The organism is Scytonema sp. NUACC21 (assembly GCF_054684315.1).
The window spans coordinates 57672-115342 of the sequence record NZ_BAAFZH010000104.1 but is presented as its reverse complement, the minus strand read 5'-3'; the positions used below and the strand labels follow the sequence as shown (position 1 = coordinate 115342).

The following is a 57671-nucleotide window of genomic DNA, read 5'->3' as shown; positions in this document are numbered from 1 at the left end:
CTCGGTACTGCGCCGTGCGATCGTAGATGGGCGAGCGAGGGATTGAGGTTCAGTTTCGCTCTGATTATCTTCCTCTAGCTTAGCTGCCAATAGCATGAGTCGTCTAATTGTATACCTATTCCCCTTGGAATCTCGTGGGTAACCCAAGTAAACAGCAATTGCATTGATCAATTCCCAGTCTAGTCGTTGTCCCTGACGCGGTCTTTCCAACTCCTGAATGGCTGACCAACTGCATTTAAATCCCTTTTCTCTTAATTTAACCTGAGCATCTGTTATTGTTAACAAATTAGCTTTACGCTCACGGCGTAACAAATTTGCCAGAGCTTGCTTCCCTGCTTCAGTAGAGCGGCTTATTTTTTTGAACACAGGCGGCTGCACTTAGAATAAGGGCTAATAGAGTTGTTATCTTTGGTATTAGAAGCGTCCTCCCCCAATTAAACATTATAACTAGGGATTTCTTCGCTCAGAAACCAACTACTTCACTGACTTAAGTTACTGGAATACAGGCGAGTGCGTTATAAACGGCACTTGCTCCCACCCAAGAAACTTGATAATGCAGTGAGTTTTTTTTAGCGAATATACCAGAAAAAAGTGTCATACAAATTAATTCTTAAGAATTTATTGGTACCACTTTTCTGCATATTTTAGCTACTTAGAAGGTTTATTCGTTTAGCCGAGTTAATGAATTCTCTGGCTTTTACACTAACGTAAACTCTATTAATTATATTGTAACTAACTTAAACTCGTCAAATACCTTAGCTAACTTTTGTGCAGGTCTGTTTGCTGACTGGGTGTGACAATAGGTCTTACGCAACTGTTACAGGAGAGTCATTATAGTACAAAAATACGACAAAAAGGGAGTACGACCTTCCCGCCAGAAAATTACCGATTTTTGTAGGTAGGGCTGTATCGCACAGCAGCCAATTTGTGGCGTAGCCCTCCTACCTCAATCTACGTCTTTAGGTAATCTTCTCTTACAGGGCTGGGATAAAGAGTACTTGTCCGGGTACGATAGCATTACAGTCGGGTCCAATGACTTCCCTATTAGCCTCGCAAATGACTGAGAATCTATTGCCATCTCCGTAAGCTCTTTCAGCAATTGAAAAGAGAAAATCACCTCTTCTCACAACATATGTTCTACCGGGTGTAGGTACTGGGCTACTGGGCTGTAGCTTAAACAGAGAGCTTCCAGTTGCGCTAGGAATACCATAGGCAATTTGATCCAACTGAGGTGTTTGAGTGTTGAGATCTTTAAAGAATGTGCCTCGGTGTTCGGGAGTTATTAAAAGAGTAACCTCTGAAAAACGTGGAGGTGCGGATACAAATACTTCCACGTAGCCGCGAACTTCAAAGTTTTTATTGACTAGTTCTGCATTCTTTGTGATGTCAGGTTGTAGGATAAATAAAATCGTATCATTAGCACCAATATTTATCGTAAAGATTCTTTTCCCCGCGCCTGGTAATGGAGTTATATCAGCCTCAACATTGTTTCCAGCCACATCTACAAAAGTAACTGTTCTATCTAGGTTTAACTCTGGTGAGATGGCTGTAAATACAAGGGTTACTACTATATCTGAGTTGTTGGTATTGGCAATAGTTAAAAAGTAACCTTGAATAACTGTACGGCTAAGAGTATCTGGTACACTAGGTATATTTGAGGGTAATTGTGGTTTAACAAGAAGTTCAAAAGTTGATAAAAGCATAGTACCTCGTTTTCTTTTATAGAAAGTAGATTGATTGCGATCGAAACTAATCGCCCTGTATAAGGATGAAGGATAAAGGATAAAGGATGAAAAATAGCTTGATATTGAGGGGGTCGCTCAGCCAAGCTTCATAGTTTGAAAAACGAGCGCCGTGAAAAATCATCCCGCTCAGCCAGAGTGTCACTACGGCCAAGTGACCAAAGTGTGCTGCGAAGATTTTGCGGGATATGTCTTCTAAATCGCTTGTATGTGTATCAAAGTCATGGGCGAGCGCATGTAGGTTCCAAATCCAGGTTGTGGTTTTTGGACCTTTGGCTAGAGTTCTGTCGAAATGTCCTGGTTTTGCCCACAGTTCAAATGAGGTTGGAACCGGATCGTTATCGACTATGACTCTTGCCTTTTTTTCCTCTCGCTCTGGAGGACTAATCGTCATTCGACCTCCTCTCTTAACAGGATTGAGGAATTATCAGTTCCATAAGATATCTTTTTAGCTCTAAAAAAGCTACCGCTTTTCCAAAAATTTTTTGGAGTAGCGATGAAGACTGTCTGTGGAACATTGGTTTCTCGTTGAATTATAAATGCTTAACTCCTACCTTGTTAGAGAGATGTTAACAATAATTCAAAATCGCCGAACCAATTGTCTAATCTGCTTTTGACCTTCAAAATCTTGAGCAAAAAGTCAATAGTTTCTTCATTTATTTTACAAAGGGACACAATTCGCAAAATTTATACTCCTAGCATAAAAAGATGAAAAAAGCACCTTTCCTGTTGTGGCTATTTTGAGTTGTATGTATATAGTTAGCTGCAGACGCATAAATCATTAAATTCTTATTAAAAATAAATCTGTATAAATTATTACTATGAATTTGCTATGCTGAGATATGTGAACATAAAATCATAATTTGACCAAGCTATGCCTGAGGATGTTAAGGAACGTCGCACTTTTGGGCTATAGTGACCTGTGGACAGGTTGAGCCAAACTAAACTGTCAGTTGTTTTTAAGTATTATTTGGTATAAACACATGAACTTGTGGCACAGGACGGCAATTGCTTTCTTCAGGTGGTTCATGGCAGTAGTGCTGGTATTGAGTCTGACCAGCTGTGGCAACGGTGAGAAAGCAGTCAGCCAAGAACCATCTCGTAGCTTGCAAGACAATGTTCCACTTTCGCGGCAAATAACAGAAGTTTCCCCACCAGCAACAATCCAAGAACTGCGACAAGCCCTGGAAGTTTATCAGCCACAAGTAACAATAGTGGCTCCCAAACCAGAGGAAATTTTTCAAGACAACACAGTCACAGTCCGCTTTCAGGTCAAAGACTTACCTATATTTAAAGATTCAAAATGGGATCTCGGTCCCCACTTGCACGTTATTCTCGATAACGAACCGTACATAGCGGTTTACGACGCAGACAAGCCCTTAGTATTGCCAGACTTGTCCCCAGGAACTCACACCTTGCGTGTCTTTGCTTCCCGTCCCTGGCATGAAAGCTTTAAAAATGAAGGTGCTTATGCTCAATCAACATTCCATATCTTTACAAAAACAGAAGAGAATAACCCCGATCCCAAACTACCACTGTTAACATACAGTCGTCCCAAAGGTAGCTACGGAGCAGAACCCATACTGCTAGATTTTTACTTAACTAATGCCCCTCTGCACCTAGTGGCAACAGAAAATCCCAATGATGAAATTGCAGATTGGCGTATTCGCTGCACCATCAACGGCGAAAGCTTTGTTTTAGACAAGTGGCAGTCAGTTTACCTTAAGGGTTTCAAGCCAGGTCAAAACTGGGTAGAACTGGAATTTTTGGATGAACAGGGCAATCCTGTGAAAAACGTCTTTAACAGTACGGTTCGGTTGATTACCTATGAACCAAAAGGTCAGGATACCCTTTCTAGAATTGTTCGCGGGGAACTTTCAGCCGACCAAGTCCGCAGCATTGTAGATCCCAACTACCCTGCTTCGGTTCCTGCGGTTGAACCCACACCAGCCCAAACTCCAACACCAACTGTTGAAACAACACCAGAAACACAACCTCAAGAACAAAAACAGCCAGCCACTGAAACCGAATCAGCACCTCCCCCAAGGTCAACTCCTACTGTTACAGAAACAACATCTGAAACCGAACCTCAGCCAGTACCCCAGGTGGAACCAGAGAAAACGAAATCAAGTGGCTTCTTTAATCGTTTCCGCCGTGGTGCAGGTAATACTCCAACACCAGAGACAACTGCTGAACCGACGCCAAAAACCATTGAATCTCCGCAACCAGAAGTTCCGGTAGAACCAAAGCAACAAGAAACCCCAGCAGTACAACCCACTCCCGTACCGGAAACACTCACTCAACCCGAAACCCCAGCAGTACAACCCACTCCCGTACCGGAAACACTCACTCAACCCGAAACCCCAGCAGTACAACCCACTCTTGTGCCCGAAGGAATTTCTCCCCAGGTAGAAAAAAAGCGAGGGTTCCGTGATTACTTTAATCGTCGCCCAAGCAGGACACCATCTCCTCAAGTGACAGCTGAACCAAGCCCTGGTTTACCTCCGACTCTGCCAGAAATTGTGATTGAGTCTCCTGCTACAGAACTAGTTGCACCTCAACCAGAAACCAAGCTAGAACAACAACCCGAGACAGCGCCAAAATCTAAGACAACCTTACCCCAGAAAATTGCTCCACAACCAGACAAACCAGAGTTACAAAGATACTTCAGTCCAAACCAATATCCAGATGCTGCACCATCTCCTACCTTGCCGCAAACTGCCCCAAATGTTATTAAGCCACCTTCTGTTTTAGAAGCTATAGAACATCCAACAACACCAGAACAGCCAAGAAACGGAGATCGCGACGATTAACATAAAAAGTGAGACGTTTCCTAACGCCTCATAACTATTGTAGAGACGCGCCATGGCGCGTCTTTTTCATCTTTAAATAACAAAGGGTTGCATCTCATAGTTATGCCATTGCCGTTGATACCATTCAGCAACAAAAGTGCGGACAATGTACTTGGGAGGACACCCATCTTTAACATCAATACGCAAGCACGAGTAAGGTCTTCGCTTTTGAGAACCCTGACCGTTACGACCAATATACAAATGCGATCGCGCTATCAACCTCTGTTGTTTTCTATTTGCATCTGTAAAAATCTCCAATAAATCCGGTCCTTCAGGTCGCTGGCGTCGCAAACTATACCCACTGCCACCACAGACAATCCAATGAATACCGAAATCAGCACTTTCTTTGTCCACTGTTTCAAGATGTTCCAAGCAGTGGGCATGACCGTTTAAGACCAAATCAACCAAGGGACGACCGCCAGTCTTGGAACCTACTACCTGAGAAACTGCACTCAGCACATCCCGCAGGCGACCGCGAACTGCTAAAGTTTGCGCCTGTTGCCATTTTGTCGCCTCAGTTACGTAAGGCGGATGGTGAAAATAAATCACTCTTCCTCGAACATCCGAACAATTCCAAGATTCGATCAGTTTCTGCTTGAGCCATTCTAGTTGCTCAATATCTGTTGTTTCTTCCGGGGTGGCAAGCTGCTTATCAATATCGACAATTATTTCCTCTATCTGCGATACCTGAGTTCGCGCATCATCCATTTCTTCAGTTTGATTTGCATCACCGGCAGAAAATTTTGGAGAAGTGTCCATTATCCGCATCTTTTCCTGTTCTAGGTTCTGGCGGCGCACTTCTAATTCCCTGCGAAAAGCATCACCTTCCTTAGTTGCAGGAAGGGGAAGTGGGTTGTTAAACGTATTGGAATCCAGTGCAAAAAAGTCAATACCACCGTAACGAAAAGTATAGTAACGATTGGGTAAGCGGGTGAAAAGCCCTGGTTGATACAGCAAACAGCGCCCTGTGTTTGTCTTTGCAACATAATGTTTATCAACGTGATGAATTAACTCCCCTGGGAACATTATCCCTTTTAAATAATCCAGAAACGCCCGTGCATAGACGTCACCATGTCCCGAACCACGCCAGCCCACATCCAAGTCCAAACCCGAACCCAACAATCGTCGCAGCGGTAGTGTTGTTAAAGATATCAAACCAAATAGTAGGGGCAATTCGTAATAATCATGGTTTCCAGGAACGGGTAGAATTGGCAGTTGAAATACCATGCGATCGTAAGCTATCCGTTCTGGATTTTCTCCCCCCATAAGAAATTCACGATAAGGCTTTATAAAGTTGTCTAGATAAAACTCGCTTGACCCCACCAGGTAAATCACATCACCCGTATGCAGCATGAAACGGCATTCCTGGTGGTGTGGCAACATGAGTTCAGCAACTTGTCTTTGAGGATTGTACCCCCAATGAGGTCCCGCGCCACTATCACCAACAACCAAAAATGAGAACTCTGGATTGTTAGATTGTTCATCTTCTATAACAAGCCGAGTTTGGTCAATTCCCCGTTCAACAATGACAGGATCTTGCCATTTGACTCGCTGTTTCATTTTGCGAATTTTTTCGACAACAGCTGCCTCTGTCACAAGTTTCAATGGTCTTTAACTCCTGCTAATTGTGGTTAGTAGTTAGTAGTTGGGGGTTAGTAGTTGGGGGTTAGTGGTTAGTAGTTGGGGGTTAGTGGTTAGTAGTTAGTAATTTAATAATTAATAGTTCGCCCATTAACCACTATCCACTATCCACTATCCACTAACTATCATTCATCGTCTTTTTCTTTCTCCTCAACGATTAAATTTGGCAGTCCCTCCAATTTTTCTGCTGGTTCTTCTTGTTCCACTGACGGCACAAAAACTTTTAAACTCGCAGGAGCGCAGCGAATCTCTACGGGGGTTTTTCCGACAATTTCACCGTCAACAACAACCTTTTGTGGTCGATCTGTTGTAATTTTAAATTGTTTTGCACGCAGGTAACCTATATCATTTCGATCCGCTGCATTACCTGCTGATGCTGTTTGGAAAAGGTGAAATGCAGCTGCTACCGCTCCTGCTCTTGTCGCTGGGGCTACTATTGTCATATCCAGTAACCCATCATCAACTTTGATACCTGCTGGACCCTGGGCTAAAATCGAAGTGGGAGGTGCGGCATTTGCCACCGTCACTGCCACTGCGGTAGTTTTAATTATCTTATCCTCAGTTTCAATTTCTACATCAAAGTGTTCTAAATCTCGCAATTCTTTCAGCCCTGCTATGATATATGCAAGAATACCAAATCGATTCTTTGCTTCGCGATCGGCTTGTTCTACAGCTTCCGCTTCAAAACCAATACCGACAAGCAATACCATTGGGCGATCGTTACAATAAGCTGCGTCTACAGTCCGAGTTCCTCCTTGTAAAATCACTTGACAGGCTGCATCAATTGTGTCAGGTATTCCTAAAGCTGCTGCAAAAGCATTTGCTGTTCCTCTAGAAATGATACCAAATGGAATATCAGTTCCCACGACAGCTGCTGCTGCTTCTGAAAGAGTCCCATCTCCTCCTGAGGCAATTATAGTTTCTACACCCCGTTCAATTGCTTGACGTGCTAAATCGTCAGCGCAAGTGTCTTCTGTTGTTATTTGAATATCTAGGTCAATTTCTGGCTCTAAAATAGACCGAATCATTGCCAAATCTTGATCGGAGTCCCCCTGACCTGCAACGGGATTAAAGATAAGGCAAGCGGAACGTTTCATAGGTTTAAGTTATAGAATTAAATTTAATTACAAATCAGACCAATTTTAGCTTAGAGACGGGCTTTCCGACCATTGTTGTTAAACTAACATCTTGGGGCTTGGAGTGGAAGAAATGGTGGGCAGTGCCCACCCTACAAAGTAATCGCATGTTTGAGCTTTTATTTTCGATTCGGAGGCGATGGTGCAAGATATGAGTTTAAGCAGGATGTTTTAATGTCCCACTAATTTATCCCGCAGTTGCTTAATGCGATCGCGCAGTTTCGCCGCCTCTTCAAATTCCAGTTTCTTCGCTGCTTCTTTCATTTGTGCTTCTAGTTGAGTAATCAATTGTGGAATTTCTTCTAACGGTAAAACATCTACATTTTGCTCGATTGTTTCTAACTCAGTCGCATTTAACCGCCTTGAGACTTCTAAAAAAGACAAAATCGCGTTGCTAGATTTTTTGACAATTTGTTTGGGCGTAATTCCGTGCTTGTGGTTGTAAGCCATTTGAATACTGCGACGCCTTTCGGTTTCCGAAATTGCTTTTATCATGCTGTCAGTAAGGTTATCGGCATATAAAATTGCTTGTCCCCGTATGTGACGCGCTGCTCTACCAATAGTTTGAATCAAGGAGCGTTCTGCACGCAAAAAGCCTTCTTTATCAGCATCCAAAATTGCCACAAGGGAAACTTCCGGTAAATCTAAACCTTCACGAAGTAAGTTGACTCCAACCAGAACATCAAAGTTACCATCGCGCAAATCCTGCAAAATTTCAATGCGCTGAATCGAATTGATTTCAGAATGTAGGTATCGTACCCGAACACCATTGTCTTGTAGATATTCTGTCAAATCTTCCGCCATGCGTTTGGTTAGGGTTGTAATCAGCACCCGTTCTTGGCGGTCAATTCTGTCTTTGATTTCACCTAACAAATCATCAATTTGACCTTCTGTAGGACGCACGATGATTTCTGGATCGAGAACACCAGTAGGTCTAATGATTTGTTCTGCTACACGATCGTTAGAAATTTCCAGTTCCCAATCTCCCGGAGTGGCGGAAACAAAAATACACTGGTCTACCTTGTTCCAAAATTCTTCTGCTTTCAATGGACGGTTGTCAGCAGCACTGGGAAGACGAAAGCCATGCTCAATTAAAACTTTTTTCCGTGCTTGGTCTCCATTATACATTCCCCTTATTTGGGGTACTGTCACGTGAGATTCATCTATGACTAAGAGCCAATCTTTGGGAAAATAATCAATCAGACATTCTGGTGGTTCACCTGGTTGGCGTCCTGCTAAGTGGCGAGAGTAGTTTTCTACACCGTTGCAATAACCGACTTCCCGTAACATCTCCAAGTCGTAACGAGTCCGCTGGTCTATACGTTGCGCTTCTAGTAATTTACCTGCTTCCTCTAATTGTACTTTGCGCTCTTTCAGTTCTGATGCGATGGCGTCACACGCTGCCGCTAGCCTTTCTTCTGGAGTGACAAAGTGACGTGCGGGGTAAATATTAACTGCTTCTACACTCTTGAGAATTTCACCCGTAACCGGATCGACGTAACGAATCGCATCAATTTCATCACCAAAAAATTCTACGCGAATGATTCGGTCTTCATATGCAGGACCAATCTCTAAAACGTCTCCGCGAACGCGAAAACGTCCGCGACCGATTTCTAAATCGTTGCGCCCATATTGAACTGATACCAAAGATTTCAGTATTTCCCGTTGATTCACTTCCATGCCCACTTGAAAAGGAATGGCAGCTTTTAAGTATTCTGACGGTATTCCCAAACCGTATATGCAGCTAATAGAAGCAACAACAATCACATCGCGGCGTTCAAAGAGCGATCGCGTTGCGGAGTGACGTAACATATCTATTTCATCGTTGATTGAAGCTGTTTTTTCTATATATGTATCGGTGACGGGAATATATGCTTCTGGTTGGTAGTAATCGTAATAGCTGATGAAATACTCAACTGCGTTCTTGGGAAAGAATTCCCGCAACTCATTACAAAGTTGTGCAGCAAGAGTTTTGTTATGGGCTAGGACTAGGGTGGGCTTCCCCACTTTTTCAATCACTGACGCTACTGTAAAAGTTTTTCCTGTTCCCGTGGCTCCCAGTAAAGTTTGGTATTGATTACCAGCATTGATACTAGAAACAAGTTGAGCGATCGCTTGCGGTTGATCGCCTGTTGGTTGGAAGGGAGCTTGAAGGCAAAACTCTGTCATAAAGTTTATCGAAATACCCCCTTCTATGGTAGCGAACATGCGTACTGTCTTCACGCGATCGTCACAAATTCCGTTCTCTGGGCACTCTCCGCCTTTAGTGATGCCGACCTACTTATGGGCTTTTCTGAAATAGCTGCAATATTTTTCCACTTTATTTTACATAACTTTATTGTTAATCTTTAGTTATGTATCCCTTAATGATATTTGTACTGCTAGCAGCTTTATCAAGGTTAAACTCAGATATTAAGGAAAAATTTGGTATTTCCTTAATATTGTAAAATAAGTTAATAATTCCAGGTCACACGGGATAAATATTATCTGCCCTGGTGAAGCAATCAGTTCAAGAAAAAATCGTAAAAGCTAAAGGGGGAAACGACTGTGGACGACAATAATCAAGGACAAAATGTCAATACAGAGCAAGTGGAGAAAAACGGTGATAAGCCAGTGCCTTTAGAAACTCCAGGTGGACTAGAGGTACGTAACACACTAGCTATCTCCGGTATACGTCCGGTAACGGCTAGTAACTTACAAGTTGTAGAAACGATGAACGTAATGGGTTTACGTCCCATTGGTGCAAATACATTTGAGGTAGTTGACACAATTAACCTGTCTGGAGTTCGTCCAATTGGCTCAAGCGAACTCGTAATTTCTCAAACTTACTCTGTTATGGGTAACCGTCCAATAGCACCAAATGATATTGGCGATTCTGATAGCCTCATGGGTTTTATCGATTAAACAAAACAAGACTGCATATAAATTTACAAACCCGATTTAGCAAAAAAATCGGGTTTTTCATGTTGCTCATATGTGCGAACCCACAACTTAGAATTCACCTACATTTCGCACCCTAACTGCCACAATAGGTAATTACTAAATTAAATATGCTTACTCTCTCTTTTAGGAGAGACCACTTATATATCTTGTGAGGGAAGGCTACAGCGAAAATATTAAGCTACTTTGTAATAGTAATAACAAACACTTTCACAGTTGTTCAGCAACTTTGAAGTTAATTGATTATTCTCAAAATAAAAATAGGGAGGACATTATGAGTTTAGAAGATCGTGCAAAAGCAACTGCTAAAAATATTGAAGGTAAAGCTCAAGAAGCAATAGGCAATATTTCTGGAGATCCAGAAGATAAGAACGAAGGTAAAGCTAAGCAAGCTGAAAGCGAAGTACGTCATGGTATTGAGGACGTAAAAGATAACGTTAAGAAAAACCTTGACTAGAGCATCAATACAGTAATTCAAACGCCTGTAGTGGCTCAGTGGTTGGATAATTACCGCCGATAAGTATAGCTTGTTGGTTTGAAGAGGTGGGCAATGCTCACCTTTTTTTATTCTTGACTCCAACAATGAAGCTTAAAAGGAGATCCCGTGTTAATTTGTAAAAAAAAATACTTAATTATGAGGTTCTACCTTAATAGTACTGATTAATTTACAAAAAATTTATATAATCATTAAGTAATATTAGCTGCACAGCTATACAATAATGCCGCTTTCACTAAAATACAAGCTTTAGTGAAATCAATCCAGTTGTTAAGTTTAGATTAAGACAAAGAAAAACCATTAAACTATTGCTAGTAATCCAGTAGTATCAGATTCATGACAACTGAATAAGTATTACCAAAATCACTGTTAGCACCTTGAAAGCGAAAGCAAGCAGGAATGTACGCTCGTATTATCACCACTTTAATATAACAGGTTCTTTAATGAGCCATTGTGGAAGAAGCTTTACGCAATTGTTTTAAGGTGCTGACCAATCTCACTGCCGGGTAAATCTACCATTAACCTTTACCTACATTCACGGGAGTGAGTTTCAATGACTAGATTTCAAGTCAGAAAAAAGTTAGGCGCAGTCTGTTCTACAGTTAGGCTAAAGGCGTCGGTGATGGGTTTGGGAACAGCATCTGCTATCTTGGCGTTGGGGGTGCTTTCACCATTAGCTTCCTTTGCCGCTACTATAGTTGGCACAGAGTTAGTGCTTTCTGTTGATGTTTCTGGAAGTATAAGTTCTAATGAATTCAACTTGCAACGTCAAGGCTATGTGAACGCATTTAGAAATCCAGTTATTCAAAACCAAATAGCAAAAGTACCAGGGGGTGTTGCAGTGGCTTTATCTTACTGGTCTACTAATGCTGTACAGTCTGTACCCTGGACTCTGCTCACTGATGCGGTCAGTGCTAATGCCTTTGCTGACGCGATCGCAGCAGCTCCAAGATCCTCTAGCGGTTCTACTGGTATCGCTAATGCCATTAACTTTGCACGAAACCTAATTGATAATAATGACTTTGTTGGAAACAGAAGAGTTATTGATGTGTCGGGTGACGGTGTTGAAAATGTTTCCAGTGTGAATACCCTCCGCGCAGCGCGAGATAATGCAGTTAACGCAGGGATTATAATTAACGGATTACCAATTCTTGATGGCTCTTCTACTCTTGAGAGCTATTATAGCAACAATGTTGTTGGGGGTTCTGGTTCTTTTGTGATTGCTGCAAACAACTTCTTAGACTTTGAAAATGCTATTACGCAGAAAATTGGGCGCGAAATTGCCCCTGACCCGGTTCCCGAACCTTTAACTATATTGGGTTCGTTGGCAGCTGGTACTATTGGTGTGGCTTTACGTCGTAAGTATCAGCAGCAAAAAGATAGTGCAAAAGTGTAAAGTTACAACTAATAGTTACAGCCAATTGCGTTACTTTACGCTCCTAAGTTTCACTTAGAAATCCTGTCTCTTGCTACTCTATCCTCCATTATTACCTCCACTGGAGGTAGAGTTTCTTGCCAATCACTTCCTAGTTCAAGCGGGAAGCGAGAAAGATAGAAATTTGTTGTTACATTTACATGAAACCTATTAATCTCGCCACGTTTAAACAACTAAAATATCCACAACTCTGGTTTTTAGGAATAGGCGCAGGCTTAAATGCAATTCACTTGACTCTTACTTGGAAAGCCGATAATTACAGCCTTTTTAGCAACTGTATTTTATACTGGGCAGCTATCTCTTCTCTCATTTTAGACAAACACCACTTAAATTTAAACAGTGGAATTATACCCAGCTTGATAGGTTTATCACTGATTGGAATCATACTTTTCAAGAGTGCATCTTTGACAAGTTTTGGTGTATTTCTATATCTCACACCTTTAATCATTGCCCTGAGTCTTGTTCTTCTAGCTTCTGGCTTTAAGGGATTAAAGCAATACCAAGGAGAACTACTTGCTCTATTTTGTCTTGTTGCACCCAAAGTCATTCCCTGGTCAGTTGTTGGTTATATCTCTTCTCTTACTGCCAAGTTTGCAGCTTTCATTCTTTGGTACATCGGTGCTAACGTTGCTCGTTCTGGGAACATAATTTATCTACCTACTGGCAGTGTAGAAGTTTTTTCTGGCTGTTCCGGAGTAGAACAAGTTTTCCAGATGCTGGGATTATCAGTACTTTTTCTTTTAATGTTTCCCCAAAAGAATCATCAAAAAATCATAGTACCTATAACAGCTATTTCTTTAGGATTTATTGTCAATACCTTAAGAGTTGCTCTCATGGCTATTTTAGTTGCAAAACAACAACAAGAAGCATTTAAATATTGGCATGAAGGTGATGGTTCTCTTGTTTTCTCAATGATTGCTGTCTTGCTTTTTGGTATTTTCTGTTGGTTTGCAATTGAACAAACCGAAGCAAAAAAAGTATAAAGCATGAAGGTAAAGGATGCATTATTAATTTTTTATCCTTCCTCCTTTATCCTTCCTCCTGATTTCATTCTTTATCCTTTACACTTCATCCTTTATTCATGTGATTATCTGGAAACAACTTCGCCTTCCAATTTTGGCTCTCACTTTTAGTAGCACTTTATTGGTTTTAGGAAAAGTTATTTTACTTCCTAAGTCAGAGAACCCTACAGTTTCTTCTTTTATTTTTCCAGAACAAGTACCGTTACCACAATGGCAATTCAAGAAAAGTCGAGCTTTACCAAATTCAAAAAAGTTACATTTTGAACTATTCGCCCAAAGGCATTATGAATACGTTCGTAATGACCTATCCCTAGATATTGAAGTACGTTATGTAGCTGAGGGCAATGTTCCCATGTTTATTAAAAAATTTACTTCCATCGCATCCTTTGCTACTGTACATCAACAAGGGGGAGTAGGCTACTACGGTCTTGGAATTGACCGGGGTAGAGCTTACTTAAGTGCCTGTATCAACCCATATGGCAGCAGTACTTTTACTGAGGAACAATTTAACAAAAATCGCTTTCTTAATGAAATGCAGGTTCAACACCTAGTGTCTTGGTTACTAAGTCAACGGCAATTGCAAAATAAGCGCTGTCTTTGGACGCATTTATCAGTGCCTTTAAAAGATTCTTCCCCTAAAGCAGCTTTCCAAGTCTTAGAAAATACTTGGTTCTCTTGGTATCAGTGGTGGCAACCCAGGTTTCCAAAACCTTAATCTCTCGTCAGTTTTTCTTTTTATTGTGTTAAAAAAATGACTAAGTCAAATAGCGATAAATTTATTCCTGTTGTCAAGGAATTACAGCAGTTTGCTTTCAGCCAACAAGGGTCTATTACTATCTTGCGTTGCTTAGGCTACGGTTTGTTAGCATTAGCATTGTTCGATGCCATTGAAATGCTTGTTCCTCCCAATTTTCTAAATCCAGGTTGGGAATTTCAAACTATAGGGGGATTAATTGAAAGAGTTCCTGTACCTTTAATTGGCTTTGTCATGGTATTTTTTGGGGAATTGTATTCAAGAACGAAATGGGAAATTCCTCTTTTGAAATTCTTGTCTTGGATGACTTTACTTTTAGGAGTAATATTTATATTATTCATACCTTTAGGAATCATTAACACTGTTCGTTTAAATACCCACAGTATTGCTCAGATTCAAACTGCATCTACTCAACAAATGTCTCAAGCCGAACAGTTGGAAAAGCAACTCAGCCAAACCTCAGCTGAACAAATAAATAATTTTCTTGAAAGTCAAGGTCGCTCATTAGAGGGGAAAAAACCTGAAGAAGTTAAAAGTCAACTTATATCAGAACTCTCTAAAGCTAAAGAACAAATCAAGGTTCAGGCTCAAACAACTCAGTCTCTTCAAGGTTTAAAGTTGATTAAAACTTCTGCAAAATGGAATCTTGGAGCTTTAGTTGCTGCAGTGTTATTTATCAGTATTTGGAAGGGAACTGGCTGGGCAAGAACATAACAAATCATTTGTTATTGGTTTTTATCGTTAGTTTTACCCCTCCTTAGCCCTGCCTTTATAAAGGGGTGGGGGATTTTCCGTCCGATCGAGGGGAGGTTAGAAATAAAGGTGGGCAATGCCCACCCTACTTGTAAAAGGTGACAGCGAGGGGGAAACGCCTAGGGTCTGTTGCTCGCCCTAAACAATAGGAAACTCTCGTCAAAATACTCCTGTTCCCTGTTCCCTTCTTCAATGAATTATGCTGTTGCTAGCTGTGGGGTAGGACGCTTGCTGTTGCGAATACCAGTAATCGCTTCAGCATAGTCTTTTGCTTTGAACACAGCAGAACCAGCTACAATCGCATTTGCGCCTGCTTCCAAAACTTGCCAAGTGTTATTGCCTTTGAGTCCTCCATCCACTTCAATCCAGGGGTCAAGACCGCGTTCATCGCACATTTGACGCAACTTACGGATCTTGGGTATGACGCCAGGAATAAAGCTTTGACCGCCAAAACCGGGGTTAACACTCATAATCAACACCAAATCGCAAATGTCTAGAACGTACTCAATGAGTTCTAGTGGTGTAGATGGGTTGAGTACAACGCCAGCTTGTTTACCTAATTCTTTAATTTGACCAAGAGTACGGTGCAGGTGTGGTGAAGCATTGTGTTCGCAATGTACTGAAATAATATCAGCCCCTGCTTTAGCAAAATCTTCTACGTACTTCTCTGGTTCCACAATCATCAAGTGGACATCAAGTGGCTTTTTAGTCACTGGGCGAATCGCCTCTACAATCAGAGGACCTATCGTAATATTAGGTACGAAGCGACCGTCCATTACATCAACGTGAATCCAATCTGCCCCAGCTTCGTCTACTGCACGAATTTCTTCCCCCAAACGGCTAAAATCTGCTGATAGGATGGATGGAGCTATTACAATGGGCTTTTGAGATGGGTTTTGGCTCATGGCTAGTGGGTTCTTAAGCGTCCTCGTCTGTAAGCATTGTAACAAAACTTGAGCAAACGCTCATCTATTTAATTAGTGGTTAGTGGTTAATGGTTAGTCGTAGTTTCTAATTGTTGACAATTAACTACTAACAACTAACCACTAACTCTTAACTATTATTGATTATGGTGAACAAACAAACTTGGATAATCTGGGGATTGAGTGCCTCCTGCTTAAGTGTACCTGTACTAGCTCGCGCTTTGGAACATCCTTTTGGAACCAACGGTATTGATGCTTTTAGATTGCACAACCCACCATACAATTTGACAGGTCGCAAGATAGCAATCGGTCAGGTGGAAATTGGACGTCCGGGTAAGTTTGGCTTGGATAAAGCAGTTTCTAAAAATCGTGCCGTATCTCTTGCAGGGGTGTTTCTACGCAATGGGAGAGCTAAGTCAAATAGCGGTGTCGATCCACACGCTTACAATGTGGCAAGTGTGATGGTTAGTACAGATAAAGCCCTGCCCGGTATTGCTCCAAACGCTCGTCTTTACTCCTCTGCTGTAGGTTCTGGTAAAAACTTGGGTCAACCGGAAGAGTGTATGTCTGCACAGCACATAGCATTACAAAATGGTGGGGATATCCGTGCTATTAATTTTAGTTTTGGTGAGCCATTGAATCGCGACCCTCGTCCGGAGCCTGTTTTAGACGGGAGAGCTTTACTAACATTATGCATCGACTGGTCAAGTCGGGTTCACGACTCTTTGTATATTATCGCCGGGAACCAAGGCAAGGGAGGTATTCCTATCCCTACTGATAACTTTAACGGTATGAACGTGGCTTTTTCGTCTCGTCGGCAAGGAGTGTTTAATAAAGTCGATGTTTCTAATTTAGCGGCTGTCAGCGAAGGGCTAGCTATTCGACTTGCAGGAAAAGAAATTAACATAGGTCCGCGTCGTGCGATCGCACTGGTGGCTCCGGGCAGTAACATAACTTTGCTCAATCCAGATGGTAAACTCAATAAAGTGACAGGCACGAGTTTTGCAGCACCCCAAGTGACAGCGACAGTCGCCTTGTTACAAGAATTTGGCGATCGACAACTGCGGACAAAAAAACCTAACTGGAGTATGGATGCTCGCCGACACGAATTGATGAAAGCAGTATTAATGAACTCCGCAGACAAAATCAAAGACACTGGTAATGGTTTGCAGTTGGGAATGACGCGGACGTTAATCGATAAGTTGAATAAAAACTGGTTGGAATCTGATGCGTACAAAGATTCAAAAATTCCTTTAGATGCTCAAATGGGAACAGGGCATTTAAACGCATTTCGAGCGTACCAGCAATTTAGCGCGGGTCAGTGGAGTCCAACACAGAACGTACCAAGTATTGGTTGGGATTACCGTACAGTGAATGCAGGAGCTTACGTAGAATATACCCTGACAAAACCTTTACAACAGAGAAGTTTTGTAGCTGTTACCCTCGCTTGGGATAGGTTAGTAGAACTTAATGATAAAAACAAGGATGGTCAGTTTGATGTAGGGGAAGAATTTCGCGATCGCGGTTTAAACAATCTCGATCTTTATTTGGTAAAAGCTGATGCCAAAGAAGGAGATGATAGTGCTGCTGTTTGCTCTTCCATCAGCGATGTTGATAGTGTAGAGCATATCTTTTGTCCTGTATCTGCCAGTGGTAACTATAAAATTCGCGTTCAGTATCGTCAAAAAGTTAATGAAGCAATTCAACCCTATGCTTTAGCATGGTGGACTGTTCCTATAAGGTAGAGGAGTACACAACAAATAGGAGGGTTAATTTTCAGGGCTAGTAACTAATACTTATTGACGAATTGCTCTTATGGCACACTATTAAAATTACATCTATATAATAATGTATTACTGTTGTTGCCAAAACTGTAACCACACAGAGATTCTATCATCTGAAATGCCATAGTCAGAACAAAGACTCAGGAAGATTGTGGTGGTAACATGCAGCAAAAAAGCAATGCACGCGAAAATTTTTTACAAAGGCGCTATGGTGTTCGCTTGGGAAGGCGCTACGTTCTAGCTGCCGCTGGCGTTGTTTTTATGAGTGTAATAGGATGTTCTCAAATTAGTAATAGCACGAGTGCATATGCCCAATCGGGCTTACCTAAAACAGAATCTCCGATGTCACAACAATCCTCAAATCCCGAGCGCAAACTCGTTACTGCTAACACAAAGTTTGGCTTTAAATTCTTTTCAGAAGTTCTTAAAAATGATAGCAGTAAAAATATTTTTGTTTCACCCTCAAGTGTAGCCATTGCTCTTGCCATAACATATAATGGAGCGAGTGGAAGTACGAGAGAAGCCATGAAACAGGCGCTTGAGTTACAAGGGTTGACTTTACAAGAAATCAACTCCTCTAACGCCAAGCTAATAAAAAGAATTTTAGAAAATCCGGATTCTGCAGTAAAACTTACTATTGCTAATTCACTTTGGGCAAATAAAGAAGCTCTCTTCAATCAAGAATTCATCCAAAGAACTCAAGATTTTTATACAGCTAGGGTCACAAATTTAAACTTTAAAGATACTGGTGCTCCTAATATTATCAATAACTGGGTTAATGACAGTACTCAAGGAAAAATTAATAAAATAGTCGAAAAAATTGAACCCGACCAAGTTTTGTTTCTCATCAATGCTATTTACTTCAAAGGCCGCTGGACGAATGAATTTAACAAACAGCAAACAGCCAACTATCCGTTTTATCTTGCATCAGGTAAGCAGAAACAACACCCAATGATGTCACAAAAAGGTGACTACAGATATTATGAAAACGAACAAATGCAGGCTGTGAGTTTACCTTATGGTCAAGATGGCAAGGTAAGCTTTTATATCTTTCTTCCCAAGCAGAACTCCAGTTTACAAAGCTTTTATCAAAAACTAAATGCAGAAAACTGGGAAAGTTGGATTTCTCAGTTTAGGAACAGAGAAGGATTCATTCGCTTGCCCCGCTTTAAAATGGAATATAACGTGACCCTAAATAAGGTATTAACAGCTTTGGGTATGGGAGAAGCTTTTAGTAATAAAGCAAATTTTTCTGGTATGGGTAAGAATTTAAAAATCAGCGAGGTCAAGCATAAAACATTTGTTGAGGTTAATGAAGAAGGTACTGAAGCTGCGGCTGCCACTTCTGTAGGAATAATGCCACTATCTGCTAAAATGCCTACTCAAGAACCTTTTCAAATGATTGTGAATCGCCCCTTCTTCTTAGCGATTCGGGACGATCGAACAGGAAGTATTTTGTTTATGGGTTCCATTGTGGAGCCACTTTCTTAGAAGGATTTATCTCAGTGCGGTTGGTTTGAGAATTAGTAGGAGATGATTCTTGAACAACGGGTGCATTTACCTCTACCAAATGGGTATTTGACTGCAAAGCCACACCATCGTTAGCCATACCTTGCGGTTGAACGCTACAAGATTCTGTGCTTTCAATTTCTTCTGTAGTGCTACTAGACGTAGAATGACGTAATGCACTCAGAGCAGTTTTAATCACAACAGCTGTAGGTACCGCTACAATCACACCCAACAGCCCCCCAATTCTCGCACCTGTTAAAACAGAAATCAGTACCCAGACAGGATTTAAACCAGTAAAACTGCCTAAAATTCTGGGAGCAATTAAGTTTTCTAAAATTTGCTGGACAATAACTGCTGCAATTAATACTCTAGCCCCCATTGAAAAATCCTGCAGCGCCACAATTAATGTAGTTAGGGCTATACCCACAGACCCACCAAAGGGAACCAGAGCCATAATACCAATAGTCAAGCCGAATAGCAAACCAAATGGTACTTTTAGCCACAAAAACGTAGGAATCAGGGCTGATGCCATACAAGTTGATGAAATTAATTGGGTGATAAAGAAATTTTGAAAACTCAGGCGTACTGTGTCTGAAAAAGCATCGCGGAATTTAGTGGGTAGCCAATCTACCAAACTCTGCCACAGCTCATCCCCATGCTGCAAAAGATAGAAAGTTAAAACCATTGTCAAGAGAAAGTCAAGCAAGCTAGTTACTGTGATGACAGCCAAGTTCAAAACTTGTCCGGCGATCGCCTGTAATTGTCCCTTGACACGGTCATTAATTTGTACTACCAAAGCATCAAGATTAATCGGTAAGCCAAAGCTTTCCGCTTTCTCGTTTAACATCATCAACTGCGATCGCCCAGAATCAATTAACTCCGGTATACGAGCCACGAGTTGCTGAGCTTGGGTTAAAGCAAGTGGGATGAGAGTTACTCCCAAAGCTAACAAAACCGATAAGGCGAGTAAAAAGACTAAAATAGCCACTTGCTCGCGCCTAGCACCATGACGCTCCATCCAACTAACAGGATAGTTGAGCAGAAATGCTAGCACTGACGCACCGACTAAAATGACAATCAGCGAGTGAAAGTAATGAAAAATTGCTGAAATCGCCCAACCATTGAGCACTAGCAACGGAGCGACTAGAGTGATTGCGCTAATTCGCGCTATTGGTGAGAATGTTTGCCACCAGTCGAAGAGCTTGCGTGTCTGCATCTGCCGAGTGCGGGATACAACTAAATAATAATTTTCCTTAATGCTTATTATCTCCGACTACAACACGTGATTCATCCCTCTTGCTTAGGATTACACAAAGAAAAATGAAAAATTTTGAACCCCTAGATAACAGTTCCCCTTCGACAGAGACTGAGAACACAAGACATGAGGACATGGAGAATTTTATAGAAGACCTCTCCACGTCATCTCAACTCCCAATTTTTCCGTCTTCTTCCCCCACCCCTCCCATACAATTACTCGTGTATTTAATTCCGGTCATTGGTTTTTTCCCTTCTGTCTGGACTCTCTACCGCGGTCAGGGAACTCGGGAACAACTGACTGTTAGTCGTCTGTCAATTACTTTGGTGTTTACTTGGCTTTTAGGATACCTATTATTAACAACTGGAGCAGCTACTTCGGAGTTTTTAACACTGCGTCTACTCATACTTAATAGCTTTCTTACTTCTGGCTACTTTTTAGTTAGTATTCTGCTGATTATTCGTACAGTACAAGGTAAATCTACACGCATACCTGGATTGAGTCGTCTTGCCGAACGAGGTCTTGGAAAATACTTATCGTGATTTTTTAAATGAAAGAAAAATTTCAGTGGTTTTACGTAATTTGCCAATTCTTTGGCATTTTCTTCAATTTCCCTCTAGGCAAATCTCATTTTCTATTGCCATACTTCAAGAAAACATCTCCGGATTTGCGAAAAAGTAGGAGAATTACTGCAATAAGTGTCTTGGTTAACACTCAAGTGGCAAATTTACCACTGATAATCAAAGAGTTAGCTATTATGAGTTGATTTAGCTGTTTTAATAGCAGCGTATTTTTCACTTTTTATCATAAGTGTGAGGAAGTCAGTGACCATTCAAAGAACTTCGGCGCAAGGAAACCATTCTGCACCCCGCCCCGAACCAACTGATAAAAATACTCAAAACCAGAAATCTGGGCGCTGGCTGTGGTTTTGGGTAGGTATGAGCGGCATTGCAATGGTGTCAGCAACGGCTGGGGCGCTGTTAGCGGTTTCTTTAACAAGTACACCTTTGATGCAAACAAACCTCAGTGCAGATGAGGCGGCAGTGTTTGATGCAGACCGGATCTCAGGAAGTGGGCTGCGATTTTCAGAATTAACTCGTCCTGTCAATATACTAATTATGGGGATGAGCGTGCTCCCACAAGACGTTCAGAATCCGCCATCAGAAAGCCTCAAGCTGGGCTACCATCCTCAAGTCAATTCCTTTGATGGTCTAGCAGATGTTATGCTTTTGGTCAAATTCGACCCGGAGAAGAAAAAATTAGTTATGCTTTCTATTCCCAGGGATACCCGTGTAAGAATAGAAGGGCATGGCGTTAGGAAAATTAATGCGACAAATGTTCTTGGTGGACCAGCATTAACCGCCAAAACTGTGAGTAACGTATTGGATGGAGTCGGAATCGATCGCTATATCCGTATTAATGTCTTGGGAGTTGCCAAATTAATTGATGCCTTGGGTGGAGTTACGGTTTACGTCCCCAAGGATATGAAATATAAGGATGAATCTCAACACCTATTTATTAACTTAAAAGCGGGAAAGCAGCATCTCAATGGCGACCAAGCGTTACAACTTTTACGTTTCCGCCATGATGAAAATGGAGATATTGGTCGGATTCAACGCCAGCAAATGGTTATGCGGGCTTTAATGGATCAATCACTTAACCCAGCTACCCTAACTCAATTACCTAAAATTCTTAACGTCGTCAAAGATAATATCGATACCAATTTAACAGTTGAGGAATTATTAGCACTCGTAGGTTTTGGAGTGAGAACAAACCGCTCAAGTATGCAGATGATGATGCTACCCGGTCGGTTTAGCCAGCAAGGGGAGTATGAAGCTAGCTACTGGGTACCAGATAACCAGCGTATCAGTAGTATGATGGCTCAACATTTTGAAGCGAAATCAGAGTTGATACCTCTTGCTGCCGACCCATCCTCTTTACGTATAGCAATCCAAGACAGCACAGGTAGCGAGAACACTAATCTCCGACCTTTAATTAAAGCCCTGCAAAAAGCTGGCTATAACAACGTTTATATAGCTAAAAGCTGGGGTGAGCCATTGGAAGTGACTCACATTGTTGCTCAACAAGGAGACGGCAACAGTGCTGAATCGATTCGCAATACTTTGGGACTTGGGGAAGTGCGGGTAGAAAGCACGGGAAACCTCGGTTCTGACATCAGTATTCAAGTCGGTAAGGATTGGTTGGAACAAAGAAATCTCTTGGAAAACCCAGTGGCACCGTAATACTGGTACCAATACGGTTCAAGTTAAAGTTGATGTGTAAAAAATTATGTGTGTAGAGACGCGCTGTTTGAAACGTCTCTACATTTTCGCTACAGATTGGAGTGACTATTTTGAGCAATCCAAAATCCAATCGTACAAAATGGGATTGACAACCTCAGGCGCTTCATCCTGGGGACAATGACCAACTCCTTCTAACGGAATGAATTTTTGTACTTTTGGATAGTTAGCAAACTCTCTACCCAACTCAATGGGTTCCCAAGGGTCAGCAGCACCCCATAAAACGATCGCAGGGCAAGGCAGTTGGGGTAATAAGTCTTCTGGTAAGGGTCCGCTAGAATATGAGGTGAAGGCAAGAAACACAGCTACAGCACCAGGATCGCGTGCAGGTGACATAAGGATATCTACCAGTTCTTCTGTGACTGCTTCAGAACTGGCGTAAGCTTTTAGAAGAATTTGCCGCACGGTTTTTGGTTTGGCAATTTGGTTAAAGAAGAAGTTACCAACTGGTTTGATAGATAGCACGCGTTGGAGTAGAGGTGCCCCAAAGCGACGATACCAGGGTAAAGTTGCCCGTTTGCGATCGTGCAATAGTCGAAGGGAACAATTGAGTAATGCTACTCCTAAAGCAATGTCTGGGTTATCCACCGCTGCTTGCATCACTACAATACAACCAATGGAGTTAGCAACTAAAAAAGCTGGTTCACCCACAATTTCACGGCAAAAGTCCGCGATTTGCTGTCCCCAGGTTTCAAAAGTATAGGCAATGCCCTCACTCGGTTTTGGTTTAGCTGAACTACCAAAACCAATTAAATCAATAGCAAAGACACGGCAGTGTTCTGCCAATACGGGTATATTTTTCCGCCAGTGCCACCATGAAGCGCCAAAGCCATGTACTAAAACAACAGCAGGACCAGTGGTTCCTTGCGTTTGATAGCAAATGGGAAACCCTTGCCAAATCCAGGTTTTTGTTGGTGTAAATGCTGATGTGGAAGCAGAGGTGGTCATGAGAAATTGATATCGGTACAAGGAAGTAGATATGCGATCGAGAAATGCTCGCCATTGGCATTGCTGTTTTTATTGTGACAGCAGTTAACCAAAACTCATAGGGTGGAAGCCCCAGGGTTAACAGTAGGGGAAACAGAGGTTTCTAAAGGATAAAATCAAGCTATAGAGTATTTTGATAAAGATAGTATTGATAATTTTCATGTATGGCAGGACATAGTAAATGGGCAAATATTAAGCGCCAAAAAGCAGTCGTGGATGCAAAAAAGGGTAAAACTTTTACCCAACTGTCCCGTGCAATTATTGTAGCGGCGAGAAGCGGGATACCAGACCCCGCAGGCAATTTTCAATTACGGACGGCAATTGAAAAAGCAAAGGCGGCGGGCATTCCGAATGATAATATCGACAGGGCGATCGCAAAGGGCTCTGGTACACTGGCAGGTGATGCCTCTAATTATGAATCGATTCGCTACGAAGGATACGGACCCGGAGGAGTTGCTATCCTCATCGAAGCACTCACTGACAATCGCACCCGAACTGCAGCTGACTTGCGTACTGCCTTTAGTAAAAATGGTGGAAATTTGGGTGAAACGGGGTGTGTCAGTTGGATGTTTGCCCAGAAAGGGGTTTGTATTGTGGAGGGAGTGGTTGATGAAGAAAAACTTTTAGAAGCATCCTTAGAGGGTGGTGCTGATACTTATGAGATGACTGAGGAAACAACGGCAGAGGTATTTACCGAGGTGGCAAATTTAGAAAACCTCAGCCAAACTCTTAAAGAAGAAGGATTTCAGGTGAGTGATGCGGAATTGCGCTGGATTCCTGGGAATAATGTGGAAGTGACCGATCCAGATCAAGCCCGGTCTCTTTTAAAGTTAATCGACACTTTAGAGGGTTTGGATGACGTGCAAAATGTTACCGCCAATTTTGATATGTCAGAACAATTGATGGTGGTTAGTAGTTAGTGGTTGGTGGGCACTGCCCACCCTACTACTAACCACTAACTACTAACTACTAACTACTAAAAATTGTTTTACTGGAATATGAACCACAAATTCAGCCCCTCCATTAGGTTCAGATACACATTCCAATTTGCCACCATGCTTTTCAATAATTTGATAACTAATTGAAAGCCCCAAACCCGTCCCTTTACCTACAGGTTTTGTTGTGAAGAAGGGGTCAAATAGCTTAGACTGCACTTCCTTTGTTATACCAACTCCATTGTCTTTGATGGAAATTTGTATCCAATTGTCATTTGTAAGTTCTGTCTCAATAGTGATAACTGGACGGTATTTCTTAGTACCTAATTGAGCGGACTTACGGCAGGATTCCTCTAGTGCATCAATAGCATTTGAGAGTAGGTTCATAAACACCTGGTTGAGTTGTCCGGCGAAACACTCTACAGTGGGTAACTGACTGTAGAGTTTTATAACCTGAATGCCTGAATGCAATGAATTGGGTTTAAGGCGATGTTGCAAGATTAATAGCGTGCTATTAAGCCCTTCATGAATATCAACGGCTTTTACCTCAGCATGGTCTAGACGAGAGAAATTTCTCAAACTGAGAACAATTTCACGAATTCGTTCAGCACCAAGTTTCAGCGACGAAAATAATTTAGGCAAATCTTCAGAAATAAACTCTATATCTGCTATCTCCGCTCTTCGTTGAATTTCAGGGTTTGGTTCGGGATATTGCTGTTGGTAGAGATTGAGCATTTCAATCAAGTTTTGCGTGTACTCATGAACATGAGTGAGATTGCCATAGATAAAGTTGACTGGATTGTTAATTTCATGAGCAACCCCTGCAACGAGTTGTCCCAGACTAGACATTTTTTCACTATGAATCAAATGGGCTTGAGTCTGCCTCAAATGGTCGAGTGCTTGAGCAAGTTGTGTCGCTTGTTGCTGTGTGTGTTTCAGCAGCACTGCGTGTTGTAGGGCAACTCCTAACTGAGCAGCAATTTGACTGACAAATTCAATTTCAGACTCTTGCCATTCACGGGATTTCTGGCATTGATGAATACACAGTAACCCCCATAATGCCCCTTGCTTAATCATGGGAACAACTAAGTTTGCCCTTACCCGGAAGCGAGACAGCATTGATATGTAACAATCGTCAAGTTCGGAGTTATAAATATCACTTACTGCATGAACGTATCCTTGGGAGAATTTCTCAGTATACCCCTCACCTATGCAGCGATCGTACACTTTTGCAGCCAAAGTCGATGGCAAATGAGACGCCACATCTTCTGCAATGACTTCGCCACCTTCATAGCTAGATTCGGAATAGAAGCGAAAAATGACAACGCGATCGGCATTCAGAACTCTACGAAGTTCCTGTGTAGTCGTTTCAAAAATCTCTGTCAATTCTAGCGATTCCCGAATTTTAGTGATGACCCTTGTTAGGGTTTGTTGCCGTTCCGCTACATGAGCCAATAGTTTCGTTTGCGATTGTAATTGTTCTAGATACTCGGCTTGCTGTAGCGCAACCCCAAGCTGAGTGGCAATTTGTGTGAAAAACTCTACTTCCAAAGTTTCCCAGTGGCGGCTAGCTGAGTGTTGATAAACTCCTAACAATCCCCATAGCTCTTGTCCTACAAAAATTGGAGCAATCATAAATGCTTTGATATGAAACTGTTCGAGTATCTCAAGGTGACACTGCGTAAATTCCATGCTGTAGACATCATTCACCACGAAAGTTTCGTGATTGCGATAACGTCCACCCTGCGTGTCCTGTAAGTAAGTGTCATTCCATATGGTACCTACCCCAAACTTGAAGGTGTTTTGCCATCGCGAATTCGTGAATTCATAATCACTGACAAATTCTCCTCCCCAATCAGTGTTGAAGCGGTAGACTGCAATGCGATCTCCAGTCAGTAATTGACAAACTTCCTGAGTTGTGTTTCTAAAAATGGTTTCCACATCTAGCGACTGTCGCATTTTGGCAATGATACGAGCAAGAGCTTGCTGTCGTTCCACTGAACGCTGTAGTTCAATGGTTGAACGTTGCAAGTCGGTGTTGGTTTGTTGCAGTTCGGCAGTGCGATCGCGAACTTGTTGCTCTAAGTTTGTATTGAGGTCTTGTACCTGTTGATACAGCCGATACTGCTTGACAGCATTTGAAAAACGCTCACCCAAAGCTTGCGCCAACTTAATTTCCGATTCCGACCACTGTTGAGCCTGTCCTGTTTTCAGTTCGCGCCAAGCTTCAAAAGATTGACGCGGCATCAGTTGGCGAGAATCAGTATTCAGGCAACCCGCCCAAACAGTTTCGATATTCACCTCATCCCGGAAGATTGTTAAGCACCCAACAACAGTAGAACCATGCTGGAGTGGCACAATTAACAAACCTCGAATTTGTGTTGCTTGGAAGCAGGGGGCTATTGACCGAAATAAAGGTTCTTTGTATAGATCCGCAATTGCCCACAAATTTGAGTCCACATTTGCTTCTTCAAGTGGAGGGGTCAAAGCATAAACGGCTCTCATCCAGTTTACAGACCATAACTTAGCACCGGGCTGCTCAGAATTCTCAGCCACCACGCCACCAGCAGAATAGAGATATTGCTGCCACAACCAACCTATGTTCCTCAATTGGTCTGCCTTGTCCGCTATCAAGTTGAGCAGGCTGTACCCCGTAAGTGTAAATTTCTTTAGGACACATACCTTCTGGCAATAAGTAGAGGCGTCCGCCAGAACCTTGAAAAGCAGCCACTGTTTCTTCAAGGGCAGCTTGAAGTTTTACAACGGGCGTAGTGTAAAGCCGCTCGGTAACTTGGTTAATGATGGCTTCTTGTCGAGCTTGGTCTCGTACTTGATTGAGTAAGATAGATTGAGAAATTGCAATTGTAACCTGATCGACCACCGACTGAATAAACTGTAATTCCTCCTCTGTCACCACCCGTGGTTCTGAATGGTGAGATGCCAACAGTCCCCATAACTGAGATGATTGGCGTAAAGAAGGTAAAGAATTTTTTCCAGTTTCCGTGCTCTGTAGAACAATCGGCACCACAACAGAAGATTTCACGCCCATTGCCGTTAAATATTCTACATGGCAAGGATCGACAGGACGATAGCGAATATCTTGATTTTCCAACACTTCGCCTGTTTGCCAGCAATCAAGAGGGCTAATTCCAATTTCGTGTGTTGCCAAATTAACAATACTTCGCTGACGTGCGCGTACAAACAATTCACGGGCATAAGGTGGAATGTCATCTGATGGAAAGTGCAGTCCAAGTAGGGGAGGTAGGCGACCTTCCTGAATTGATTCAGCAATAACTATTCCATGTCCATCAGGTTGAAACTGGTAAATTTTGACGCGGTCAGTGCCCAAAAACGCTCGGATTTCTGCAACCGTCGCCGATAAAATCTCTTGCAGTTCTAAAGATTGCCGAATGCGATTCGCTATACGATGTAAAAAAATTTCTTGAGTTAGACTAATCTGCTTTCTAAACGCATTTTCCATAAAATTTTATTTTGTTAATATTTGAAAGCTTAGTTGATACAGTTAGTTTATATTTTCGTAATAAATCTCCATCTAGAACAGTCGTAAAAATACTGACTAATATTTTTTCATATATGAATATTTTTTGATTTTTGTCAGAAATTAGTCTAATATGGTTTTTATTATTATCATTATCAATATCTATAAGCATTTGATAAAGTCGCGCTGTAAGGGATTTCCAAGAAATAAACTCTCCCGGAATATGGCACATCTTGTGCATCTTGTGATAAATCTTGTTAAACGGGCATCGTCGCCCGTCATCTCGTACAAATGGCGTTCTAGAAGCCCACACTACAAGAAATATTTGGGTACCAAAAACTTGAGTCTCATCAAGAAAATAGTAAACCCGATATTGTCATTGAACTATCTCATGGGTTAAAGAAAGATGTCGTATTTATTGAAGCCAAAATTGTTAGATATAAGGAAAAAAATAAAAAGATATGCAGAAAAATCAAACAATTTTCCCAATTTAAGGCATGGAATTTAATTTGTATCATTCGGAATCGCGAACCCAAAGATAGCTATTCAATGTATGTTTGAAGTTATTAATAGCAACTCTGATAAATGGCTCCTGTTAACTTAGTTACAACTCTTGCATGGTCGAGTATATTTTATTGTAAGAGTTTACAAGAGTTTTTGTCTCAAGATGACCAAGCCAGCGCTATCAAAAAGTTTTTCAATTGAATCTATTAAGAAACTTAAAATGGTTAAAGAAAACTATTTCGATTTGGCGCTCAAGGATTTAGTGTCAGAAACCGATGAACCTTATGATTATCTCAAGGTGTAGGTAGGGCTATGCCGCACATTAACGAACGGTGGGCATAGCCCTACCTACAAAAATCTACAAATGACAAATGACCAATGACCAATGACAACTTGCCCTTCATCGTCCATTTGCGTCAAAATATAAATTAAAACGCTGTAATTTATCTTAACAATGGCGCAAGCGCAGCTTTCTCAAACCCTTTGTGTCCCCCAAACTTCAACACATAAGCGGGGATATGATTATGATTTGGTTATTGTTGGCGGCGGGATTGTTGGCTTAACTCTAGCCTCCGCTTTGAAGGATTCTGGGTTGAGTGTGCTGCTGATTGAGGCAAAAGTGGAATCAGCAGCTGCAGCCAAAGGACAAGCCTATGCCGTACACATGCTTTCGGCGCTGATATACCAAGGAATTGGTATTTGGGATAAAATATTGCCCAATATTGAAATTTACCGCTGTGTCCGTCTATCTGATGCCGATTATCCTACTGTCGTCGAATTTGAAACAGGGGATATAGGTACAAAAGATTTGGGTTATGTAGCGGAACACCAAGCTCTGTTATACCCGTTACAGGAGTTTGTTAAGGATTGCCCCAATGTTACGTATTTATGTCCTGCAGAAGTTATGGACATTCAATACCAACAGGACATAGCGACGGTAGATATCAAAGTTGCTGGTGAACTGCGGACGGTTCGCAGCAAATTAGTAGTAGCCGCAGATGGTTCGCGATCGCGTATCCGTCAAGCTGCTGGAATTACAACCAAAGGCTGGAAGTACTGGCAATCTTGTATTGTTGCTTTTGTCAAACCAGAAAAGCCTCACAATAACACAGCATACGAAAAATTCTGGTATAGCGGGCCATTTGCTATTTTACCCTTGCCAGGAAACCGATGCCGGATTGTTTGGACTGCTCCTCACGAAGAAGCAAAAGCTTTATGCGCTTTGGATGACGAACAATTTTTGGCAGCATTACAAAAGCGTTATGGCAATCAAATGGGCAAGTTGGAATTGCTGGGCGATCGCTTTATCTTCCAGGTTCAACTTATGCAGAGCGATCGCTACGTTCTCCATCGATTGGCTTTAGTTGGCGATGCAGCACACAATTGCCATCCTGTAGGCGGACAAGGATTAAATTTAGGTATTCGCGATGTAGCGGCTTTGGCACAAGTGCTGCAAGAAGCCCACGCAAAAGGTGAAGATATTGGCGATATTCAAATCCTTAAACGTTACGAACGCTGGCGCAAACGGGAAAACTTAACAATTTTAGGTTTCACTGATTTGTTAGACAGAGTCTTCTCTAACGACATCTTGCCCATAGTCATAGTTCGTCGCATGGGTTTATGGGTAATGCAGCGAGTTCCTCTTCTCAAAAAATTTGCTCTTAAGTTGATGATTGGCTTGAAGGGCAGGGTTCCCAAACTAGCTTTACGATGACTTTTGTTGCGGGATAAATTTATTCGCGGCCGTTTGCGTAATGCCAATCCTCCTTGGTAAGTTGTTGAACTCAATGCTGTAAATTTAGCTAGAAGTAAGAGGATGTCTGAGAAGTAAGAAAGCTCTCGTAACGGTATCCTGTCAGTAGAAAAAATACTTAAGTATGACAGCGTTCGCAGCAGAAGCACTGGGGCAGATGCAAGCCAAAGACATTGCCAAAGATGTTGCCGCACTCCTCAAAGATTCTGACATATCTGTCCGTTATGCCGCAGCAGAAGCACTGGGGCAGATGCAAGCCAAAGACATTGCCAAAGATGTTGCCGCACTCCTCAAAGATTCTGACACATTTGTCCGTAGAGCCGCAGCACAAGCACTGGGGCGGATACAAGCCAAAGACTTTGCCAAAGATGTTGCCGCACTCCTCAAAAATTCTGACATATCTGTCCGTAGAGCCGCAGCAGAAGCACTGGGGAAGATGCAAGCCAAAGACTTTGCCAAAGATGTTGCCGCACTCCTCAAAGATTCTGACACATTTGTCCGTTCAGCCGCAGCACAAGCACTGGGGCAGATGCCAGCCAAAGACTTTGCCAAAGATGTTGCCGCACTCCTCAAAGATTCTGACACATTTGTCCGTCAAGTTGCAGCAGAAGCGCTGGGGCGGATGCGAGCCAAAGACTTTGCCAAAGATGTTACCGCACTCCTCAAAGATTCTGACATATCTGTCCGTAGAGCCGCAGCAGAAGCGCTACCAAAGCTAAGTCAGCAAGGTTTGCTCGTTTTGGTGCAAATTCTGGATGCAGTACACTATTATCCCTCAGAAGTTCATCAGTTGAGATTTTTAGCTCATTTCATTAGTGGTGGCGCACAAAATGTGAAAGATTTGATGCAATGGGTTGGCAAGCCCAAACCCAAAACTACGCCCGATAATTTGACTCTTAACAAGGGCAGAGAAATTATGGGATTGTTTGAGCAAACCTGGAAACTCAGTAATTCTCTACCAAATTTGCAGCAAGAATTGGCACAACGGATTGCTGAGGTTGCCGACTTAGTTCATTGGCAAGCGGAGGATATCAACTTACTGGAACGTCACCATCAAAACCTAAAAATTTCCAATTACAAACAAGCTGATACTTTACAGCGTGTTATTAATAATTTGGAATCTTGGAAGTGGTTTTTCCTTGCCAAAAACATCATCCTCGTTCACCTTGCCATTTGGCTTGCCCTCATCCTTGCCTACCCCAAATTTCCCCAAATTCTCGCAACTTGTTTCTGGAACCCTTGGGTAAGGGAAATTCTCGGTTTTGGTTACATCGGCTTACTCCTAACTTGGGTTCCTTGGCTGCGCCACAGGCTGTTGGAACCATTTAAACCTTCTTTGTTAGCAGATGCAGGATTAGACAATTTTATTGAGCAAGCTTATTTTTCAGAATCTTTTGTTAAGGTTCCACAAGGTAGTACCTTAACCCCAACCCCTCGCCACAGGCGCAGAGGGGACAAAATCTTCTCCTTGCTTGGGGGAAGGTTAAGGAGAGTGCAGCCAAGGAACAATTCTACTGATAACATATCACCAGAAATTCAACCCATTACCCAAGCACTCCCGACTCTTCAAGGGCAAATCGTCTTAGAAGGCGATTCTGGTTTGGGCAAATCAATGTTTTTGCGCCATTTGGTGAACAACTCCGGACGCATAGTTGTTTACCTACCCGCTCAAAAGTGTGACAAAGGCGTGATGGAAGCCATTTATGCCAAACTGCCCGGACAGGTACAAGATGCAAAATTCCTCAAAAACCTAATTTACAGTGGAGCTATAGATATTTGTATCGACGGGCTCAACGAAGTCACTGCTGATACGCGGGCAAAAATCTCTCAGTTTGCAGAAAGCTATTTTCGGGGCAATATGATTATGACAACGCAGCCCCTAGAGTGGATACCTCCCTCTACAGCTAAAAAATATGAATTGCAGCCCTTGCAGCGCGAACAAATTCAACAGTTTTTGCTTTCTCGCCAGCTGCGACTTCCCCAAAATGCGACATTAAAAGACACGGAATACGAGCAAGCCTGCGATCGCTACATTGCAGCAGCTTTTAACGAGCAACAATCCCCAGAAGATTTAGCAGCAGCCAAGCGCATTCTTTCCAACCCGATGGATTTAACGCTGGTTGCCCTGATGCTATCACAAGGAAAGCAACCAAATCTGTTTCGCCTGCAAGAACAGCAATATCAGCTGATGGCGGAGGAATACCAGCGAGAATGGCAACACGAATTTCCCTTAAAGAAATTTTCTCAAGTAGTTTACCAAATGCGGCTCAATGATGAAAGTGCCATACCAGATGATGAATTCAAGCAAGAATTAACCAGCTTGGAAGATGAAAAATATAAGATGGTCGTCAGCCGTCAGTGGGAAAATAACAAAGGAGAATCCCAAAAAAGCTGGTATTTTCGCCATGACAAAATTATGGAATTCTTCCTGGTGCAAAACTTTCTTGGTGAAAGTGAAGAAGTTCAAGAACGCGTTAACAAACACATTAACGACCCCCGATTCCGGGGTGTCTACTTATTGCTAGCGAACTTACTTCCCTTAAATGCTGCTTTAGAACTGCGGGAAAGATTGATCGAATACGCCGCTAATACCAAAGACCATACATTAAGCGATAAATTCGTCCAATTATTACAGTTACGCTTACCCCGATGGACGCAAGACGGGACTTTAAAGCAACTGCTACTACAACACGAACAAAAAAACCAGTGTTTGGATTTGGTCGCTAAGTTTTTGGAACTTGTTGGTGCAAAGATAAAACGCGAACAAGAACTGTACCTGACAATCGAAACTATTGAAAGCAGTCTCAGTATTTACGCGCCGTTCCCTGTCTTAATAACTGTCGATACGCCAACCGATAGAGATATCATTCGTCTTGTACAAATTTCCCAACAGTTAGCAACAGAATGCATAGAAAAGGCGGGTTTGTTAATATACAATATCGCCCCAGATACCACAGCCAGAATGGAAATCGCTAAGGTGCGCTTGCGCGATCGCTTTCAGGTCATTCCCATTCCCTTAACATCAGTAGAAAAAGCATTCCCGAACAAATATGAATGCACGGGATTGCTGGAAGAATATGTCGATCGCTACCTCCAACGTGCGGACTTCTTCGACGACAAAAACGCCATTAGCGACACTTTATCTTTTTTCGGACGTACAGAACTGTTGCAACGCTTGGGAGAAGAATTGCTGAGATATCAGGGAATTGGACTCTTTGGATTACGCAAGTCCGGTAAAACCTCCGTGCTTCTCCAATTAGGCTTTATGCTGCGCGAACATCCAATTATACATATTGACTTGCAACGTTATGGCGGCTCTCGCTACGGTGCTGCCTTATTTAATGATATTCTTCAAAGTTTATCCAGTTTAGAAAGTGAAATTCCACTTCCCCAGTTTCAACCCTTTTCTACAGACAAACCAGCTGCAGAGTTAACTGTAGAGTTTATTCAACAAGTGGGTAACTTTGTCCGTGTCATCCAAAAAAGCAATAAATATAAATTACCCATCCTTTGCTTCTTAGATGAAGTCGAAAGGATTATTCCCACTCCCGAAGACAGTCGCGAAAAAGCTGAAGAATTTAATGCTTGTTTTGGTGCGTTGCGCGTGTTATGCCAACAACAACGTCAAATGTCATTGCTTGTCGCTGATGTTCATCCAGATTGCAATCGCATTAATTCCTGGTCGCAAACAGGAGTTACCACGAATCCCGTGTTTAGCTTTTTCAAAGAAATTTTTATGCCTCCTTTTTCAGAAGCAGAAACACGAGAAATGCTTAGCAATCTTGGGAAATTAATGGGTTTGGAGTTTGAAGAAGTGGCTCTTCAACAAATCCATTTCCAAAGCGGCGGACACCCCTTTGTTAGCCGTCAACTTGCTCGCTTTCTGACAGAAAAGATAAAAGACAATCGTACTAAAATGTCTTCAAATGGTAATGTGCTCGTTGAATGGGCAATGGTAGAGCGATATTTAGAAAAAACCTCAAGCCAGAAAGGTGAATTAAAAAATTATTTAGAAAAGAGCATTTGGGAAGATTTAGAAAAACGCGACTTTCAAGTGGCGATCGCCGTTCTCCGCACCATCGCCTGTAGCGAACCTTTCCGCAAGGAGATACCAGAACCAGCACTGCTCAACCAACTGAGAGATCGATTCACCGCCTCTGAGTGTCTGGATGCTTGTCAATGGCTCGTAAATGTTGGATTGTTGTATCAAGAGGAAGTGGAGCATAAGGATTTCTACCAGATCCGAATTCCTCTCCTATCGGGGTGGATTCAAATGCAGATGACAGATGAGGAAATCGAACAATGCCAGATTTTGTAGGAGAACGTCCTTTTGATAATTTCCGTGTAGCGATTACGGACCCCTCCCACTTCTTCGGACGCAGCGAATTAATTCATACAATGCTCAAGTCACCTTTTCAGGTGCGGATTCTCTTAGCCGGACGGCGTTTGGGCAAAACGAGTGCCTTGCGGGCTGTGGAATGGAATTTGCTGAACCCGAGTACCAATTATCCCCGCCGCGCATTTCCTGTATTGATTAACCTTCAGTTAGAACAACCCAAAGACTTAGACAATCTGCGTTACCTCCTCATTGCCAGACTCCGCGAAGCCGTAGAGCGCTGGCGAGAAGTCCCGCTAACAGAAATTCGGTCAATGTACCGTGAGTTTCTGGGTCGAGTCAAGGGTGGTGAAGTGACATTGAGTTTCCTCAAACAGTTAGATATCAAATTTAATATTAACAATCCCGACTCCGAAAAACGTTTAAATAACGATAGTTTCCGGTTGGCGTTCTTAAAAACGACAGAGGAACTGCGGAAGTTAAATTTTCAAGGAGTTTGCTTTCTCATCGATGGCGCTGAATTTATTGTACGTCAAAGTTGGGCAACTGATGCTTGGTCTTACCTGCGCGGCTTAAAAGATACAGACACTGCTATCAAGTCTTGCTTGGGTCTTTTATTATCGGGCTATCGAGATTTGAAAGAATATCAGCAGCGCGTCGGTTCGCCGTTGTTAAATATAGCAGAAATCGAATGGTTGGCTGCCTTAACAGAGAATGAAACCAAAGAATTAATTGGCGATCGCGCCGAACAAGAAAAAATATCTTTGAGCGAGCCAAAACTCACTTCAGTTATTGAATGGTCGGGATGCCATCCCTACCTGACACAACAATTACTAAACATTATTTTTGACTCCAACCACCAACTTGAAGACCTTGGTCAGCTAGCAGACAGATTGGTGCAACATCATGACAAAGATTTTTCAGCATGGTGGAATGCAGAACATCTGTCTGGTTGCTTTGGTGAAACGGAACGCAAAGTCTATTGTGCCCTGATTCAAAACCGAAAAGGAACTTTTAAGAGTTTGGCACAACTGACAGGCTTCAATCGCTCCCAGGTAGCAGATGCTTTAGAAGTTATTGCCGGTACTGGTGTGATTCGACCTTTGGATGATGAGGGCTATACATTGGGTTCTCGCCTGTTTGAGGAATGGGTTAAACAGCAGGATATTGTCAACTTGAAGACCTAGAGCGTCGATTCAGTAGAAGTATTTGACCTAAAACCCAAGCTATGCAAAGTGTTAAAATTGGGGATTTTAGTATTCGGTCTTTATGCCTACCCATTAAACAATCAAGCCAACTGCTTGCTGAAATATTTTTTAGCTACCCAATTGTAGGATAACTCTAAAAACACTCCTACAACACAAGTCATGAAAGTCACCAAAGCAAAGCGCACCCAGTAAGAGGGAATTATAGACCGCATCAATAACCACAATCCTACGTATACATTCATATGGGTAAGAAAAATCCCGTAGGAATAATTCCCTAAAATATTAAGCCAGTTGTTAGCCCACTTCATAGCAGTTAACAACTGAAAAACAAGGCTAAATTCGCCGATACCAATTAAAGCATCTGCAGGCACTTTCAAAATTATCCATTGCTCGTTCGATGAAGCCCAGTCACAGGCTACACCTAACACCCATAAAAAAAGATTCAATCCCAGCCAACGGCGTTCTATAACTAAATTTTTGGAGAATTGAAAAAGGCTATTAAAAGTGTTTGTATTTTTTAAATTATTCTTTTCGAGTAGAGAAATCGCTAGAACCATGCCAAAGACAAATTCAAACAAACGCGATGGAAATAAAGACCCCCGCAAAAGTAACTCAGTTACCAATTGATTCAATGGCAGAGCAACAATTAAACCTCGATATGTCAACGAAATGAGTAGGGAAGCAATTAGCAAAATTGAGCATCCCCAGCGTTGAATGAACCTTATAAGAAAGGGAAAAATTAGATAAAGTTGAATCGAAAGCCCTACATACCACCAAGCTCCATTCAGGAAAAAATAGTACTTCCAAATGACATTGCGAACTGTTGTGAGAGTAGTCACAATAGCTGCAAAAACTTCCATGCTACCTTGTGTAAATATTTCTCCTCCATAAGGAACCCAATTACGATTTATCAACAGGAGTATGAGAGCAAAGCAGATAGCCAGCCAGTATAAAGGCAACAGCCGCAATAATCTCCTGCGCCAAAAAGATACTATAGTAAAAGGACGAGAACTTTTTTTAGATGAGTATGTTTGCCGCCACCAAGATGCAGCTAATCCAAAACCGCTAGCAATTAAGAAAAAATGAACTCCGTGGGAGCCTAAAAGACATATTGTGTACAGAAAACCATCTATTAAACCGCCTAATCCTTTGCCTGTGGATGTTGCAACTATGTGAGAAAATGATTTTGGATTGGCGCTGTATATCAATAGATGAAACATCACGATCGCTAAAATCGCTAGACCCTTAATCGCAGGTAGAGTTTTACTAAGGGAGTCATAGTTTTTGGAGTCAATTTGCTCTTCCATAAATCCGTTGAATTGCAGATAAGAATATCTTCATTGCTAAAAATCAGATTGTCCTCAGAGATATTCCTTACTTACAGCAGATTGCAATTAAATGAGGTACAGATTGCTGTAAGGGCGTTCGCGAAGCGTGCCGACGAAGGAGGCATACGGCCGTTCGCCCCTACGGGTGTACTTCATTTACCTGAAATGTGCTGTATTTCTACGCAAATCACCCCCAGTACCCCAATGCACGCAAATAAATTCCCGTGGGCTGGTTGTATTGTCTGAAAACTCTCAAAGCAACTAGTACACGTCGGCGTAAATAAGGCTCACAAATGCAAATATTTGTAAAGCTTGCATATCTCTCGCAGACAAATTGCCAAGACAATACCAAAATTGGCAAATCAGTTAATCGTGCTAGTTACCAAGACGCAGTGGAGAGGTGAAGTTGGGACAACAACCATAAGTTGTCCAAAATGGACACTTTATCGTTGTCACAAGCAGTGGACAACTTATGGTTGTCATGGCAGTGCATCTGTAATGGAATTTTTACAAGGGATAGGTAACGAAATTCAAACAGCATAACCCAACTGCATAACTTGGCTTCACTGAAACTTATTTAAATTTAAACTCCAACATATCTCAGCCGAAAAAGCACTTCGGTTGCTTTTGAAGCAGGAAAATTGCATACTAATGTTATATATATATATACTTAGACAGATGAAATTTTAATATAAGTGTGGCTTTAACCCAAGCATGACTCAGAACTTTTCCGGTCCAAATCTTCGTGGTCGCTCTTTGAAGGGGAAAGACTTGACTGGCGCTAACTTTAGCGGTGCAGATATCCGAAGCACAAATTTTACTGGTGCTATCTTAAGAAACGCAAATTTTACTGGTGCTAAAGCAGGATTACAGCGTCGTTGGGTAATTGGGTTAGTTATTGTTTCTTGCTTAATAGCAACAATCGCTGGATTTTTTTCAACAATGATTGCTGTTATAGTGACCTTAATGTTTCGGGATTCTAGCTTTACCGATATTGAGAAATTAATTTTTGGTATCAGTTGTTTAATTGCGTATGCAATCTTCCTAATTGCCACTATTCGTAATGGATTAGTAGCTGGTTTGGTTGCCTTCTTTGGAGGCATCGTCTTCGCCTTCTTTGGAGGCGTAGTCTTCGCCTTCTCCGGGACCTTCGTAGTCGCCTTTGCCGGAGCCTTCGCTGTCGCCGGAGCCGTTGCCGTTACCTTCGGCGTCGCTGTTGCTGTCGCTGGAGCCAGGGCCGTTGCTGGAGCGGTTGCCGTCGCCTTCCCCTTTGTCGTCGCCGTTGCTGTCGCCTTTACCGTCGCCGTCGTCGGAGCGAGAAACGTTGCTGAAGCCGGAGTCAGAGCCGTCGTCTTCACATTCTCCGTTGCCTTCACATTCTCCGTCGCCTTCATACTACCTACTGCTTACATTAGTTGGCGTACTTTGAAAGGAGATGAAAACAACCCTTGGCTACGTTCATTGGCTATTGCCTTTGCTACTATTGGTGGCACAAGTTTTCTTGATGCCGATTTGACTGATAGTAATTTTACAGACACTACACTGAAAAGCGCCGATTTCCGAAATGCTATTTTGACCCGTACCTGTTTTTGTAACGTCAAAATGCTTGACCGTGTTTGTCCTGGAAAAAGTTATCTGCAATATAAAAACCTACATCAAGTACTCATTACAGGAAAAGGACAAAATTTAAATTTTGCTCAACAAAATTTGCGAGGTATCAATTTACAAAAAGCTAATTTAATAGATGCTAATTTTATTGCAACTGACTTGAGTGAAAGTAATTTACAAGATGCTGATTTGTCAAAAGCTAAACTTGTACAAACACAACTCGATCAAGCAGATTTAACTGGAGCAACTCTCACTGGAGCATATATCGAAGACTGGAACATTAGTACTGATACCAAATTACAGGGGATTCGATGTGATTATGTTTTCATGCGATTACCTCCAGAAAAAAGACCAGATTTTTTAACTTTATCACCAGAAGAAAGTCTTGACCCCAATCCACGTCGTAAACCAGATGATTGGAAGAAAAACTTTGATGCAGGTGAATTTGCTGATTTTATAGCACCACTAGTGCGAACTCTGGATTTATATCATAATAAAGCTGTTGACCCTCGCTTTGTGGCAATTGCTTTTCAGCAGTTGAAAGATACTCATCCAGAAGCCGAACTTGACATTGTATCAATCGAGAAAAAAGGTAAGGACAGAGACAAGCTACATATAAAAGTCGAAACTTCACCTCAAGCAGACTGTTCTGTTCTTCATGCAGATTATTTTTCTAATTTAAATTATTTACAATCTTTACCTCCAGAAGCACAACAAGCACTTTTGGTAGAACGTGGTGCAATAATTAAGATGCTATCAGGACTTTTGGGCAGCAATAACACACAAAAGCCAGAAATCTCAATAATCAATAATATGTCTCAAAATCAAGACAATCAAAATACAAATAATCATCGTAATATTAATACAGATGGAGGTAATTATAACGAGGATATCCAAGGAAATTATGTTCAAGGAGATTATTCGGAAAAATAGTAAATATGAAGAAAATCTTAATTGTATCAGCCAACCCTATAGATACAAATAAACTCCGTCTTGATGAAGAAGTAAGAGAAATTCAGATAGCATTAGAGCGTTCCAGAAGTCGAGATGAATTTCAAATCATTACTAGGGGTGCAGTTCGCATTGATGATTTACGACGGACATTGTTGGATAATGAACCGCAGGTTGTACATTTTTCCGGTCACGGTAAGGGAGCTGATGGAATCGCTGTGGAGAACAATTCGGGTTATGCACAATTGGTCAGTACAGAATCATTAAGGAATTTATTTGGATTATTTAAAGAGCAAGTAGAGTGTGTATTGCTGAATGCGTGTTATTCCGAATCTCAAGCTGAAGTCATTTATCAAAATATTGACTGTGTTATTGGGATGGAACATGATATCACAGACAAAGCTGCTATCAATTTCTCCATAGCATTTTATGATGCTCTTGGTGCAGGAAGAAGTTATCAAGATGCTTTTGATTTTGGTCGTAACAATATTGACCTTAATGGGATACCAGAATTTCTCACTCCGAAAATCAAAATTCGGAACAACTCTAAATCTCTATTTTCTAAAAAGGAGCAAACAAGGATGAGTGGCGGACGCATTATCAATATGGGTAACGGTAATTATAACGAGCGCATCCAAGGCAATTATATACAAGGCAATTATAATGCAGGAGGAGAAAAACAAAGTCTTGCGGAAGCTGCTGCTGAAATCCAAAAATTGTTGGAACAGTTAGATAAATCGTACCCAGCTAATACAACCTTCGGAAAAATGCAAATAGCAACTGAAACTATTAAGCATATTGAAGATAATTCTACTTTAGCACAACGAATACTTAGTGCATTACAAACAGGTAGTGTTAAAGCTTTTGAGCAATTCCTTAGCCATCCCGCAGCTAGCTTTGTCATTGGCGCATTGGAAGATTGGCAAAAAAATAAAAGTAGTTAAATGTTTGTACATAGAATTTCCTTTCATTGATGTTGAAGCAATCTATAGGAAATTGAATCATGTCAGATAATCAGGAGCCGGACAATCGTCGCATCAACATGGATAATGGTAACTATAATGAGCGGATTGAAGGAAATTATGTACAAGGAAAGAATAATTTTTTAAACAACACTTTAAATTTTGTACTTTTTGGACAAAAACGTCGTGAAGTATTAGCATCAGAAAAGCGCTCTCGTCTTCGACACGCTTTGTTAAAACAAGTTAGTTTGGAAGTTGAAAGTCGAATAAGTAGCTCTCTCCACAACCGGATATATATTATTCAAGATACAGAGCAAAATCCATTTCAAATTGAATTACCTTGGGCAAGCGATATCAAGGTAAGCACTCAACAAAAAATTCATTTAACCAATACAGAAATATCGGGAATCTATGACCAACCAGATATAGCAGGCAGACTATTGATTTTGGGAGAACCAGGGGTAGGGAAAACGACTATGCTCCTCAAACTTACTGAGGAGTTGGTAAAACGTGCTCAGGGCGATTTAGAACAACTCATCCCAGTACTGTTTTCTTTATCTTCTTGGAAGAATGATAGCCACAATATCAAAGAATGGTTAGTTGACCAGCTTAAGGATAAATATCGGGTACAGAAGGATATTGGTAAACAGTTAATAGATAGTCAAGAGATTATACCATTATTAGACGGTTTAGATGAACTAGCAGCAGATCGTCAAGAAAAATGCGCTATAAAAATTAATGAGTTTCTTCATACTGGATGGAGCAATCCTTTAGTTGTTTGTAGTCGCATAGAAGAGTATCAACGTTATCAAGCTTTACTTCAACTAAATAACTCCCTGGAATTATGTCCTTTTACATCTCAACAGGTTTATCAGTATTTACAAACTAGCGATAACTTACAATTGTGGGACAGTATTAGTCAAGATGCAGATTTAAAGCAATTAGCCCAAACACCACTTCTACTAAATATTATTGTACTTTCTGCTCAAGAAATTTCAATCCAAACATGGCAGCAGTTTCAGTCGTCTGAGTCGCGTCTGAGTTATCTATTTGATACCTATATTGGGAGGATGCTAAAACGTCCATACAAGGAGAAACAGCCCAAGCAAGAAGATACTAAACGCTGGTTAGCTTGGTTGGCACAGCAGTTGATTAAGGAGAATGCCACAGAGTTTTTAATTGAAAAAATGCAGCCTGATTGGTTAAACAAGAAAGTTCAAAAAATGGTTTACAATTTGATTGTATGGGTAGTTATAGGAGGGTTGATTTATGGAATGATTTATGGGCTGATTGGAAGACAGTTTCCTGGGATGATTTCCGATCTGATTGGAAGGCGGTTTCCTGGGATGATTTCTGGGCTGATTGCTGGGCTGAGTGTAGGGCTGATTGGAAGGCTAATTTATGGGCTAATGGATGAAATAATAGAGAATAAAATTCCCTTTATTACTAAAAAAATTATTAGGAGAAAAACTGTAGCACATCTGATACTTGGAGAGATTTTTTGGTTGTCTTTTGGGGTAATTTATAGGCTAATTAGAAGGCAATATCCTGGGCAGGTCTATTGGCTGCTCTTAGGGCTACTCTTAGGGCTACTCTTAGGGCTGCTTTATGGCATGATTGGAGATAAAATTGAGACAGTTGAAACTCTAAATTTTTCTTTTGAAAAATATCGAAATGAGATGAGTCCTTCGATAATTTCTTCGGTGATTGCGATAGTTATAATTCTGCTGATTGAAGGAAGACCTATACCTCTTTATGAGGCACTCTTATCACTGCTCTTAGGATCGATTGTAATGCTGATTGTAGGAATTAGTGCAAGTGAAATAAAAAATAGAACTTTTCCGAATCAAGGTGTTTGGAAATCAGTTATTAATGTTGTAATTTTATTTCTGATTACTTGTCCATTTACCACAACATTATTGTTTATAAGTTTGCGGATTCTACAAAAAGACAATAATTTTAATGACGTTTTATTTGATAGCCTAAAATTTGGATTATTTGTTGGACTGCTTATTGCAATACTTAGAAGTGGAACACCTGCTATCAAACATTTCGTTTTGCGCGTAATTCTCTGGTCTAACGGCTATATCCCTTGGAATTATGCCAAATTTCTTGACTACTGCACCAATCGCCTATTTCTACAACGAGTAGGTGGTGGATATAGTTTTATGCACGATTTATTACGCCAGCATTTTGCTAATTCCTATAGTCAAAAAAAATTAGCACCAGTTCAAGCAATTCCAAGTTAACACCTCTTGGGCAATAGCTCTCAATAGGGAATTTCCAGGGTTTGACTGACGCGCTGCACGGATTAGGTCTTCAACCCATCCTTCAGAGTTTGCTAGTTTGATTAACTCAAAGGTAATTTCTCCTAAATCCGCACCCCCAACAATTGCATCTAAGTCTTTATCTAACTCTTCCTTCAGCACTATCTCCAGCTTCTTTTTACTAAGAAAAGCATTCATTAAAGCTTCTCGTAGTTGTTTGCGTTGCTGAGGGGATAGGTTCATTTGTCAAGACGAGTGTCGATGTACTTGGAAACTGCGGGCTTGTAGAAAAATATACACCATTTTACTTATTTAATTTAAAAAAATTTTACCTATATGAGCCAAGAGACGAGCAGTCTTTCGTTGCTTTGTTTTGTACTATGTTTCATATGATAGCTAATTCAAATTATCAATTTAAATTAGGACATGAACAGCTACAGTAATGCCACGCAACCCGGTTTCTTTGAGTTGGGACAACGAAAAACTAGTACTTCCAGGTACAGAAACCGAAAGCGACTGGGCTTGGCTGCAAGTTGGAAGGTTTTCTTGCAATTCGTGCGCTCAATACCCCTACCACCAGACTTCACGTCTTGAAATCATGAGAAACTCAGTAAGTTGGCGGGAAAAAACAGAACAATGTTAACAAACGTAAATATACTTACAACCCTTACCAATGACGAAGAACCAAGGACGACCCAACTACTCTTTTTCCTCTCTAAAATTACCGATTTTTGTAGGGTGGGCAGTGCCCACCGCTTGCTGTAGGTGGGCAGTACCCACCCTACAACCCTTACCAATGACGAATGACGAAGGACGATCCAAACTAGTTAACGTTATTTGTGCCGACCTACTTATTGCTGATAGTGCCTTTACTGATGAATGTAAGCCACTAAAGAGTTAAAATATACAAACGATTTTGTTTTGCAAGCAACATGACAAAAGAAATCAACATTGATTACGTTCAAGAACCAATTACCAGTGCAACACCAGAAGTGCGACAGATTATTGAGCGTGTATGGCAACTGGAAAAAAGCAGACTAGATAAGAAAATTAATAGTCATATCAATGATGATATTTTGGCAATTGTGAAGGAAGCTGTGAGATGAAGCTGATTTCAATTAAGCTTTGCAACTTTCGCTCTTTTTACGGCAAAACACCAGAAATTAGCCTAGCGGTGGGAGATACCCGTAACACAACCGTCATTCACGGTAATAACGGTTCTGGAAAAACTAGCCTGCTGAATGCATTTACCTGGGTGTTGTATGAGAAATTTAGTGCAGCTTTTGCATCATCCGAGCAGCTGGTAAATAAGCGTGCGATCGCCGAAGCAAAACCCGGTCAACCCATAGAATGTTGGGTAGAAATAGGTTGGGAACATGAAGGTATACGCTATCGAGTCAAACGAGAGTTTCGCGCCTATAAAAACGAAACCGATTTCGATACGGGTAAAACAGATTTGTACCTGCAATTTGCTGGTGCTGATGGTATCTGGAATTTCCCAACACAAAACCCAGAAGATATTATCAATCAAATTTTACCTGCCAGTTTACATCAATATTTTTTCTTTGATGGTGAGCGGATCGAACAGATAGTCCGTTCTGATAAAAAGGCAGAAATTGCCGAAGCCACAAAGATTTTTCTAGGTGTTGAGGTTATTAATCGGTCTATAAGACATTTAGGAGAAACCAAAAGAAGTCTGGAAAATGAGTTAAAATCCATTGGTGACTTGGAAATTAAACAGCTATTAAAACAGCAAGAAAAAATAGAGAATGAAATCGATCGCATTCATCAGAACCAACTAGAAAATCAAAAAGAACTAGAATACCAAGAAACACTCAAAAAAGAAACAAGCAGCCGTTTCAGAGCATTAAGTGCTGCCAGACAATTAGAAGAAAGACGTCAAGACTTAGAAAAGCAGAAAGCAACCAACCAACAAAATCTTCGAGATACTAAAGAAGCACTCAAAAAAATTATTTCTACACGCGGGCACACAGTTTTACTGCCTGAAACAGCATTAAAATATAAAGAAATTGTTCAAAATTTAAAACAGCGTGGTGAATTAACTTCTGGAATTTCAAGAGAATTTGTTAATGACTTATTGATGTCACGACGTTGTATCTGTGGGATAGATTTAACTCAGAATAGCAACTCATACCAAAATATAAAAAAATTATTGGATACAGTAGGTTCTTCTGTCGTAGAAGAAACAGCTATCCGGCTTTTGGCACAAGTAGATGAAATTGACAAGCAAGCAGCCAGCTTTTGGGACGAAGTAGATAGAGAGCAAGCAAGGAGCAATCAACTCAGGCAAACGATATCACAAATTGAAAGTGAGTTAGACACTATTCAAGAAAGCTTGCGAAAAGATGCAAATGAAGAAATTAGCAATTTACAAAAGCGATTGGATGAAATAGAAGAAAGAATCAAAAATTTAACCTTAGATCGAGGTGCTAACCAGCAGAAAATTGCTAATCTTAAAACAGAGTTAGAGGCAGTTGAAAAACAAGTTGCCAAGCAGAAATTAAACGAAGAAAGGCAAGCCCTGACACAGCGGCGGATTGCTGCGACTCAAGATGCTATTGATAGATTGACCTTGGTAAGAGAACGTCAAGAAAAGCAGTTTCGCTTCCAACTAGAAAAGCGGGTACAAGAAATTTTTAGCGAAATTTCATTTACACCTTACATTCCCAAAATTAGTGAGAAATACGAACTCACGCTGATTGAGAAAACTGCAGGTATAGAAATGCCTGTTGCTGCTTCTACGGGAGAAAATCAAATTCTCAGCTTATCGTTTATCGCCAGCATTATCGATAAAGTCCGGGAATGGAGTGAAAAAAGAAAAATGTTGATGGTTCCCGATAGTAGCGCTTTTCCCATTGTCATGGACTCACCCTTTGGGAGTCTGGATGTTATCTCTCGCAGACAAATTGCCAAGACAATACCTAAATTGGCGAATCAGTTAATCGTGCTAGTTACCAAGACGCAGTGGAGAGGTGAAGTCGAGGAAGAAATGGCAGACAGAATAGGTAAGGAATACGTACTGACTTACTATTCTTCCAAGCCTGACTGCAAACAGGATTATATTGAGTTGAATGGAGAACGATATCCTTTGGTTAAACAAAGCCCAAACGAGTTTGAGTATACTGAGATTTTTGAAGTAAATCGCTAGAGCATCGGTACAGGAATCATAAAAAACCTAGTTTTCTGTAGAGACGAGCCATGGCGCGTCTCTACACCCACAAGGTATAACAATCTGTTGTAGGGTGGGCGTCTCACCCGCAATTCGGAACGGGCGGGACGCCCGAACCACAAGATGGATAATTTATTTCTTGGAAATCTCCGAGTCAACAAAATCTCGATTTTTACAGGCAAAAAAACCGGGTTGCGTGGGATGACCGAATTATGTTGTGCCCACAATGAATTAATAATTAATTCGTAATTCATGCATTTTTCATTACGAATTACGAATTACGAATTACGAATTATTCGGTCATCATCCCAAACCCAGCTCTCGTTTAAGCAAGTTAATTGAATTAGAACCGATATAGGTTTCACCACAAATCAACCTAGGCGGACGAATAATGTCATCCATAGTAGCTTGTAAGGCTGCTTGCGCTGCTGAATAACTCACTTGGTCTGTACTGAAAACCACTTGTGCCCTTTTGACCATTGCCTGAAGTCTGTAAGTATCTTTTGGCTGCGCTGTCATTATCAGTATTTCATCTCCCCGCAAACCATGAAGAATCACCTCCATTGCTGTCAGAATTCCCGAACTCAGGCTAACTATGCCAAGACAGCTATCTTTTGGTAAGCTTTTAAACAGACCGTACTCTTTGGCGTAGTCGTGTATGTCCAAGGGAATAACACGCACAGCTTTAGGCGCAGCAATCACCTCCACATCACCAATAAAGTATCGGCTTGTCACGACTGTAGCCGAGGACGTTTGATCCAAAACAGCAGCTAATTCTTCCATCGGTACTAACTGTACTGGTATTTTGAGGGCTTGTTCTAATTCATACACCATCAATTCGCCCGCACCAATGTCTCGCGATGGAACCGCAACCAAGACTCGCGCACTGCAACGCAAGCGCCAATCAATTTCTGCTAAAAATAACTCTCGTGCTTGACTGAGGGAGCAACCTTGAGACAGTAACTCGTCCAATGCTTGCTGTACAACTTTGCTGGCTTCAGGATACTGTTTGAGAATGGGCGATTGCAGCTTACTACCCCCCTCATGACCTTGGGCGCGGACGTATATTCCCGACCCAGCAAGGCTTTCTACCAGCCCATCATCCTCTAACTGACGGTAAACCTTGCTAATTGTATTGCGGTGTAATCCTGTCTGCATTGCCAGGGCTCTCGTGCTCGGTAATTTGTATCCGGGTGGATATTGCCGAGATGCGATCGCAAATCGAATTTGGTTAAACAGCTGGTTTGATGCGGGTATTTCACTGTCTGGCTGAATCCGGAATTGAAGCATCAACAAAATCTCCTGTGTGATAGTCGCTGTCTGTGACCTGCCGCAAATGCCAAAAGATAAATATATTACTTAATACATTCAATTTCTCTATTAGAAATTTCTGGTGCAGTTGCTACTGGTGGTTGATAATTTGATTGGAGATAGCTCTGGGCGACAAATCAGAGCTATATATATATACTCACACAGCACTGGTAAAAACTATTATGGCAGAGAGAGCGACATCTACCACAAAAGTTAAATTTTTGCAAGACGAGGTTCAAATCGACGCTTATCTAGCGAAGCCTTTGGAATCGGGTGCTTATCCAGGCGTTGTGGTATTACAAGAAATATTCGGAGTCAATTCTCACATTCGGGATGTTACAGAACGCATTGCTAAGGAAGGTTATGTAGCAATTGCACCAGCCCTCTTTCAAAGAATCGCCCCTGGTTTTGAAACAGGGTACACCAAAGAAGATATAGAAGTCGGTAAAAAGTATGCTTGGGAACAAACAACCGCACCACAGCTATTAGGTGACATTCAAGGAGCTATTAACTACCTGAAAACCCTAGATGAGGTGAAAAAAGATGGTTTTGGCTGTATAGGCTTTTGCTTTGGGGGTCATGTTGCTTATCTAGCCTCAACTCTGCCAGATATTAAAGCTACCGCTTCCTTCTATGGTGCTGGTATCCCTACCCGCACTCCAGGTAATGGCAATCCCAGCATAACTCGCACCCCAGAAATTCAAGGCACCCTGTATGCCTTTTTTGGAATGGAAGATGCCAGCATTCCAGCAGACCACGTAAATCAGATTGAAGCAGAGTTAGAAAAATACAACATTTCTCATCGTGTGTTTCGCTATGATGGAGCCGATCACGGATTTTTCTGCGACCAACGAGGCAGTTATAATTCAATAGCTGCAGCCGATGCTTGGGAGCAAGTGAAACAACTGTTTCAGGAGCAACTAAGCCCCTAGGTAGGAAAAACAGCCGTTTGAACAACGGCTAATAGCTAATGGCTAATAGAAAAACAGTTAGCAATTAGCCATTAGCTGTTAGCAATTAACAATGAGTCTTTATAAGTCATGAACTCCGACGCGAAAATTTCTCAAAAAGCCAATTCGTCTTTCACAATGGACGATTTTGCCAAGGCACTAGAAAAACACGACTACCAGTTTCAAAAGGGACAGGTGGTACAGGGCAGAGTGTTCCAAATCGATCCAGATGGAGCTTATGTCGATATTGGTGGCAAATCGTCAGCTTATATCCCCCGCGATGAGGCTTCTTTGAGAGCATTCACTGATTTAGCGGAGGTGCTGCCATTAAATGAAGAACAAGAATTTTTAATTATCCGAGACCAGGACGCAGAAGGTCAAGTTACCTTATCGCGCAAGCAACTGGAAATTAGGCACATTTGGGAACGACTGGCACAAATGCAGGAAAATTCCCAAACCACCCAAGTGCGGGTAAGCAACATAAATAAGGGCGGCGTTACCGTTGATGTTCAAGGTTTGCGGGGATTTATTCCGCGATCGCACCTTACTGAACGCGAGAATTTGGAAGCACTCAAAGGACAAACTTTGACCGCTGGCTTTTTAGAAGTTAACCGTAGCAGTAATAAACTGATACTTTCACAACGCATAGCCACTCGTTCTGCTAACTTCAGTACATTAGAACTCGGTCAGTTGGTAGAGGGGAAAGTGACAGGTATCAAACCTTTTGGCGTGTTTGTGGATGTAGATGGAATGAGCGCTTTGCTGCATATTAAGCAGGTCAGCCAAAAATTTATTGAGAATCTCGACAAGGTATTTCAAGTTGGTCAGCCGATTAAAGCTGTTATCTTAGATTTGGATGAAGGTAAAGGTCGGGTTGCCCTTTCTACCAGAGCTTTGGAAAATTTCCCAGGCGAAGTACTCGAAAATATGGACGATGTCATGGCATCGGCTGAAGCACGTGCCGAACGAGCTAGAAAAAAACTTTCGGAATAGGTTAGTGGTTGGTCTTTAGTAGTTAGTAGTTGGTAGTCAACCACTAACTACTAACCAATAACGAATAACTCTGTTGCAGTTCCTCAAATGTTAATTCTGTAAAGGCAAATTGGATTGAGCAGAGTAATTCGCCCCAACTGCATAAAGCAGAGTCAGAGAAAGCTTGCCAAAATTCATTGGTAAAAAACGTTGCCCACCACTTAGGTGCTTGCTTTCTTTGACTGGGGTCATTGTGTTTGCGCCAGCGTTTGCGCCATTTGAGGAATTCTATTGGGGTAGGTGGTTCAACACCGATAATTGGCGGGAAATCCGCGTAGCTAACAAACTTACTTATCCCTTTCCCGTGGACATACACCACATAGCGCCAGCATTCCACGACATAGATATCTTCTAGGTTTATGTTAAACATCAGACACACTGCTTCTTCTGTCACAAATCGCGCTAGCTGATGAATGATGTTTGATTTGTGTCGGATTTTTGACTCACGAATAACGAGCGTTTTTTGCTGGGGTGATGATAACATATGAGGTAACACCCGTGAAGGTGGAGATATCTACTGTAAAACGGGTTATGTTGAAAAATGTCAACGCGGTCGCTCTACAGTTTTTCAAGCCGTGGTGCGATCGTTTTATTAGAACATTTATATTAAACGATAGGATTCAATCGTTTGTCAATACCATAATGGGGCAGATTAGGCTAAGAATTAGAGAATTTGCTAGCGAGAAAGGTTGGACACTGAAGGACGTGGCAGACCGTTCCGGAGTAGCTTACAGTTCAGTGAGAGCCTACGCAAGAGCGCCAGGACTAGCAATGGTTGACTTTACCTCCATTCTGAAAATGGCACGCGCCTTGGATGTGATGATTGAAGACTTAGTAGAAGTCGTGGAAGAGTAAAGGGCGGGCGAGACTCCGAGGTTTGCTTGGAGGGAAACCCGCCTCCATCCTACAAGAAAATCAAATCGCTCAAGTTCGATCGATCTACCAAGTCTCTAGTACACCTTGGTGTAAAGGCGGCTCACAAATGCAAATACTTGTAAAGCTTGCAGTATAACCCTGTTACTTTCATCCAAATGCCCTTATACTGAAAGCCTTTTGTACTAAACTTCTCCATCACCAATATCGCGCTTCGGCGGTCGCTTGTAAGTAAACGTGAAAGTATCGCCACTAGCAATCACTTGCCGCATTTCATCATACATTAAATAATTGCCTACACCGCTCAAATTTGCCCAACCCCGTGCTCTAGTTAAACCAACAAACAACTGGTTGCGGTAATTAACATCACTCTCATTGCGAGCCACATTATCAAAGCCAACCACGTAGACCATATCAGCCTCATGACCCTTAGCCCGGTTGACGCGGGATATTGTCACTCCTCCCTCATGCCAGAATTTATCTGGGTCTGTATTGGGCCATTGGGGAGCCAAATCATTTAAGGTCAAAGCTGTGGGAATGTAAATATCAATATTGTGGTCTAATAAGAACCCAGCAACATCAGTTTCTAATTCTACCGCCTCAGAGTTAGAGCCTAAAATCACAACTAAAATATCGCGACTGGGATTGAGACCATCAAACATAACATTGTGCATAATCTTCTCAGCCAGCGCCTTCAATTCTTCTTGACGAGAACTGTAAGTTTGAAACTCTAAAACAGGTTTGCCCCAAAGTTCAGGAATAGGGTTGGGTGAATAATGAGTTGGTCGATGGACGGTGATTGGCTTACCTACGCGTCGAAAGTCCCCCATAACTTCGTAGCCAATTTTGTTCCAGTCGTCCCTATTTGTAATCCCCGCAAGCATTCCCTCTGGACGTAGCAAACCCATACCAATAGCATGAGCAGCAGTGAGAATCGGTCCTGGAGTGCGGTAACACCGACGCATGACCTCAGAACGTTTGATACCACCTGAATATTGAGGTTGTTTGCTCAAAATATTGCTCAACTTATCGCCAAAAACTTCTTTCGCCTTTGGCACTGCTATACTAGCCAAACTTTGTGCCTCATCATAAGCCCAGATTAAACGCCGTTCCTCTGGATTTTCTGCGTCCACAGGTCGCAACGCCTGATAAGCCAACCAGTAGATTGCTTGTTTGTCTTCGTATTTCAAATCATCTTCGGCTACTAAATCCTGACCCTCATCAATCAAGATAGCGTCGAACATGGGTTTAATTGTGACCTCTTCCTGTAGCCGTTTACACAGCTCTGCCAACCCCCGGTTGGGCTGTCTTTCTTTTGCATCTGCAACTGTCTTGCGTTTTTTGCCGTGGTATTCACAAATCGTCCCATACAACCCTGGATGTTCCTTTGCGCCCCATGCATGAAGCACTCGCAGCTTGTGGTTGGTTTTTGGATCGTAGTGCAACTCACCATTACTAAAACGGCGTATCCATTTATCCAGTAGTTTAGTCATCAAGTCATACAAAGAGCGAGTGAAAAACACAATGGCAATATCCCAGTCTGGATGCTTGAGGTGCATATGGGCAGCTTTTTGACACAACAGCACCGTTTTGCCTGAACCTGCAATACCGCGTATTCGTTGAGGTCCGGGAGGGATTTCTTTGCCAATATGCTCTTGCTGCAAATCAATTTCATACAGCCTTTGCCGCAGCAATTCCATAACGCTAGCGCGGCTATTCTGTGCAACTGCATCTGTCCTGCGAGAAGCCTCTGTGCGATATGCGGGTGTTCCGCTCATGACTGACAGTAGCAATTCCCAGTCTTTATCTTCCAAGTTTTCCCCTGGAACTAGGGCAAAGCTTTGTTGGATGCGTTCAAGGCACTCAACTTTGCTTAACTGGTCTTGGAAAATCACAGGAGGACAGTTCGGTATCTGGTCAAAACCTCTTTGCTGCCATTGTTCTTGAGTAATCAGAGGAAGCGCAACGATCGCTTTTCCATTGACTCTGCGCTGCATTGCAGGTTCGCCATTGTCCGTATTGCAATATGCAAGCAAAGCACGTAGGTGATGTTCTGCACGTTGATAGGGGTTAGCTTCTGTGGTGTGACAATTTTGCAACTGCCAGTTTTGGTCATTAATAGCAACAATTTGGTCTATAGTGACTGATAATACTTCAATGACCGCTAAACCAAACTCGCGATCGGCAATCAGAATATCAGGTTCCTTGCGAATATCACCCACCTTAGAAAAAATCGGATAACGCCAGTAAGCTATACACTTTCTGTCTGAAAAAGCACTTTTAATAGCATCCCAAACTTTTTGTTCACCCGCTTCACTAGTAGCTTTTAGCGGTTCGGTAGTAATAAATTTGCTAATTTGTTCTTCGTTAGCAACTGCCATTGAGTCCCTGCCTGTGATAGTTAAATTTTTGACACGGCGGCACCCTGAATATTTAGCAAGCTATCACAGGCAATATGATTTTTGTTATAGGAAATATACGGATAAATTCTCAGAAAAACCTAAGTATATATGCTATGTATAACAATAAAAATGTGTAAATTTATCCTGTTAAAGGTTGAGTTTGTGCGTTATTAATTGTGAACGATGTAAAATAACAACTTGATGTTCTTTTCAGTATCGTGCAAAGACAAGGCAGCGTGTTGCTTTGGTTACCACCAACTGTAGCAATCACCGTTGCAAAGTTTTCCTTGGCGTCTTGGCATGATATTATGATTTACTCTATACAAAATCTCTGTAGTGAGGATAGAACAGTCAAGTCGTTTTAACAAAGGGCGAAAATATCCTGAAATATACTTCTTGATGAAGAAAATTGGTGCATCTCAACTTCGTGACTGTAGTTTATTCTGTTGATTTTCATCCGAATAAACGCGATCTGTCGCAGGCTGTAGCGAAGCTATCGCGTCAGATTTTCTACCAAACCTTGAACTTGATTTTAAGGCGATGTAGAAACGAGAAATTTCGCGTCTCTACTTCAGATAAGAGCCCGAAGTTTATTTCAGGGTGCTTTGTCTTGTCTGCCGATACACAGAGAACAAAATAGAGAGACATCGTAACAATAAATTAGTTTCAGAGGGAACCCATGATTAAGAACGAGTACCAACTGATGATTACTAAATCTTGGATTGAAAAATTTCACCAAGCCATTATGAGTTTGTATCAAAATGAAGAAAAAAGGAGCAAAGACCCAGAAGGTTGGCAACTGTTAATAGATTCTTACTACGCTCATATCAAAAATCTTCATACAGAAATAACAGAATATAAAAACCTGAAAAATCACAATCCTGACAATTCTTTAGTTCTACAAAGCCTCAATCTAAATATAGATGAAATTGGGGAAATTTTGATCAAAGTGAGAATTGCTAAGAAAATTACAGAGAAAGAATTGGCTGCGCTCACTCAATTAACGGAAGAGCAAATCAAAGAATATGAAAAGCAAGATTATCAAAATGCTAGTTTTGACACTGTAATAGAAGTAGCTGACGCTTTGGGTATTAAGTTACAACATTGTATTGTTGTTTCAGAAATGAATGAATTTTTGGAAAACCAACTGCTGGAAGTACGCCAAGCTGAGAAAATCGATACTGAATTTAAATTAGCCCTTGGTTTGATGGATTGCATCTGACTGTTCAAACCGCGTAGAAAAAGTTGAAAGTTATTTCCCTTCAGCCTCGAAAGTGAATGAAGACTGTATTAAATACTGAGTAGATACCAGTTTCAATGATGTGATTTAACATTCTAGCGATCGCCTCTGCATCCTTTGGTTGTGCGTCTCGAACCACCTGTTCCATATGTTTTGATGCCACAGCCAAATGCCTTAACTTACACTTACGAGTTATTACCTACTTTTTCAAAGTTCAATTTCATATCATATAAAGATGCAAAGATAGCAACGCATTTTGCCCTTGGATATAACGGATGGTTGATTCGTCGGTCTATAGAAAATCCTTCCGTTACATCTGTAAAGCTTCCTTTGCCCTATCATCTATCGCGGTCTTCTCGAATCATAGCAGTACTATCAGGCCATTCGATATCAGTTGGTAGCAGCTCACGACGACGACGGCTTTCCTCCAAAAGTTGTGCGACATTCTGTCGCCTTTGCTTTTCTGTCACTTTCTGTATCCGATCTCCTGATAAGGCATTTTGTAATATATTGATGATTTGGGCATTAATTGAGATGTTCTCGGCTGTAGCTAACTCTTGCAGCTGTGAATACATCTCATCAGGTAAATCTAGGTCACGAAGAGTAGCCATTTACTGACCTCCTTAAATTTATTGGTGATTGTAACACGATACTACTAGCTGTGGATAGAAAGATTCAGAACTTGGATAAAGTAATTAATGCAAACTCATGTATCCGCTACGTACATAATACAAAGTCTTAGCGATCGCGATCTTCTCGAATCAAAGCAGTGCTATCGAACCATTCGACATCAGTTCTGCGCTTTTCTCGACGGTAACGAATTTCTTCCAAAAGTTTTGGTACATCCCTTCGTCTCTGTTTTTCCATTCGCTGTTCTTGAACTACTGACAAGCCATTTCGTAATAAACTGATAACTTGCGCGTTAACAGAGCTGTTCTCAAGTGTGGCTAACTCTTTAAGCTGTTCATACAAGTCATCTGGTAAATCTATGTTATTAAGGGTAGCCATCGATACACCTTCTTAAATTTATTGGAAATTGTAACACGGTACTACTAGCTCTGACTGGAATAGTATAGGGATAGCGATCGCTTTTCTACAAGACGCTAAAGGTAGTGAAGAGAGCAGTGGCAAGCTTGGAAAATGCTGGTGTCGGCTCACTGGTTTAGATATCTATACCCAACATATCCTTTTGATCGGGGTGTGCCAGTTGATTTGGTGACATCTGTACTTGGGCATAGTAGGGTATAGACGGCTGCAAAATATCTGCACTGATTGGGTAGTGGAGTATGATTACCAAACCTTATCGTAGTTAGAGTAATTGATATGAACTCTCCTTTACCATGAGACAACTTATCAATAATATGGTGATATTTCGGAAGATTCTGAGTTGCTGATATGATTATATATTTACAGAACATTGTTAGCGAATTGTTACATAATTATATACAAAACTGCTACAATTTTTATCACAGCTAAAACGACAGATTCCATGTTTTAACTTACTTAGAGATTCTGCAAGATTTCATGAACTAATCAGCCGTAAATTGAAGGAACTTAAAGCCGACAACGAAAGACTCTAATCCGGAGTAACTTGGATAGACAAAGCTAGGAGAATGATATATGCGAGTAAGGCAAGAGATTTATGATACTTATTGGCGATTTGCAGCCCTGCGCCAGGAAGTCTTTTTTAAGAAGATTAATAATATGCCACCACCTTGGACAAGTGACCCTATTATCAATACTTATAAATTTTGTAATGCTTATCGAGCTAGCGATCGCGTTTCCCAATATCTTATTAAGAATATAATTTATGATGGTAATAGAAGTAAAAATGAAGAAGAAGTTTTATTCAGAATTTTACTGTTTAAAATTTTTAACAAAATAGAAACTTGGGAATACTTAGAAAACAAAATAGGAAACTATATTTCACTGTCTAATTTTAATTTTAATATTTATTCAAATCTATTACAAGATGCTATGGAAACTGGATACGTTATTTATACCAGTGCATATATGTCTTGTGCTAGTAAAGAGTTTGGCTATGATAAGAAACACCAGAATCATTTGGCATTAATCGAGCAAATGGTTGTGAAAGATCGTGTAGTCAGCCGCATAATCAAAGCTAAAAGTCTTGAAGAAGTTTTTTATACTATTCAAGAATATCCGTTACTAGGTAAGTTTATGGCTTACCAATTAGCAACAGATATTAACTATAGCGAAATTATCAACTTTGATGAAAACAGTTTTACCATAGCAGGTCCAGGGGCTGAACGGGGTATCCGCAAGTGTTTCCTTGATACGGATGGGAAAAGTAATGCCGATATTATCCTTTGGATGACCGAAAATCAGGAACAGGAATTTCAGCGTTTGGGGTTAAATTTTCAATCGCTCTGGGGTCGTCCGCTACAAGCAATCGATTGTCAAAACCTATTTTGTGAGACTGATAAATATTGCAGAGTAGCATTTCCTGATTTAAAAAGTAATCGTCAAAAAATAAAATCAAAATTTTCTTCAAATCCTCAACCAATTGATTATTTCTATCCACCTAAATGGCGGATAAACGATAAGGTTCAAAAAACTTTAGCATCAAGTGAGCTAAAATTAGAACTTCCTCAACAGCCCTTGATTGAGTTAAAACCCAATTATACAAATCGGAAAAAATTCAATAGAGAGCAACTAAGAGCTAGTAACTATCAGCAATTATCTCTGGAAGATATAACAATTGATAATTTATTAACTGATGCCGAAAAAATAAATTATAATACAACAAAAGATTTGATTGAATTACAGGATCAAAAAGAGCAAAAGATGCTGTTTAAAGATAAAAGTAAAAAGATGAAAAAAACACAAGCCCTACAAAATTCAGTGTTACCCAATTCTTATCAGTTATGTCTGTTCTAGCTTCAAGAATTTATTTATGAATCAAGTAAGTGGCATGAACAAATCTGCCGTTCTCAGTCAAGATGGAAGGTACCGCTACTTGTTAGGGCGGGTATGGGATATAAATAAACCGCAAATTACTTTTGTGATGCTTAACCCAAGCACTGCAGATGCTAACCAAGATGATCCAACACTTCGTAAGTGCATTTACTTTGCTCAGTTTTGGGGTTATGGTTCTCTTGAAGTAGTTAATCTGTTTGCTTACCGTGCTACTAAACCCCGTGATATACGCCAAGTACCCGATCCTGTGGGTTCAGAAAATAATGACTATCTTCAATTAGCAACAAAACGTGCTGCTTTCATTATTTTGGCATGGGGTACGAATGGCAGCTTTCAGCATCGGAACGAAAAAGTGCTCAATTTAATTTCCGATCGACAACCTCTGTACTGCCTGGGTCTAACAAAACATTGGCACCCACGCCACCCACTCTACACTAAAAATAATACACAACCAATTCGTTTTTAGTACTGTCCCTACTTCTATTACTAAGTTTTTAATTTAGCTATTTTTATTTCAATAAATAAAAACAATTAATGCTTTATAAGCTCAAAATACTAGTTGAAACAAAATTTTTAAACGGTAAGATTACTTAAAAAAGTATACATCCTTCAATAAACTTTGATAAATCTACAGAAGGCATGGCTTTAGTTTCTTTGTATAACTAAGTGCATCTGCTTTTGATTAGAAGAGTTAAATTATGAATTTTGTGGATTATCAAATACAAGCGATGAGTACAGACCAGATGCCTGTTGTGGAAGGGTCTGAACTAATGATTCCACTCCTGGGGTTAGTAGGCGAAGTCGGCTCTTTGATGACTGAGTATAAGAAGCATTTACGTGACGGTGATGCACA

45 protein-coding genes and 3 pseudogenes (2 of these 48 cut by a window edge) are annotated in these 57671 nt (G+C 41.3%); 29 read left to right on the top strand and 19 right to left on the bottom strand.

The annotated features are described in order from the left end of the window. The 3 genes and pseudogenes from ACYRY3_RS36030 to psaA all read right to left on the bottom strand — a co-directional run. Nucleotides 1-366: the 5' end (the start) of a hypothetical protein gene (locus ACYRY3_RS36030; protein ID WP_460206517.1), read on the bottom strand. The gene continues 732 nt to the left of window position 1, outside the view; 366 of the gene's 1098 nt are visible here — the first part of the coding sequence; it begins with the start codon at nucleotides 364-366; its stop codon lies off the left edge, out of view. 608 nt (nucleotides 367-974) lie between these two features. Further along, complete coding sequence (locus ACYRY3_RS36025; protein ID WP_460206516.1) at nucleotides 975-1703, bottom strand: LysM peptidoglycan-binding domain-containing protein; 729 nt, start codon at nucleotides 1701-1703, stop codon at nucleotides 975-977. 97 nt (nucleotides 1704-1800) lie between these two features. Next, nucleotides 1801-2136: pseudogene (gene psaA / locus ACYRY3_RS36020) on the bottom strand (photosystem I core protein PsaA); the annotation flags it as partial. Nucleotides 2137-2725: 589 nt separating this feature from the next. On the opposite strand from psaA, the gene ACYRY3_RS36015 reads away from it, so the two are divergent. Next, complete coding sequence (locus ACYRY3_RS36015; protein ID WP_460206515.1) at nucleotides 2726-4555, top strand: hypothetical protein; 1830 nt, start codon at nucleotides 2726-2728, stop codon at nucleotides 4553-4555. 72 nt (nucleotides 4556-4627) lie between these two features. Here the strand turns inward: ACYRY3_RS36015 and ACYRY3_RS36010 are convergent, their stop codons facing one another. From ACYRY3_RS36010 to uvrB, 3 genes are all read right to left on the bottom strand, one after another. Beyond that, nucleotides 4628-6199 carry a metallophosphoesterase family protein gene (locus tag ACYRY3_RS36010; protein ID WP_460206514.1) on the bottom strand — a complete coding sequence of 524 codons (1572 nt, stop codon included), beginning with the start codon at nucleotides 6197-6199 and terminating at the stop codon, nucleotides 4628-4630. Nucleotides 6200-6360: 161 nt separating this feature from the next. Next, nucleotides 6361-7332, bottom strand: coding sequence for a YegS/Rv2252/BmrU family lipid kinase (locus ACYRY3_RS36005; RefSeq protein WP_460206513.1), 972 nt, complete (start codon nucleotides 7330-7332; stop codon nucleotides 6361-6363). Nucleotides 7333-7542: 210 nt separating this feature from the next. After that, nucleotides 7543-9540, bottom strand: a complete 1998-nt coding sequence (uvrB, locus tag ACYRY3_RS36000) for an excinuclease ABC subunit UvrB (RefSeq protein ID WP_460206512.1) — start codon at nucleotides 9538-9540, stop codon at nucleotides 7543-7545. A gap of 307 nt (nucleotides 9541-9847) precedes the next feature. Between uvrB and ACYRY3_RS35995 the strand changes: the two are divergent. From ACYRY3_RS35995 to hpsJ-A, 6 genes and pseudogenes are all read left to right on the top strand, one after another. Beyond that, nucleotides 9848-10275: pseudogene (locus ACYRY3_RS35995) on the top strand (hypothetical protein). Between the two features lie 310 nt (nucleotides 10276-10585). Next, nucleotides 10586-10768: a CsbD family protein gene (locus tag ACYRY3_RS35990; RefSeq protein ID WP_460206511.1), complete on the top strand. Its 183-nt coding sequence runs from the start codon at nucleotides 10586-10588 to the stop codon at nucleotides 10766-10768. 592 nt (nucleotides 10769-11360) lie between these two features. Then, nucleotides 11361-12203 carry a PEP-CTERM sorting domain-containing protein gene (locus tag ACYRY3_RS35985; protein ID WP_460206510.1) on the top strand — a complete coding sequence of 281 codons (843 nt, stop codon included), beginning with the start codon at nucleotides 11361-11363 and terminating at the stop codon, nucleotides 12201-12203. Between the two features lie 179 nt (nucleotides 12204-12382). Beyond that, complete coding sequence (gene crtA / locus ACYRY3_RS35980; RefSeq protein ID WP_460206509.1) at nucleotides 12383-13225, top strand: cyanoexosortase A; 843 nt, start codon at nucleotides 12383-12385, stop codon at nucleotides 13223-13225. Between the two features lie 100 nt (nucleotides 13226-13325). Then, nucleotides 13326-13979: a cyanoexosortase A system-associated protein gene (locus ACYRY3_RS35975; protein ID WP_460206508.1), complete on the top strand. Its 654-nt coding sequence runs from the start codon at nucleotides 13326-13328 to the stop codon at nucleotides 13977-13979. Between the two features lie 36 nt (nucleotides 13980-14015). Next, the gene (gene hpsJ-A, locus ACYRY3_RS35970; RefSeq protein ID WP_460206506.1) at nucleotides 14016-14732 is read left to right on the top strand and encodes an HpsJ-like protein, cyanoexosortase A-associated; all 717 of its coding nucleotides are present in this window, start codon (nucleotides 14016-14018) and stop codon (nucleotides 14730-14732) included. A 236-nt stretch (nucleotides 14733-14968) separates the two neighbouring features. On the opposite strand, the gene rpe is transcribed toward hpsJ-A, so the two are convergent. Then, nucleotides 14969-15676: a ribulose-phosphate 3-epimerase gene (rpe, locus tag ACYRY3_RS35965; RefSeq protein ID WP_460206504.1), complete on the bottom strand. Its 708-nt coding sequence runs from the start codon at nucleotides 15674-15676 to the stop codon at nucleotides 14969-14971. Nucleotides 15677-15840: 164 nt separating this feature from the next. On the opposite strand from rpe, the gene ACYRY3_RS35960 reads away from it, so the two are divergent. Together ACYRY3_RS35960 and ACYRY3_RS35955 are read left to right on the top strand one after the other, a co-directional pair. Then, nucleotides 15841-17439, top strand: coding sequence for a S8 family serine peptidase (locus ACYRY3_RS35960; RefSeq protein WP_460206503.1), 1599 nt, complete (start codon nucleotides 15841-15843; stop codon nucleotides 17437-17439). 201 nt (nucleotides 17440-17640) lie between these two features. Next, on the top strand, nucleotides 17641-18969 hold the full coding sequence (locus tag ACYRY3_RS35955; protein ID WP_460206501.1) for a serpin family protein: 1329 nt from the start codon (nucleotides 17641-17643) through the stop codon (nucleotides 18967-18969). Here the strand turns inward: ACYRY3_RS35955 and ACYRY3_RS35950 are convergent. Then, complete coding sequence (locus ACYRY3_RS35950; RefSeq protein ID WP_460206500.1) at nucleotides 18938-20203, bottom strand: AI-2E family transporter; 1266 nt, start codon at nucleotides 20201-20203, stop codon at nucleotides 18938-18940. The genes ACYRY3_RS35955 and ACYRY3_RS35950 overlap by 32 nt on opposite strands. Nucleotides 20204-20307: 104 nt before the next feature. Between ACYRY3_RS35950 and ACYRY3_RS35945 the strand changes: the two genes are divergently transcribed. Both ACYRY3_RS35945 and ACYRY3_RS35940 read left to right on the top strand, forming a co-directional pair. Next, complete coding sequence (locus ACYRY3_RS35945) at nucleotides 20308-20784, top strand: hypothetical protein (protein WP_460206499.1); 477 nt, start codon at nucleotides 20308-20310, stop codon at nucleotides 20782-20784. Nucleotides 20785-21066: 282 nt separating this feature from the next. After that, nucleotides 21067-22485, top strand: a complete 1419-nt coding sequence (locus ACYRY3_RS35940) for an LCP family protein (RefSeq protein ID WP_460206498.1) — start codon at nucleotides 21067-21069, stop codon at nucleotides 22483-22485. A 105-nt stretch (nucleotides 22486-22590) separates the two neighbouring features. On the opposite strand, the gene ACYRY3_RS35935 is transcribed toward ACYRY3_RS35940, so the two are convergent. Next, a complete protein-coding gene (locus ACYRY3_RS35935) occupies nucleotides 22591-23490 on the bottom strand; it encodes an alpha/beta fold hydrolase (RefSeq protein ID WP_460206496.1) in 900 nt (299 codons plus the stop codon). A gap of 203 nt (nucleotides 23491-23693) precedes the next feature. Between ACYRY3_RS35935 and ACYRY3_RS35930 the strand changes: the two genes are divergently transcribed. Further along, nucleotides 23694-24449 carry a YebC/PmpR family DNA-binding transcriptional regulator gene (locus ACYRY3_RS35930; protein WP_460206494.1) on the top strand — a complete coding sequence of 252 codons (756 nt, stop codon included), beginning with the start codon at nucleotides 23694-23696 and terminating at the stop codon, nucleotides 24447-24449. A 42-nt stretch (nucleotides 24450-24491) separates the two neighbouring features. Here ACYRY3_RS35930 and ACYRY3_RS35925 read toward each other — a convergent pair whose 3' ends face one another. Further along, on the bottom strand, nucleotides 24492-27074 hold the full coding sequence (locus tag ACYRY3_RS35925) for a GAF domain-containing protein (protein WP_460206493.1): 2583 nt from the start codon (nucleotides 27072-27074) through the stop codon (nucleotides 24492-24494). Beyond that, entirely contained in the window at nucleotides 27013-27945 is a 933-nt protein-coding gene (locus ACYRY3_RS35920; protein ID WP_460206492.1) for a GAF domain-containing protein, read from the bottom strand. The genes ACYRY3_RS35925 and ACYRY3_RS35920 overlap by 62 nt, the downstream gene beginning before the upstream one ends. Before the next feature lie 976 nt (nucleotides 27946-28921). Here ACYRY3_RS35920 and ACYRY3_RS35915 point away from each other — a divergent pair. The 3 genes and pseudogenes from ACYRY3_RS35915 to ACYRY3_RS35905 all read left to right on the top strand — a co-directional run bounded on the left by ACYRY3_RS35915 (nucleotide 28922) and on the right by ACYRY3_RS35905 (nucleotide 35743). Continuing rightward, on the top strand, nucleotides 28922-30181 hold the full coding sequence (locus ACYRY3_RS35915) for an FAD-dependent hydroxylase (protein WP_460206491.1): 1260 nt from the start codon (nucleotides 28922-28924) through the stop codon (nucleotides 30179-30181). A 175-nt stretch (nucleotides 30182-30356) separates the two neighbouring features. Beyond that, a pseudogene (locus tag ACYRY3_RS35910) lies at nucleotides 30357-32861 on the top strand (HEAT repeat domain-containing protein); the annotation flags it as partial. 1661 nt (nucleotides 32862-34522) lie between these two features. Then, nucleotides 34523-35743: an ATP-binding protein gene (locus ACYRY3_RS35905; protein WP_460206490.1), complete on the top strand. Its 1221-nt coding sequence runs from the start codon at nucleotides 34523-34525 to the stop codon at nucleotides 35741-35743. A 101-nt stretch (nucleotides 35744-35844) separates the two neighbouring features. Here the strand turns inward: ACYRY3_RS35905 and ACYRY3_RS35900 are convergent, their stop codons facing one another. Next, nucleotides 35845-37071: an acyltransferase family protein gene (locus tag ACYRY3_RS35900; RefSeq protein WP_460206489.1), complete on the bottom strand. Its 1227-nt coding sequence runs from the start codon at nucleotides 37069-37071 to the stop codon at nucleotides 35845-35847. Between the two features lie 333 nt (nucleotides 37072-37404). Here ACYRY3_RS35900 and ACYRY3_RS35895 point away from each other — a divergent pair, with 333 nt between their 5' ends. The 4 genes from ACYRY3_RS35895 (at nucleotide 37405) to ACYRY3_RS35880 (ending at nucleotide 42862) form a co-directional block, all read left to right on the top strand. Further along, nucleotides 37405-37635 carry a hypothetical protein gene (locus tag ACYRY3_RS35895; RefSeq protein ID WP_460206658.1) on the top strand — a complete coding sequence of 77 codons (231 nt, stop codon included), beginning with the start codon at nucleotides 37405-37407 and terminating at the stop codon, nucleotides 37633-37635. 171 nt (nucleotides 37636-37806) lie between these two features. Next, complete coding sequence (locus tag ACYRY3_RS35890) at nucleotides 37807-39633, top strand: pentapeptide repeat-containing protein (RefSeq protein ID WP_460206488.1); 1827 nt, start codon at nucleotides 37807-37809, stop codon at nucleotides 39631-39633. Nucleotides 39634-39638: 5 nt separating this feature from the next. Next, on the top strand, nucleotides 39639-40595 hold the full coding sequence (locus ACYRY3_RS35885) for a CHAT domain-containing protein (protein ID WP_460206486.1): 957 nt from the start codon (nucleotides 39639-39641) through the stop codon (nucleotides 40593-40595). Between the two features lie 59 nt (nucleotides 40596-40654). After that, nucleotides 40655-42862, top strand: coding sequence for an NACHT domain-containing protein (locus ACYRY3_RS35880; RefSeq protein ID WP_460206484.1), 2208 nt, complete (start codon nucleotides 40655-40657; stop codon nucleotides 42860-42862). On the opposite strand, the gene ACYRY3_RS35875 is transcribed toward ACYRY3_RS35880, so the two are convergent. Beyond that, nucleotides 42833-43123 (bottom strand): effector-associated domain EAD1-containing protein, encoded by a 291-nt coding sequence (locus ACYRY3_RS35875; protein WP_460206482.1) that lies wholly within the window; start codon nucleotides 43121-43123, stop codon nucleotides 42833-42835. The two genes, ACYRY3_RS35880 and ACYRY3_RS35875, sit on opposite strands and share 30 nt — an antisense overlap. 430 nt (nucleotides 43124-43553) lie before the next feature. Between ACYRY3_RS35875 and ACYRY3_RS35870 the strand changes: the two genes are divergently transcribed. Genes ACYRY3_RS35870 through ACYRY3_RS35860 form a run of 3 tightly spaced genes read left to right on the top strand, consistent with a single transcriptional unit; the run spans nucleotide 43554 to nucleotide 46049 of the window. Then, nucleotides 43554-43781: a hypothetical protein gene (locus ACYRY3_RS35870; protein ID WP_460206481.1), complete on the top strand. Its 228-nt coding sequence runs from the start codon at nucleotides 43554-43556 to the stop codon at nucleotides 43779-43781. A 31-nt stretch (nucleotides 43782-43812) separates the two neighbouring features. Continuing rightward, nucleotides 43813-43986, top strand: coding sequence for a hypothetical protein (locus ACYRY3_RS35865; protein WP_460206479.1), 174 nt, complete (start codon nucleotides 43813-43815; stop codon nucleotides 43984-43986). Continuing rightward, a complete protein-coding gene (locus ACYRY3_RS35860) occupies nucleotides 43983-46049 on the top strand; it encodes an AAA family ATPase (protein ID WP_460206477.1) in 2067 nt (688 codons plus the stop codon). Before ACYRY3_RS35865 ends, ACYRY3_RS35860 begins: the two co-directional genes overlap by 4 nt. Before the next feature lie 324 nt (nucleotides 46050-46373). Here the strand turns inward: ACYRY3_RS35860 and ACYRY3_RS35855 are convergent, their stop codons facing one another. After that, the gene (locus tag ACYRY3_RS35855; protein WP_460206651.1) at nucleotides 46374-47360 is read right to left on the bottom strand and encodes a GntR family transcriptional regulator; all 987 of its coding nucleotides are present in this window, start codon (nucleotides 47358-47360) and stop codon (nucleotides 46374-46376) included. 203 nt (nucleotides 47361-47563) lie between these two features. On the opposite strand from ACYRY3_RS35855, the gene ACYRY3_RS35850 reads away from it, so the two are divergent. Together ACYRY3_RS35850 and ACYRY3_RS35845 are read left to right on the top strand one after the other, a co-directional pair. Next, the gene (locus ACYRY3_RS35850) at nucleotides 47564-48313 is read left to right on the top strand and encodes a dienelactone hydrolase family protein (protein WP_460206475.1); all 750 of its coding nucleotides are present in this window, start codon (nucleotides 47564-47566) and stop codon (nucleotides 48311-48313) included. A gap of 108 nt (nucleotides 48314-48421) precedes the next feature. Further along, complete coding sequence (locus ACYRY3_RS35845) at nucleotides 48422-49324, top strand: S1 RNA-binding domain-containing protein (protein WP_460206474.1); 903 nt, start codon at nucleotides 48422-48424, stop codon at nucleotides 49322-49324. 43 nt (nucleotides 49325-49367) lie between these two features. Here ACYRY3_RS35845 and ACYRY3_RS35840 read toward each other — a convergent pair whose 3' ends face one another. Then, nucleotides 49368-49847, bottom strand: a complete 480-nt coding sequence (locus ACYRY3_RS35840; protein ID WP_460206473.1) for a hypothetical protein — start codon at nucleotides 49845-49847, stop codon at nucleotides 49368-49370. A 158-nt stretch (nucleotides 49848-50005) separates the two neighbouring features. Here ACYRY3_RS35840 and ACYRY3_RS35835 point away from each other — a divergent pair, with 158 nt between their 5' ends. Next, nucleotides 50006-50218, top strand: coding sequence for a helix-turn-helix domain-containing protein (locus ACYRY3_RS35835; RefSeq protein WP_460206650.1), 213 nt, complete (start codon nucleotides 50006-50008; stop codon nucleotides 50216-50218). Between the two features lie 203 nt (nucleotides 50219-50421). Here the strand turns inward: ACYRY3_RS35835 and ACYRY3_RS35830 are convergent, their stop codons facing one another. After that, entirely contained in the window at nucleotides 50422-52617 is a 2196-nt protein-coding gene (locus ACYRY3_RS35830; protein ID WP_460206472.1) for a DEAD/DEAH box helicase, read from the bottom strand. Nucleotides 52618-53317: 700 nt separating this feature from the next. Between ACYRY3_RS35830 and ACYRY3_RS35825 the strand changes: the two genes are divergently transcribed. Next, entirely contained in the window at nucleotides 53318-53860 is a 543-nt protein-coding gene (locus ACYRY3_RS35825) for a helix-turn-helix domain-containing protein (RefSeq protein WP_460206470.1), read from the top strand. A 40-nt stretch (nucleotides 53861-53900) separates the two neighbouring features. Here ACYRY3_RS35825 and ACYRY3_RS35820 read toward each other — a convergent pair whose 3' ends face one another. The 3 genes from ACYRY3_RS35820 to ACYRY3_RS35810 all read right to left on the bottom strand — a co-directional run bounded on the left by ACYRY3_RS35820 (nucleotide 53901) and on the right by ACYRY3_RS35810 (nucleotide 54886). Further along, nucleotides 53901-54041: a hypothetical protein gene (locus ACYRY3_RS35820; RefSeq protein WP_460206469.1), complete on the bottom strand. Its 141-nt coding sequence runs from the start codon at nucleotides 54039-54041 to the stop codon at nucleotides 53901-53903. A 175-nt stretch (nucleotides 54042-54216) separates the two neighbouring features. Continuing rightward, on the bottom strand, nucleotides 54217-54489 hold the full coding sequence (locus ACYRY3_RS35815) for an Arc family DNA-binding protein (RefSeq protein WP_460206468.1): 273 nt from the start codon (nucleotides 54487-54489) through the stop codon (nucleotides 54217-54219). A gap of 127 nt (nucleotides 54490-54616) precedes the next feature. Further along, entirely contained in the window at nucleotides 54617-54886 is a 270-nt protein-coding gene (locus tag ACYRY3_RS35810; protein ID WP_460206467.1) for a hypothetical protein, read from the bottom strand. 612 nt (nucleotides 54887-55498) lie between these two features. Between ACYRY3_RS35810 and ACYRY3_RS35805 the strand changes: the two genes are divergently transcribed. The 3 genes from ACYRY3_RS35805 to ACYRY3_RS35795 form a co-directional block, all read left to right on the top strand. Beyond that, nucleotides 55499-56779: a nucleotide kinase domain-containing protein gene (locus tag ACYRY3_RS35805; RefSeq protein WP_460206466.1), complete on the top strand. Its 1281-nt coding sequence runs from the start codon at nucleotides 55499-55501 to the stop codon at nucleotides 56777-56779. Between the two features lie 16 nt (nucleotides 56780-56795). Further along, complete coding sequence (locus tag ACYRY3_RS35800; protein ID WP_460206464.1) at nucleotides 56796-57284, top strand: DUF1643 domain-containing protein; 489 nt, start codon at nucleotides 56796-56798, stop codon at nucleotides 57282-57284. A gap of 232 nt (nucleotides 57285-57516) precedes the next feature. Next, nucleotides 57517-57671: the 5' end (the start) of a MazG nucleotide pyrophosphohydrolase domain-containing protein gene (locus ACYRY3_RS35795; RefSeq protein ID WP_460206462.1), read on the top strand. 841 nt of this gene lie beyond the right edge of the window; the window shows 155 of its 996 coding nt (coding positions 1-155); the start codon lies at nucleotides 57517-57519; its stop codon lies beyond the right edge, outside the window.

Excerpts from the sequence above, each read along its gene's own strand:
- ACYRY3_RS35945 (WP_460206499.1), top strand. The coding sequence starts at position 20,308 with ATGAAAAATTTTGAACCCCTAGATAACAGTTCCCCTTCGACAGAGACT.
- ACYRY3_RS35860 (WP_460206477.1), top strand. The coding sequence starts at position 43,983 with ATGAAGCTGATTTCAATTAAGCTTTGCAACTTTCGCTCTTTTTACGGC.
- ACYRY3_RS35815 (WP_460206468.1), bottom strand. The coding sequence starts at position 54,489 with ATGGCTACTCTTCGTGACCTAGATTTACCTGATGAGATGTATTCACAG.
- ACYRY3_RS35880 (WP_460206484.1), top strand. The coding sequence starts at position 40,655 with ATGTCAGATAATCAGGAGCCGGACAATCGTCGCATCAACATGGATAAT.
- ACYRY3_RS35990 (WP_460206511.1), top strand. The coding sequence starts at position 10,586 with ATGAGTTTAGAAGATCGTGCAAAAGCAACTGCTAAAAATATTGAAGGT.
- ACYRY3_RS35835 (WP_460206650.1), top strand. The coding sequence starts at position 50,006 with ATGGGGCAGATTAGGCTAAGAATTAGAGAATTTGCTAGCGAGAAAGGT.
- ACYRY3_RS35950 (WP_460206500.1), bottom strand. The coding sequence starts at position 20,203 with ATGCAGACACGCAAGCTCTTCGACTGGTGGCAAACATTCTCACCAATA.
- ACYRY3_RS35850 (WP_460206475.1), top strand. The coding sequence starts at position 47,564 with ATGGCAGAGAGAGCGACATCTACCACAAAAGTTAAATTTTTGCAAGAC.
- ACYRY3_RS35840 (WP_460206473.1), bottom strand. The coding sequence starts at position 49,847 with ATGTTATCATCACCCCAGCAAAAAACGCTCGTTATTCGTGAGTCAAAA.
- ACYRY3_RS35800 (WP_460206464.1), top strand. The coding sequence starts at position 56,796 with ATGAATCAAGTAAGTGGCATGAACAAATCTGCCGTTCTCAGTCAAGAT.
- uvrB (WP_460206512.1), bottom strand. The coding sequence starts at position 9,540 with ATGACAGAGTTTTGCCTTCAAGCTCCCTTCCAACCAACAGGCGATCAA.
- ACYRY3_RS35825 (WP_460206470.1), top strand. The coding sequence starts at position 53,318 with ATGATTAAGAACGAGTACCAACTGATGATTACTAAATCTTGGATTGAA.
- ACYRY3_RS35955 (WP_460206501.1), top strand. The coding sequence starts at position 17,641 with ATGCAGCAAAAAAGCAATGCACGCGAAAATTTTTTACAAAGGCGCTAT.
- ACYRY3_RS35865 (WP_460206479.1), top strand. The coding sequence starts at position 43,813 with ATGACAAAAGAAATCAACATTGATTACGTTCAAGAACCAATTACCAGT.
- ACYRY3_RS35935 (WP_460206496.1), bottom strand. The coding sequence starts at position 23,490 with ATGACCACCTCTGCTTCCACATCAGCATTTACACCAACAAAAACCTGG.
- ACYRY3_RS36015 (WP_460206515.1), top strand. The coding sequence starts at position 2,726 with ATGAACTTGTGGCACAGGACGGCAATTGCTTTCTTCAGGTGGTTCATG.
- ACYRY3_RS35805 (WP_460206466.1), top strand. The coding sequence starts at position 55,499 with ATGCGAGTAAGGCAAGAGATTTATGATACTTATTGGCGATTTGCAGCC.
- ACYRY3_RS35890 (WP_460206488.1), top strand. The coding sequence starts at position 37,807 with ATGACTCAGAACTTTTCCGGTCCAAATCTTCGTGGTCGCTCTTTGAAG.
- ACYRY3_RS35905 (WP_460206490.1), top strand. The coding sequence starts at position 34,523 with ATGCCAGATTTTGTAGGAGAACGTCCTTTTGATAATTTCCGTGTAGCG.
- ACYRY3_RS35855 (WP_460206651.1), bottom strand. The coding sequence starts at position 47,360 with ATGCTTCAATTCCGGATTCAGCCAGACAGTGAAATACCCGCATCAAAC.
- ACYRY3_RS35960 (WP_460206503.1), top strand. The coding sequence starts at position 15,841 with ATGGTGAACAAACAAACTTGGATAATCTGGGGATTGAGTGCCTCCTGC.
- ACYRY3_RS35885 (WP_460206486.1), top strand. The coding sequence starts at position 39,639 with ATGAAGAAAATCTTAATTGTATCAGCCAACCCTATAGATACAAATAAA.
- crtA (WP_460206509.1), top strand. The coding sequence starts at position 12,383 with ATGAAACCTATTAATCTCGCCACGTTTAAACAACTAAAATATCCACAA.
- ACYRY3_RS36025 (WP_460206516.1), bottom strand. The coding sequence starts at position 1,703 with ATGCTTTTATCAACTTTTGAACTTCTTGTTAAACCACAATTACCCTCA.
- rpe (WP_460206504.1), bottom strand. The coding sequence starts at position 15,676 with ATGAGCCAAAACCCATCTCAAAAGCCCATTGTAATAGCTCCATCCATC.
- ACYRY3_RS35930 (WP_460206494.1), top strand. The coding sequence starts at position 23,694 with ATGGCAGGACATAGTAAATGGGCAAATATTAAGCGCCAAAAAGCAGTC.
- ACYRY3_RS35830 (WP_460206472.1), bottom strand. The coding sequence starts at position 52,617 with ATGGCAGTTGCTAACGAAGAACAAATTAGCAAATTTATTACTACCGAA.
- ACYRY3_RS35870 (WP_460206481.1), top strand. The coding sequence starts at position 43,554 with ATGACGAAGAACCAAGGACGACCCAACTACTCTTTTTCCTCTCTAAAA.
- hpsJ-A (WP_460206506.1), top strand. The coding sequence starts at position 14,016 with ATGACTAAGTCAAATAGCGATAAATTTATTCCTGTTGTCAAGGAATTA.
- ACYRY3_RS35875 (WP_460206482.1), bottom strand. The coding sequence starts at position 43,123 with ATGAACCTATCCCCTCAGCAACGCAAACAACTACGAGAAGCTTTAATG.
- ACYRY3_RS35915 (WP_460206491.1), top strand. The coding sequence starts at position 28,922 with ATGGCGCAAGCGCAGCTTTCTCAAACCCTTTGTGTCCCCCAAACTTCA.
- ACYRY3_RS35810 (WP_460206467.1), bottom strand. The coding sequence starts at position 54,886 with ATGGCTACCCTTAATAACATAGATTTACCAGATGACTTGTATGAACAG.
- ACYRY3_RS35900 (WP_460206489.1), bottom strand. The coding sequence starts at position 37,071 with ATGGAAGAGCAAATTGACTCCAAAAACTATGACTCCCTTAGTAAAACT.
- ACYRY3_RS35985 (WP_460206510.1), top strand. The coding sequence starts at position 11,361 with ATGACTAGATTTCAAGTCAGAAAAAAGTTAGGCGCAGTCTGTTCTACA.
- ACYRY3_RS36005 (WP_460206513.1), bottom strand. The coding sequence starts at position 7,332 with ATGAAACGTTCCGCTTGCCTTATCTTTAATCCCGTTGCAGGTCAGGGG.
- ACYRY3_RS35920 (WP_460206492.1), bottom strand. The coding sequence starts at position 27,945 with ATGGAAAATGCGTTTAGAAAGCAGATTAGTCTAACTCAAGAAATTTTT.
- ACYRY3_RS35845 (WP_460206474.1), top strand. The coding sequence starts at position 48,422 with ATGAACTCCGACGCGAAAATTTCTCAAAAAGCCAATTCGTCTTTCACA.